A 56,119-nucleotide genomic window follows, 5' to 3' on the forward strand; every position below is an offset into this window, starting at 1 on the left:
ACGCCTGCGCGACGTGTGGATCGCGGTGCGGGTGAATCTGCGGGCCGTCCTCGAGGAGGTCACCCTCGCCGACGTCGTCGCGGACGATCTTCCCGGGTTCGTGTCCGACCTGACCGCCGATCCGGGCGCCTGGGAGCGACGCCGCACGTGAGCGCCGCCACACCGTGCGGAGCGGTGTGGGCAAACACATATTCTTGCAGGACTCTGCAAATTTGCAGGACTCTGCAAGGTGCGTACCGTGGAAGACGTGACCACTTCGCCCGGCCTGCGCGACCGCAAGAAGGCCGCCACGCGAGCAGCGCTCGTCGCGGCCGCGGCCGACCTCGCGCGGGAGAGGGGGCTCGACGGTGTCACGGCCGACGCCATCGCCGCCCGGGCCGGGGTGTCCACCCGCACCTTCCACAACTACTTCGCCGGTAAGGAAGAGGCCGTCCTCGCGCACCTCGAGGGGTTGGTGCACGCGTGGGTCGGGCGCCTGCACGCGCGGCCCGCCGGTGAGCCCGTGTGGGAATCGATGGAAGCCGTTGCACGGGAAATAGTTTCGGATCCCGGCGGTGACTTCGTCGAGCTGTGCACGACCACGGAGCTGCTCGAACAGAGCCCCGCCCTGCTGGCGCGCCGCGTCGAGATGGAAGTGCGCGCCTCGCAACTGCTCGTCGAGGCCATCGCCGAGCGCACCGGCACCGACCCCCGGGTCGACCTGTATCCGAGCCTGGTCCGCTACGCCGCGGTCTCGGCCATGAAGTCGGCAGTCGAACTGTGGCTCGCCGGCACCTCGGGGGCGACGTCCCCGGAGGAGCTCGTCCGAGCCGCCTTCGAGCAACTGCGACAAGGCCTTTCCTAAGACATCTGCACGACACATCCGGAAGACGAGGTTCCCCGTGGCGACCTATCTCTATCGGATCGGCAAGTTCGCCTATCGGCGAAAAGGCACGGTCCTCTCCCTCTGGCTGGCGATCCTCGTCCTCTTCGGAGTGGGTGCGGCCACCCTGTCCGGGCCGACGACCGACTCGTTCTCCATCCCGGGCACCCCCGCGCAGCAGACGCAGGACCTGCTCGCCGAACGGTTCCCGAACGCCGAGGACCCGATGAACGCGCTCAGTGCCCGCTACGTGTTCGCCGCCCCCGAAGGCGGGACCCTCGACGAACCGCAGAACCTCGCGGCGATGAACGAGGTGCTCGCGGCGATCCGCGGCATCGACAAGGTGGCCGCTGCCGCCAAGATCGACCCGGCAGTCGCCACCCCCGAGCAGCAGGCCGCCGTCCTCGTCGACCCCGTCGCCGCGAACGCCGGTCTCGTCGAACGGATGAAGGCCGCCGCGGAGCAGCAGGGCAAGCCGGAGGAGACCGCGCTCGCCGACGCGGCCGCGCTGTCGCCGCTGAGCCCGGACCGTACCGTCGGCTTCGTCACCGTCCCGTTCGAGGGCGGCTTCGGCGACGTCGACGACACGATGCGTGAGCAGATCGCCGCGGCTGCGGAGATCGGCCGGGACGCAGGGCTGAACGTCCAGGTCAGCGGAACCGCCGCCGCGGAGGCCGAGATGCCCGGTGGCGTCACCGAACTCATCGGCATCGGCATCGCCGCCGTCGTCCTCGCCATCACCTTCGGCTCGCTCGTCGCCGCGGGCCTGCCGTTGATCACCGCCATCATCGGCATCGCCATCGGCAGCCTCGGAATCACCGTCGCCACCGGTTTCGCGGACCTGAGCTCGATGACCCCGACGCTGGCGATCATGATCGGTCTCGCCGTCGCGATCGACTACTCGCTGTTCATCGTCTCCCGGTTCCGCCACGAGATCACCGTCACCGCCGACCGGGCCGAGGCGGCCGGACGTGCCGTGGGCACCGCAGGCTCGGCCGTCGTGTTCGCCGGCCTGACCGTGATCATCGCCCTGATGGCGCTCAGCGTGGTGGGGATCCCGTTCCTGTCCGCGATGGGGTACGCGGCCGCATTCACGGTGTTCATCGCCGTGCTCATCGCGATCAGCCTGCTGCCCGCGATCCTCGGCCTGTTCGGGCGCAAGGCGTTCGCCGGCCGCATCCCGGGCCTGAAGGACCACGATCCGGAGGCCGACACCGACACCCCGAGCGCCGCCCAGCGCTACATCCGCTGGGCCACCGGCAAGCCGCTGATCCCGCTCGTCGCCGGCGTGCTGCTGCTCGGCATCCTCGCGCTGCCCGGCGCGAACCTGCAGCTCGCCCTGCCCACCGAGGCGACCGGCGACCCGAAGACCAGCGCCCGGCAGGCCTACGACCTCGTGAACGAGGCGTTCGGTCCCGGCCGCAACGGTCCGCTGCTCGTCGTCGCCGACGCCCGCGAGACCACCGTCGCGCCGCAGGAGGCGTTCGGGGAGGTCGTGCAGCGCCTGTACGAGCAGGACGAGGTGGTCAACGCCCAGGTCGTGGCGGTCAACGAGGCCGGTGACACCGCGCAGATCATGGTCACCCCCCGGTCGGGCCCCAGCGAGCCGGCGACGATGGATCTCGTCTCGAGCATCCGCGACCAGGAGGCCCAGCTGAACGACGAGATCGGCGTCTCCTACGGCATCACCGGACAGACCGCCCTCGAGGGCGACGTGTCCGAAACCCTGCAGAGCGCGCTCGTCCCGTATCTCGCGGTGGTCGTCGGGCTCGCGTTCATCCTGCTGATGCTCGTGTTCCGGTCGATCCTGGTGCCGCTGACCGCGACCCTCGGATTCCTGCTCAGCGTCCTGGCGACGTTCGGCGCCACCGTGGCGGTCTTCCAGGAGGGCTGGGGCGGGCTCGTCTCCAACCCGCAGCCGATCGTCAGCTTCATGCCGATCTTCCTCATCGGTGTGGTCTTCGGGTTGGCGATGGACTACCAGGTCTTCCTGGTGACCCGCATGCGGGAGGAATTCGTCCACGGCGCCTCCGCGAAGGAGGCCGTGCGGATCGGGTTCGCCCACGGCGCCCGGGTGGTCACCGCCGCCGCGGTCATCATGATCTCGGTGTTCGCGGCCTTCATCGCGGAACCGAACTCGTTCATCAAGTCGATCGGCTTCGCGCTCGCCGCCGCCGTGTTCTTCGACGCGTTCGTCGTGCGCATGGTGATCATCCCGGCGGTGATGGCGCTCCTCGGCGACAAGGCCTGGTGGCTGCCGAAGTGGCTGGACCGCATCCTGCCGAACGTGGACGTCGAGGGCGAGAAGCTCCGCCGTGAGCTGACCGCCCCCGAGCCCACCCGCGAGCCGGCGCACACATGACCGGGCCCGGGCACCTCTTCCGTTCCCGCGGGGGCGGAAAAGGTGCCGGGAACCGGGCCCCTGCACCGGTAGCGTGGTGATCATGCTGGTCCGGTTGCTCCTGCGGTTCCTGCGCCCGCACCGCGGGGCGCTGCTCGCGGTGGTGCTGCTGCAGACGGTGGCCACCGGCACCATGCTGATCCTGCCGGCCCTCAACGCCGACCTGATCGACTACGGCGTCGCCCGCGGCGACATCGGCTACATCCTGACCACCGGCGCGGTGATGCTGGCGATCAGTTCGGTGCAGATCGGCTGCTCGATCGGTTCGGTGTACTTCGCGGCGCGCACGGCCATGGCGGTCGGCCGCGACGTGCGGCTCGCCGTGCTCCGTCGCGTCGGCGAGTTCTCCGCCCGCGAGTTCGGCCGGTTCGGCGCGCCGTCGCTCATCACCCGCAACACCAACGACGTGCAGCAGGTGCAGATGCTCGTGCTGATGAGCTGCACCATCGTGGTGATGGCCCCGATCATGGGCATCGGGGGCATCGTCATGGCGCTGCGCGAGGACGTCGGCACGTCGCTGGTACTCGTCGCCGCCGTGCCCGTCCTCGCAATCACCATGTTCGTCCTGATCGCGCGGATGGTGCCGGCCTTCCGCGTGATGCAGGTGCGCATCGACGCCGTCAACCGGATTCTCCGCGAACAGATCACCGGGATCCGCGTGGTGCGCGCGTTCGTCCGCGAGCCCACCGAACGGGAGCGGTTCGAGGTCGCCAACGGGGAACTGACCGACACCGCGTTGCACGTCGGCCGCATCAACGCCCTGCTGTTCCCGCTCGTGATGCTCATCGCGAACGCCACGAGCGTGGCCGTGCTGTGGTTCGGTGGCCACCGGATCGACACCGGCGACATGCAGGTCGGGTCTCTCACCGCGCTGCTGAGCTACATCATGCAGATCCTCATGGCGGTGATGATGACGTCGTTCGTGGCGATGATGGCGCCGCGCGCGGCCGTGTGCGCCGAGCGGATCCTCGACGTGCTCGACACCGAATCGTCGCTGCCGACGCCGGCCCGGCCCGTCCGCACCCTCGCCACCCCCGTGACCCTCGAGTTGCGGAGTGCGGCGTTCGCGTACCCCGGTGCCGACGCGCCCGTCCTGCGCGACGTGACGTTCCGGGCCGAACCAGGCAGCACGACCGCCGTGATCGGTGGTACCGGCTCCGGCAAGACGACCCTGCTCCGGCTGATCCCGCGGCTGATCGACGTCACCGCCGGCGCGGTCCTGGTGGGCGGCACCGACGTGCGCGAGCTGGACCCGCAGGTGCTGCGCTCCGCGATCGGTCTCGTACCGCAGCGGGCCTACCTGTTCTCCGGCACCGTCGCCGAGAACCTGCGGTACGGCCGCGCCGACGCCACCGACGACGAACTCTGGCACGCCCTCGAGGTCGCGCAGGCGGCGGACTTCGTCCGGGCGATGCCGGAGGGACTCGACACCCTCGTCGCCCAGGGCGGCACGACGGTCTCGGGCGGACAGCGTCAGCGCCTGGCCATCGCCCGGGCGCTGGTCCGCCGGCCGTCGATCTACCTGTTCGACGACGCGTTCTCGGCTCTGGACCAGGCCACCGACGCGCGGCTGCGGGAGGCGCTGTTCCCGGAGACCCGCGATGCGTGCGTCGTGGTCGTCGCGCAACGGGTGTCCACGGTGCTCGACGCCGACCGCATCGTCGTCCTCGACGGCGGGGCCGTCGTCGGCTCGGGCACGCATCTGGAGTTGCTCGCGAGCTGCCCGACCTACGCCGAGATCGTCGAGTCGCAGCGCATGGTGAACGCATGACCGAGCGCAAGGAGGCGGGACCGCGGCTCGGGGGTGTGGACCCGGGCGCCCCGGAGAACCGGGCTCGGCAGAAGTGGCCGGCCACCAAACGGCTCGTCGGCCTGTTGCGGCCGCATCGGTGGGCCGCATCCGTGGTGCTCGTGCTGGCCGTGCTCGGGGTGGTGGCGTCGTCGGTGGCGCCCCGGGTTCTCGGTCACGCGACCGACCTGATCTTCAGCGGGGTGATCGGCCGGCAGCTGCCGGCCGGGTTGTCGAAGGAGCAGGCCGTCGAGGCGCTGCGTGCGCAGGGACGTGACCAGTTCGCGGAGATGGTGTCGGCGATGTCGCTCGTGCCGGGCGCGGGCATCGACTTCGCCGCCCTCGGCCGCACCCTCGTGTTCGTGCTCGCGCTGTATCTGCTGTCGTCGGGCCTGATCTGGCTGGCGGCGTACGGGCTCAACGAGATCGTCCAGCGCGTCATCCGCGACCTGCGAACCCGGGTGGAACGCAAGGTGCATGCGCTGCCGCTGCGCTATTTCGACTCCCACTCCCGAGGTGACCTGCTCAGCCGCGTCACCAACGACATCGACAACATCTCGCAGGGTCTGCAGCAGTCGATCAGCCAGCTGGTGCTGTCGGTGCTCACCCTGCTCGGCCTCGTCGTGATGATGGTGTGGATCTCGCCGCTGCTCGCACTCGTCGCGATCCTCATGGTGCCGGCGTCGGTGGTGGTGACCGCGGTGGTGGCGAAGCGGTCGAAGCGGCACTTCGTGACCCAGTGGAAGACCACCGGCAACCTCAACGGTCAGATCGAGGAGGCCTTCACCGGCCACGAACTCGTCACCGCGTTCGGCCGCACCGCCGAGGTCGAGCGCCGCTTCACCGAAACCAACGACGAACTGTTCCGGGCCGGGTTCCGGGCCCAGTTCGTCTCCGGGCTGGTGATGCCGCTGGTGATGTTCATGAGCAACCTCAGCTACGTCGCGATCGCCGTGCTCGGCGGGTTGCGGGTCGCGTCGGGCACCGTCAGTCTCGGCGAGGTGCAGGCCCTGATCCAGTACTCGCGCCAGCTCGGCCAGCCGCTCGGTCAGATCGGCGCGATGGTCAATCTGCTGCAGTCCGCGGCGGCGTCCGCCGAGCGGGTGTTCGAGATCCTCGACGAACCCGAGCAGGAACCCGATCCGCCGGCCCCCGTCACCCCGTGGGGGCGGTACGGCCTGGTCGAGTTCGAGGACGTCTCGTTCTCGTACCTGCCGGAGCGGCCGCTCATCGAGCATCTCGACCTGCGGGTCGAGCCGGGGCAGATGGTCGCGATCGTCGGACCGACCGGCGCCGGCAAGACCACGCTGGTGAACCTGATCCTGCGCTTCTACGAACTGGATTCGGGACGCATCCTCGTCGACGGCGTGGACATCACGACCATGAGCCGCGACGAGCTGCGCTCGCGCATCGGGATGGTGCTGCAGGACACCTGGCTGTTCGGCGGCACCATCCGCGACAACATCGCCTACGGCCGGCCGGACGCCACCGAGGACCAGATCCTCGAGGCCGCACGCATCAGCTACGTCGACCGGTTCGTGCGGTCCCTGCCCGACGGCTACGACACCGTGATCGACGAGGACGCCGGCAACATCAGCGCGGGGGAGCGGCAGCTGATCACCACCGCCCGCGCCTTCCTCGCCCAACCGTCCATCCTGATCCTCGACGAGGCCACCAGCTCGGTCGACACCCGCACCGAGTTGCTCGTGCAGCATGCGACGGCGGTGCTGCGCCGCGATCGCACCAGTTTTGTGATCGCGCATCGGCTCTCGACCATCCGCGACGCGGACCGGATCGTGGTGATGGAACACGGACGCATCGTCGAACAGGGCACACACGACGAGCTCCTCGAGGCGGGCGGCGCCTACTTCCGCTTGTACGACGCGCAGTTCCGCGCCCTCGTGGAGTGAGGGTCGGCAGGATCGTCGCGCCGGTTGTGGATCCGCGCGCGGCATTGCCGGAGCGGATTCCGGAGGGGCGAGCGAATTTCCGGCGGGAGGGCCGGGCCGTTCTTCACCCGTGCGGCACGTCGGCGGTGCGGGGGTGCTCGGCGACGACCAGCCGCCGGGCCCGCACCACGGCGACCACGAACGCCGGGACGGCGAGCGCGAACAGCGGCAGGCTCGCGCCGGTGGCGGGCTCGAGCACCACGAGCAGCACCGGCAGGGCGAAGCCCAGGTAGGTGCCGACGTAGAAGACACCGGTCAGCGTCCCGCGCGCAGTCTTGGGCGCGAGCGACTCGAGGTCGAGCAGTCCCTCGCGCAGGCACAGCCCGTAGGCCACCCCGAGCACGGGTGCCGCGACGGGCAGCAACCACAGCGGCGGGTGCGCTCCGCCGGCGCCGACGAGGAGGAACCCGAGCCCGGCGAGGACGGCGCCGACCGTCCCGGCCCGCGGCCCCCACTCCCGGCGCCGCGCCGCCGCCTGCACGACGATCCCGGAGCCCAGGGCGAGCAGCGCCGCGGCGCCGGTCAGTGCCGGTCCCGCGTACTCGCTCGACACGCGGGCCGGGAAGGTCACGAACGCGACAGTGACGCAGGCGAACACCCAGGGCGCCAGCGGTAACGACCAGGACAGTGCGGCGGCCACCGACCGTCCGTGCCCCGGCACGACCGGCTGCAGGTCCGCCGCCGCGTAGTGCGCGGACCGGCTCCACACCGCCGCGGCGGCCACGGCCGCCGCCGACAACGCGGCCGAGAGTACGAAGGGGAGGGACAGCGGCCGCGGGCCGAACTCGGCGAGCAGACCGGACACGAAGGGCCCCAGGGCGAATCCGGAGCTGAGGGCCACGCCGGCGAGCACCGTGCCGACCTTCCCGCGCAGGTCCGTGGCCCACGCGGTCCCCGCCCCGATGGCCAGGCCTGCGCCGATCCCGACGACGAGACGGCCCGCGACGAGCCCGGCGGCGTCGTGCCGGACGAGGAGCAGCACGGTACCGGCGAGGGCGATCGTCGCACCGGGGAGCACGACCGCGGCTCGGCCCACCCGGTCCGAGAGGGCACCGCCGCCGACCAGGCCGGGCAGCAGTCCGAGCGCGTAGATGCCGAACACCCCGTCGAGCAGTGCGTGCGAGAGACCTTCGTGCTCGCGCAGGACGGGGATCATCGCGGCGAAGTGGTTCGCCGCCCACCCGGTGGTGACGAGGACGGCCAGCACGCCGGCCAGGGCCCGGCTCAGCTGTCGTGCCGGTGCGGGCGGTGCTGCGGTCATCATCTGTCCTCTCGCCGGGGCCGGACCCGTCACGCTAACCGACCGGCCGCTCGGGCCGGACCGGTGGATGCTCCTGGGGACGTCGAGCGGCGGCGATCAGCTCAGTGCCGCCAAACCGGCGTCCAGACAGCCGAGCATCCGCTGAAGGTGAGGAACGTTGCGCCGGCAGGCGATCAGACCGAACTCGATGTTGTCGGCGTAGCTGAGCACTGTGATGTTCAGGGCTTGGCCTTCCACCGGCATCGACACCGGATACCAACTTTCCATCGTGGCGTCGCCCCAGAAGAGTCGCTTGCGTGGCCCGGGCACGTTGGAGATCACCACGTTGTACGGCGGCGCCGCGACCGACGTGAAGCCGGGCACGGCGGCCAGACCGGTGGGACCGATCGAGGTCAGCATGCCGATCGTCGAAAGCTGGAGTGCGCTGCGCCCGCGCATCACCTCCTTGGCGGCCAGCATGGAGGCCTGGATGCGGTGCAGGCGTTCCACCGGGTCGGCGACGTCGGTGGCCAACCGGCACAGCACCATCGTGACCGCGTTGCCGTCACCCTCGGTGCGCGGCAGAGCCACCGGCACCGCGGCGACCAGTGACTTCTCCGGTAGGTCGGCGGTGCTGGAGAGATACTCGCGCAGCGCGCCCGAACACATCGCCAGCACCACGTCGTTGATGGTCGCGCCGTGGCGCTCGGCCACCGCGGCGATCGCGGCCATCGGCCACGATTGGGCGGCAAAGCGTCGCGCCCCGGTCAGCGGGCGGTTCAAGACGGTCTTCGGGGCGGTGAACGGCAACGCCGCATCGGGTGTGCGCAGCCCCTTGGTGACCACTTGCGCCGCCGCGGGCAGGACACCGGCGAGGTCCTTGACGAAGCCGCGCGGGCGGGCCGGATCACGGGTCGCCCGCGGCCGCGGGCCCCACAGCGGGCGCGGTGTGCCGGTCGGCTGGTCCGACAGCATGGCCGCGGTGTTGCGGACCGCGTTCACACCGTCGGTCAGCGCGTGGTGCACCTTGCCGTACACCGCGAACCGGTTGTCGTCGAGTCCCTCGATGAGGTGGAACTCCCACAGCGGCCGGTGCCGGTCGAGCAGTGTGCCGTGCAACCGCGACACCAGGGCCAGCAGTTCGCGCACCCGGCCGGGCCGCGGCAGCGCCGAATGCCGCACGTGGTAATCGAGGTCGACGTCGTCGTCGTCTGCCCAGCGCAGCGCCCCCGACAGCGGGCCCGGCCAGGCCGGTTTGCGCCGGTACATCCCCGCCGGCTCGGTGCTTTCGAGCAACCGTCGATACAGATCGTGCACATAGTCGGGTGGGGCACCGTCGGGCAGCCGGAACACGTGCAGGCCGCCGACGTGCATGGGGTGTTCACGGGTTTCCGACGCCAGGAACATCGCGTCGGACGGGGTGATGAATGTCATGGCGGAACCTCGTTCGGAATGTCCTCGGGTTCGAGCGTCAGCGGCTCGGCGGAACGGCGACGGTCGGCAGGGTCCGCGCCGGCTCGAGGACGCGGGTGAGGAAGCCGATCTGGTCACGCAGCATCCGTTGCTGCCAAGGGCCGTCGTAGACGTCGAAGTGATCGACGGGGTACTCGCACAACAGTGCAGAAGCTCCGGCCTTCTTCGCGGTCCTGCGCGCGGCGACGGGCGGTGCGACACGGTCGTGTGTGCCCACCTGCACAAGGATCGGGCAGCCAAGACGGCCGGCAGCGGTGATGGGACGGTTCACGGGCACCTCCAGAGCTGTGCGCGCGCAGATCTCGTTCCGCCACGTCGGGCCGGCGATGGAGGTGTAGGCCTCCTCGGCGCCGGGGGTGCTGATGATCGCCACCTTTCCCCGCTGTGCCACCACCGGGATGTGGTGCGGTCGGCGCCCGGCGATCCGGCGAGCGAGGTCGCGCAGCCCGTGGCCGGTGGTGCGCACCAGTTGGCCGGCTCCGGCGTAGCGGGCGATCTGCACCGCCGCTGCCAGCCCGTCGGTCGCCGGGGTCATCGATACGATCGCCGCGACCCGCCTGTCCTGGGCGGCGACTGCGATGACATGACCACCGGAGTACGACGTTCCCCACAATGCGATTCGATCGGCGTCCACGCCGGGCAGGTGACGGGCGGCGGCGATCGCCGCGTGATAGTCCTGGCGCTGACGTCGGAAGGAAACGTCCTGGCGCGGTGTTCCTTCCGAATCGCCGAAGCCACGGTAGTCGAACACCAATACGTCGATTCCGTGGTCGGCGAACCCCTCGGCATAGCCGATCAGGCCGGTGTCCCGGGTGCCGCCGAAGCCGTGTGCCATCACCACGCACGGGCGTCCGGCTGCGCCGGCCAGCACGTCGGAGACGGCCGGAATATGCCAGGCCGCGCAGGCGACGCCGTGACTGGGGAAGGTCAGATTCTTCTTCATCTCGGTCGCTCCGTTCCTACGACGCGACGGCAGCCGTGCGGCTGGGTGCGAACTCGAGCGCCGGATCCTCGACCGGCCCGCGACGCAGCCGTTCGACGTCCTTCTCGTAGGCCATCTGTACCGTCCACGGGCCGCTGGTGCCGCCGCGCGGGAACCTCGCGATGGCCCGCTGGACATATCCCGAGCTCATGTCGACCACGGGGACACGGTCCATGTGCGGATCGTCGAGCACTGGTTCGACGGTGCCGTAGCCGTGGCTGTCCATGTAGTCGAGCAGTCGGCAGAAGTGCTCGCACACCAAGTCGACTTTGAGCGTCCAGGAGATGTTCGTGTATCCCAGTGCGAACACGAAATTCGGGACACCCGACAACATCATCGCCTTGTAGACCGTCGTGTCGGGCAGGTTCACAGGCCGCCCGTCCACGCCCAGTGCGATCTTTCCGAACGGTGTCATGTTGAGTCCGGTCGCCGTGACGACGATGTCGGCGGCCAACTCCTGACCCGATTCCAGCAGAATCCCTTCCTTGGTGAACCGTTCGATCCGGTCGGTCACCACCGAGGCCTGCCCCGCGGATATCGCCTTGAACAGATCCCCGTCGGGAACCATGCACAGGCGCTGGTCCCACGGGTTGTAGCGCGGGGTGAAATGGGTGTCCACGTCGAAGCTCGCGGGTAGCTGCCGGCGCACGTTGGCGATCAACAGCGTGCGCATGAGCTTGGGCGCGAGCCGGCAGGCCTTGTAGATCCCGCGGTTGAGCATGATGTTCTTGCGCCGGATGATCCGGTGGGCGCGGGCGGGACCGACCACTTTGTTCAGGGTGTTCGCGATCGCGTCCTCGGCCGGGATCGAGAACACGTAGCTCGGCGAACGCTGCAGCATCGTGACGTGACCGGCCTTGCCGGCCATCGACGGGATCAGCGTCACGGCGGTGGCGCCGGAGCCGACGACCACCACGCGCTTGCCGGCGTAGTCGAGATCCTCGGGCCAGTGCTGCGGGTGGATCAGTCGGCCCGCGAACTCCTCCGCGCCCTCGATTCGAGGTGTGAAGCCTTCCTCGTAGTCGTAGTAGCCGGTGCCCAGGAACAGGAATCGCGCGGTGAAATGCACGGGTTCGGCACTGCCTGCTTGCTGCGCGGTGACGGTCCAGCGTCCGTCCGCCGAGGAGAACTCTGCGGCGCTGACCCGGTAGCCGAAACGAATGTGCTCGTCGAGACGGTTTTCGGTGACGGTCTGCCGCAGGTAATCCATGATGATGTGGCCGTCCGCGATCGACTTCCGATGCGTCCACGGTTTGAATTCGTAGCCGAAGCTAGGCATATCCGAATCCGAGCGGATGCCCGGATAGCGGAACAGGCTCCACGTGCCGCCGATCGAATCCAGGCCTTCCAGGACTGCGAACGTCGTACCGGGACGGCGTGTCCGGAGGTGATACGCCGCGCCGATGCCGGAAATGCCGGCGCCGACGATCAAGACGTCGAAATGCGTGTCTTCCGTGTGGCGACCGCTCTGCTCGGTGGTCGTCGGGGTGTTCATGGTCGGTCTCCTCGAGCGGTGTACTGGTGTGTGACGGCATTCACAGTAGAACCGCAACAGCACGCGCTGACATGTCTACCGGCCTACTCTTTCCGCACTGATATGTGCTGTGGCACACTTGTACCGTGCTCCGTGCGGCAGTGGCGCCCGAAGTTGTTTCCCTCGTCGGTGACGTCGCCGAACTGATGCTGCGCGAGATCGATCAGCTCGTCGCCGAGATGGACGCCGCCGAGGTGGCGGTGGCCCCGATGCTGGGCGCAGACGCGGCGATCGCCGCGGAGATGTCGGCAAGCAATCGCGCCAACGCCGCGCGCCTGCTGACCACCCTCGCCCGGCGTGAGGTCGGGGGCGCGCCGATCGACGTGCCACCCGAAGCCCTCGACGTCGTCCGCACCGTCGTGCGTCGCGGCATCGACCTCGAGGTGATCTACCAGGCCTACCGCCGGGGCCAGAACGTCGCCTGGCAGCGGTTTCTGGCTCATGCCGGACGGATGGTCCCACCGGGGCCGCAGTTCGTGGAGTTGTTGGAGGTCACCTCGCAGCTGATGTTCGACTACGTCGACCACGTGGTGAGCCGTGTCATCGCCGACGCCCAGCGGGAACGCGAGGAGGTGCTCGGCGGCGCGCTGGCCCGCCGCGCCGAGACCGTGCATCTGATCCTCGACGGCGCCCCGATCGACCCCCGCCGAGCCAGTGAACGCCTCGGATATCAGCTCGCTCGCCACCACACCGCACTCGTCCTGTGGGCCGAACCGGCGGGCGGCACGCAGGGGGCACTGGAGTCCGCCGCGACGCTGCTGGCCCAGGCCGCCGGCGCCCGCACACCCCTCACCCTGCCCGCGGGCACCTCGACGCTGTGGGCGTGGCTGGGCACCGGATCCGAACCTGCACTCGACGCGCTGCGCGAAGCAATAACCAAGGCGCAGCCGAACATTCGGGTGGTCGTCGGTCCCGCCCGAGTGGGCATCGACGGCTTCCGTCGATCACATGACGCGGCACTGACCATGCACCGCCTGCTCAGCGGGCAACGCGGCGGCGACCGCGTCGCGCTCTACCGCGAGTTCGAAGTCACCACGTTGGCCGCTCGAGACCTGGATCGGGCGGCCGAATTCGTCGCCACGACGCTGGGTCCGCTCGCTGCGGACACGCCCGGTGCGGCGCGTCTCCGCCAGACATTGCGGGTGTTCCTCGAGGAAGCCGAAAACGCCCCTCGCACCGCCGCACGCCTGCACACCCACCGCAACACCGTCCTCCAGCGTGTCACCCGGGCAACCGAACTGCTCGGACACCGCCCCGGCGCGCGCCGGCTTCCCGTCGAGCTCGCGTTGGAGCTGGCTCACCATCTCGGGCCACGACTCCTGGCCCGTGATTGAGGGACGACGCCCGCACTCGGTGGTCCGGTGCCGGTCTCGACGCCCGGCGGGTCCAGCGTCCATGCCATTGTCAGCGCAGTATCTCCCCGGCGGTCCGCCGGACGACGTCGGTGAGTGCGTCGAGCACCGGCGACTCGAGCCGCCAGCGCTGCCAGTACAGCGGCACGTCGAACGGGTCGTCCGCGGCGAGGAACACGAGTCCGTCGGTGTCGGTGAGCATCGGTTCCGGCAGCATGCCCCAGCCCAGGCCGAGCCGCGCGGCCTCGACGAACTCGGCGGCGCCGGGCACGTAGTGCCGCGGCGGGTCGAGGCGGCGCCGGGTGCGGCGGCGCAGGAACCGGTCCTGCAGGTCGTCCTTGCGGTCGAAGCTCAGCATGGGGGCGTGCCCGAGCGCCTCGGCGTCCGGTCCGCCGGGAAACCAGCGGTCCGCGAAGTCGACGCTCGCCATCGCGTGATACCGCATGGCGCCGAGCCTTTCGGAGACGCACCCCTGCACCGGCTCGGGCACCGACGTCACGGCGGCCATCGCGGTGCCGTCCCGCAGCCGCGCGGGGGCGTGGTACTCGTCCTCCCGGTGCACTTCGAACAGGGCGCGATGACGCTCGGGCATGCGGGCCAGGGCGCGCAGCATCCACGTCGACATCGAGTCCGCGTTGACGACGAGGGGAACGGACACGTACTCGTCCCGGCCGGCCGTGAGTCCGAGCGCCTCGGCGGTGTCCTCTTCGAGCCGCGCCACCTGCCGGGCCAGTCGCATCACGGCCTCGCCCGCGGCCGTCGCGGACACCGGCCGGGTGCGCCGCACCAGGACCCGGCCGACGTGCTGCTCGAGGGCCTTGATCCGCTGGCTCACCGCGGACGGGGTGAGGCGCAGCGCCGCGGCCGCGCCGTCGAAGGTGCCCTCGTCCAGCACCGCGGCGAAGGTCCGTAGCTGCGCGAAGTCCAGATCCACGTGAAGAAACTCTAACGGTACTGAAGAAAACTCAACTGTCCTTCATCGAGCCGGATTCCTAGCGTGGGTGGCATGCACCTCGTCGTCGTCGGATTCCTCACCGGCCTGTCGCTCATCGTCGCGATCGGTGCGCAGAACGTGTTCGTGCTGCGCCTGGCGATCGCGCGGCGGCACGTGCTGCCGGTGATCGCGGTCTGCGCCCTGTCCGACGCGGTCCTCGTCGCCGCCGGCATCGCCGGCATCGCCACGGTGCTCGACCGGGTTCCCGGCGCGCTCGGGGTGATCCGCTGGGCCGGCGCGGCGTTCCTCGTGGGCTACGGACTGCTCGCCGCGCGGCGGGCGCTGCGCCCGGCGGCCCTGACCGCCGCGGCGGGCGGTCCCGTCACCGTCGGCGCAGCGCTGGCCACCTGCCTGGCGCTGACCTGGCTCAACCCGCACGTCTACCTCGACACCGTGCTGATGCTCGGCTCCGTCGCCAACCACCACGGGGATCCGGGACGCTGGTGGTTCGGCGCCGGCGCGGTGCTGGCCAGCGTCGTGTGGTTCCTCGGGCTCGGTTACGGGGCCCGGTTGCTGCGCGGAGTGTTCGCGAGACCCGCCTCGTGGCGCGTGCTCGACGGCGGCATCGCCGTGCTCATGGTCGGCCTCGGCGTCGGCATGGTGGCGGGCTGACGCCGGGCTCGCGTCAATCCTTGACCAGCGCGAACCGGCGGCCGCTGATCTCGCTCGCGGTGACCTCGACGAAGTTGTACTTCGGAGTGGGCACCCAGGCTTGCAGCCCCAGTTCCTCGGCCTCCTGGATCTCGTTGTAACGAACCAGGTTTCGAGCTCGACCGTGCAGCACCACGCTCCAGGCCCGGTCCTGCTCCACGTGGTCGGCTTCGAAGGCCACCTCGGCGTTCAACGTCAGCTCGACCAGCTTGCTGCCCTCGGCCGTCCGGAAGTACAGCTTCCTGTCACGCACCGCGAAGTTGATCGGGAAGACGTCGGGCCGTCCGTCCGAGACCACCACGAGCCGGCCGATCCGCTCGGTGCCGAGCAGCTCCCAGCTCTCCTCGTCGCTCAGGACGACGACAGGATCGTCGATGTTCGGCTCACTCATGGCTCCTCCGATCCGGCGGCGTGCGCCTCGATATCACCGCCTCCAGCACATCACGGATCCGGGCGCGGCACAGGCGGATCGTGTGTCGAATCGCGCGGCATCCGTCACATCGATAGCGTGGGAGCCGCCCGACCTCACCGAGGAGCGTGCGAGATGACCCTGGCCACCACGTGGCACACCCGCGACGCCGACGCCGTCGCGGCGGCCCTCGACGTCGACCCCGCGGTGGGACTGTCCACCGGTGAGGTCGAGGAGCGCCGGCTCGAGCACGGGCCCAACGCCCTCGTCGAGGCGGCAGCCGTGCCCGGCTGGCGCAAGGTGCTCGCCCTGCTCGCCGACCGGATGACCCTCGTCCTCGTCGCCGCCGCCGTGGTGAGCGCCGTGGTCTCGCGCGAATGGGAGACCCCCGTGGTCATCCTCGCCGTCATCACCCTCAACACGGTCCTGAACTACGTGCAGGAGCGACGGGCCGAGAACAGCCTGCAGGCGCTGCGGCAGATGGCCGTCGACACCGCGCGGGTCCGCCGCGACGGCCGCGAACAGCACCTGCCGCGCACCGAACTGGTGCCCGGCGACGTCGTGCTCCTCGAGGCCGGCGACTCCGTGCCCGCCGACGGCCGGGTCGTCACGGCGGCACGGTTGCAGGTCGCCGAGTCCGCGCTCACCGGTGAGTCCCATCCCGTCGACAAGACCGTCGAACCCGTCGACGACGAGCAGGCCCCGCTGGGCGACCGCGCCGACATGCTCTTCATGAACACCGAGATCACCCGCGGGCGGGGCGCGATGGTGGTCACGGCCACCGGGATGCAGACCGAGATCGGCGCGATCGCCACCCTGCTCGGTACCGCGGGGGTGGAGAAGACCCCGTTGCAGCGCCGCATCGACCAGCTCGCCAAGACTCTCACCATCGTCGCGCTCACCGTCGTCGCCGTCGTGTTCGTGCTCGGCCTGCTGCGCGGACAGTCGTGGTCCGACCTGCTGATCACCGCCGTCTCGCTCGCCGTCGCCACCATCCCCGAGGGGCTGACCGCGGTCGTCGCGTTCACCCTCGCGATGGGGGCGTCGCGGCTCGCCGCGCGCGGCGCCATCGTCAAACGGCTCGCCGCCGTCGAGACCCTGGGCAGCACCACCCACATCGCCACCGACAAGACCGGCACCCTCACCCTCAACGAGATGACGGTGCAGCGGCTGCTGGCCCGCGGCCGCAGCTTCCGCGTCACCGGAACCGGATACGAAACCGACGGCAAGATCCTCGTCGGCGACGGGCTGCCGCCCCCGGACCTGACCGCGCCGCTGCTCGGGATGGCCCTGTGCAACGACGCCGTCGTCCGCGACGGGGTGCTCGTCGGTGATCCCACCGAGGGCGCGCTGGTGGTGCTCGCCGAGAAGGGCGGCATCGACGTCGAGGGGGCGCGGCTCGCGGTGCCGCGGCTGGCGGAGGTGCCGTTCGACTCCGCCTACAAGTACATGGCGACCTTCCACGCCCTGCCCGACGGCGGGTACCGGTGCTTCGCCAAGGGCGCTCCCGGCGCACTGCTCGACCGGGCCACCGCGATGCTCGACGGGGACGGCCCCGTCCCGCTCGACGACCGTCGCCGCGAGCGCCTCCGCTCGGCGGTGCAGTCGCTCGCCGCCGAGGGGTTACGCACCCTGATGATCGCCGGCCGGGACCTGCACGCGGTGCCGCGGGGCGACGCGGAGGCACTGCAGCGTGCGGTGTCCGACCTGACCCTCTACGCCGTGGTCGGCATCGTCGATCCGCCGCGGACGGAGGCCGAGCGGGCCATCGAGGTGGCCCATGCCGCCGGCATCGAGGTGCACATGATCACCGGCGACCACCTCGTGACCGCGTCGGCGATCGCCGGCCGGCTGGGCATCGGTGGTGCCGCGGCCACCGGCGCCGATCTCGATGCCCTGAACGACGACGAGTTGCGCTCCCGGGCAGCAGATTTCGGGGTGCTGGCTCGCGTCGCGCCGGAGCACAAGATCCGGGTCGTCAAGGCGCTGCAGGCGAACGGCGAGGTCGTCGCCATGACCGGCGACGGCGTCAACGACGCGCCGGCCCTCGAGCAGGCCGACATCGGCGTCGCCATGGGAATCACCGGCACCGACGTGTCCAAGAGCGCGGCCGACATGATCCTCACCGACGACAACTTCGCGACCATCGTCGCCGCGGTCGAGGAAGGCCGCGGCATCTACGCCAACATCGTCAAGTTCGTGAAGTTCCAGCTGACCACGGCGTGGGGGTTCGTGCTGATCTTCCTCGTCTCCGGGGCGCTCGGACTGGCCGGGGGCGCACCGTTCACCGCCCTGCAGATCCTGTGGGTCAACATCATCATGGACGGTCCGCCGGCCCTCGCCCTCGGCGTCGACCCCACCGAGCCGGGCACCATGTCCCGGCCGCCGCGGCCGGCACACGAGCGTCTGCTCAGCCGCGACCGGCTCCGTCGCATCCTGGGGCTGGGCATCGTCATGACCGCCGGAACCGTCGCAGTGCTGCACTACGCGCCGCAGTGGTTCCCCGAGAGCGCCGGCGATCCGCTGTTCGCCACCACCCTCGCGTTCACCACGTTCGTCTTCTTCCAGGTGTTCAACCTGCTCAACGTCCGTTCGGAGCTCGGCTCGGTGTTCTCTCTGCAGACCCTCACCAACCACAGCATCTGGATCGCGCTCGTCGTGGTGGTCGTCCTGCAGGTCTGCGTGGTCCAGACGGCCTTCCTGCAGGGCTTCTTCGACACCACCGCGCTCACCTCGCAGCAATGGGCGCTCGCCGTCGGCGTCGGATCTTCGGTGCTGTGGGTGGACGAACTCGTCAAGGCCACCGGGCGGAGCCTGCGGCGCCGGCGTGGTGACGCGCACGCCCGGTCGGGCGCATAGTGGAAGTGGTGTCGCCCTCCGACGAGCACCGCAGAACGCGGAGGTGGGAACGATGGACATGGGCTTGATGCAGATGATGCACATGCTGATGATGCACATGCACCACATGCTGATGCCAGGAATGCCGATGCATCACATGATGCCGATGTGACGGCCTCACACATGCCGATGTGACGGCCTCACACATGTCGATGTGACGGCATCACATGTCGAGGTGAGGGCGTCACGGGAGGCCGTCGGGGCGGCGCCCGGATCAGCCGTGTGGGTGCCCGCCCTCGTGCGGATCCCTGTGCATGCTCTTGTAGAGGTGATGGCTGTACACCTGGAAGCCGAGCATCGCCTCGGTGTACTCCCGCCGCTCCGCGGTGGTCACGGCGTCGGCCAGGGCGACGATCCGTTCCAGGCGCGCTTGCAACTGCCGGTGCAGTTCGGCGGACAGGAAGGCGTAGAGCTTCTCGATCGAGCCGGTCTCGATCGCGCGCTCGGCCAACGGGATCACAGGGCCGACGTCGCCGCCCGCAGGCTTCACGCCGGTGAACGAGGCACCCTCGCCCGCGCGGTGCAGCCGGACCACGGTGTCGAAGAAGTAGAGATCGGCCACCTCGTGGGCGATCGGACCCTCCGCGCGCGCGGCTGTCGCCCGTTCGAACGCCGTGCGCACCTCGTCCTCGGCTTCGAGGGGAACGAACGGCAGGATCAGCTCGACGTTGTCGTCGCCCAGCGCCGCCTCGGCGGCCTTGACGACGGGGCCGTCCATGGAATCGCAATGCGGAGGCACGGAGTGCTCCTTCCGACGATCGGCGAACACGCTCGGTCCCAGGCTAGTGCCGTGGGGTGTCCGCGTCGAAGGGGCACACGTCCAGCAGGGGCCGCGAGCGCCTCGGCGGGGTCCGGGCGGAGGCGTGCGGGTCGATCGCGCCGGGCAAGGTCCGGGCCGACACCGTACATACAGTACGTACGGCGTGGCGGGTCCGGGCCGCGGGGGGTGGCCACCGGGCCTCGCGCCGTCCGGGTTCATCGCCGGGATGCGAACGACGGTTGACACGGGGGCGCGCGGCGGCGAACGTGGACGCATGAGGCGACGTCCCCGCGTCGACGTGCATCAACATGTGTGGCCGGCGTCCTTCGTCGACGCCCTCCGGGCGCGCAGTGCGCCGCCCCGGCTCGACGGCTGGGTGCTGCACCTGCCGGGCGAGCCGCCGTACCGGGTCGACCCCGCAGATCATTCGGTCGCCGCGCGGACGGCCCTCGCGGTCCGGGACGGGATCGATCTGGCGCTGGTGTCGCTGTCGAGCCCGCTCGGGATCGAGGAGCTGCCCGCCGAGGAGTCCCGGCCGCTGCTCGACGCGTACCACGAAGGGGCGTTGAGCCTGCCCGACCGGTTCGGTGTGTGGGCCGCAGCCGGTCTCGCCGAACCCGACCCGGAGACGCTGCGTGAGGTCCTCGCGGCCGGCTGCGTGGGTCTGCAGCTGCCGGCGACGGCCCTGGCCGACTCGGCGGGCTTCGACCGGTGCGCGCCGCTGCTGGCGGAACTCGAGCGGGCACACAAGCCGCTGTTCGTGCATCCCGGTCCGGCCGCCGCGCCCGGCGCTCCGCCGTGGTGGCCGGCGATGGTGTCGTACGTGACCCAGATGCACGCCGCCTGGTTCGCCTGGCACGAGTTCGGGTCGCGCCGGTTCCCGGCGCTGCGGGTCCTGTTCGCGATGCTCGCCGGCCTGGCCCCGCTGCATGCCGATCGGATGGCGATGCGCGGCGGTCCCGGCGGCATCCCCGGGGCCGGGGTCTATGTGGAGACGTCGTCGTACGGGCGGGAGGTCGTCGCGGCGGTGACCGCGCGTCTGGGCGAGGACCGGGTGCTGCTCGGCTCCGAGCGGCCCTACGCGCGGCCCCTGGTGCTCGGCGGTGCCGCCGGCATGCGGCTGCGGACGGACAACCCGGCGCGCTTCTTCGCGATGGTGCCTGCGCAGATCCGTTGACACGGACGATCTGTCGCCGCGCCCGGTCGTGGACGACCACCACGAAGTGTGGCTGCGTTCGTGGCTGCCGGGCGGAGCACGATCACGGCGACGACGCGGGCGCCGTCGCGGTGGCGCCGGGTCTGCTGACGGAGACCGGCGGCTGCACTCCGGGAGTCTCGGTGGGGTCGAAGTAGCGTTGTCGCGCAGGAAGATTCGTGCGGTACGGCGTGCGGCTCCGGTGCCGATCGCGTCCACGAGGTGACGAGCGACACGAATTCTCCGGACGTCGGCATTCGCACGTGCGCGCCCGGCGAACCGGTACCGGATCGCCGGCGGGGCGCTCCGGCCGCGTGCATCCGAACGGCCGGCGCGGACCGGTGAACCCCGTCGCCTGTGCCGGTCGTGGTGGTCTCCGAAAGCAACTGCCGCAGAATGGGACTGGTTATCGCCGCTGCGGGTGCGGCGGCCGGATCGCGGCGCGAGCTGTGGACGTCGTCTCGGGCGCGGCAGGTCGTGGACCGCTCCCTCGCCGGCGCGGCTCGTGCCGGGGTGGCCGAACTCACGTCCTCCCGATTCGAGGTCGGCTCGGCGTGTGCACGAGAATGGAGACTCGGCTGGTTTCGCACGCCGACACGATCCAGCGCATCCCGCACTATTCGAAGGTTCCCGCTCATGACGACGACGGCATCCGCATGCCCACCTGCCTCCGCAGCACCGGTGGCCGCCCCCGCGGCCGCCACGACACCGGACGCCCGGCCGCGGCGGGCCCGGGCGATGTGGGCGCTCGCCCTCGGCGGATTCGGCATCGGGACCACCGAGTTCGTCGCGATGGGCCTGCTGCCCGACATCGCGACCGGCCTCGGGGTATCCGAACCCACCGCCGGGCACGTCGTGTCGGCGTACGCCGCCGGTGTCGTCGTCGGTGCGCCGTTGATCGCAGCGCTCACTGCCCGGTTGCCGCGCAAGGCGCTGCTGATCGCGCTCATGATCGCCTTCACCGTCGGCAACGCGGCGACGGTGCTCGCGCCGAGTTACGGACTGCTCGTCGCCTCCCGGTTCGTCGCCGGGCTGCCGCACGGCGCGTACTTCGGGGTCGCCGCCCTCGTCGCCGCGCATCTGGCCGGCCGCGGGCAGCGCGCCCGGGCGGTGGCGCTGGTGATGATGGGCCTGTCGGTGGCGAACGTCGTGGGCGTGCCGGTCGCGTCGTGGCTCGGCATGGCGCTGGGCTGGCGCTCCGCGTTCGCACTGGTGGCGGTGATCGGCACGGTCACCGTCGCCGCGATCGCCGCGTGGGTGCCCGCCCTGGCGATCCGCACCACCAGCGTGAGGACCGAACTCGGCGCGCTGCGGCGCGGGCAGGTGTGGATGACGCTCGCGGTCGCGATGATCGGCTTCGGCGGCGTGTTCGCCGTCTACACCTACATCAGCACCACCCTGACCGACGTCGCCGGAGTGTCGAAGGCGCTGGTCCCGGTCGCCCTGATGCTCTTCGGGCTCGGCATGGTGCTCGGCAACGTGGTCGGCGGCCGCGTCGCCGACCGGGCCCTGGTGCCGGGCATCTTCACGACCATGACGACGCTGGCGGTGCTGCTGGCCGTGTTCGTCGCGGCCGCGCACAACCCGTACACGGCCCTGGCGATGGTGTTCCTCCTCGGCGCGGGTTGCGCCGCGGTCGGGCCGGGTCTGCAGATCCGGCTCATGGACGTCGCGGAGGACGCCCAGACCCTGGCCGCGTCGCTCAACCACGCGGCGTTCAACCTCGCGAACGCGTTCGGCGCCTGGATCGGGGGCGCGGTGATCGCCGCGGGTTTCGGCTACACCGCGCCGGCCGCCGTGGGTGCGGTGCTCGCGCTCGGCGGGGTCGCCGTCCTCGCCCTCGCCGTGCGACTGCCGTCGGCGCCGTGACCGGACCTCGTGATTGGATACCGACGTGACCGACCCCAGCACCACCGCTTCCGCCGTGCCCACCCCGCCCGACCCGTTCTTCACCGTCGGTACCCGGCTCGACAACGGACTCGGACGCACCGGCACGATCCACACCCCGCACGGTGACATCCACACCCCGGCGTTCGTCGGTGTGGGTACCAAGGCGACGGTCAAGGCGGTCCTGCCCGAGGCGATGAAGGAACTCGGGGCGCAGGCGCTGCTCGCCAACGCCTACCACCTGTATCTGCAGCCCGGATCGGACATCGTCGACGAGGCCGGTGGGCTCGGGAAGTTCATGAACTGGGACGGGCCCACCTTCACCGACAGCGGCGGATTCCAGGTGATGTCCCTCGGGGTCGGCTTCAAGAAGGTCCTGGCGATGGACGCCGTGGGCGTGCAGTCCGACGACGTCATCGCCGAAGGCAAGGAGCGGCTCGCGCACGTCGACGACGACGGCGTCACCTTCAAGTCCCACCTCGACGGCTCCCGGCACCGGTTCACGCCCGAGGCGTCGATGCGCATCCAGCATCAACTCGGCGCCGACATCATCTTCGCGTTCGACGAGCTGACCACCCTGATGAACACCCGCGGCTACCAGGAGCGGTCCGTCGAGCGGACCCAGGCGTGGGCGGTGCGGTGCATCGCCGAGCACGAGAAGCTCACGGCGCAACGCGCCCACCGTCCGTACCAGGCGCTGTTCGGGGTGGTGCAGGGTGCGCAGTACGAGGACCTGCGCCGGCAGGCGTGCCGCGGTCTCGAATCGGTCGTCGGCGAGTCGGGCCGCGGCTTCGACGGCTACGGCATCGGCGGCGCCCTCGAGAAGCAGAACCTCGGCACCATCGTCCGGTGGTGCACCGAGGAACTGCCCGAGCACAAGCCGCGGCACCTGCTCGGCATCAGCGAACCCGACGACATGTTCGTCGCGATCGAGCACGGCGTCGACACGTTCGACTGCGTGAACCCGTCCCGGGTGGCGCGCAACGCGGCCATCTACCACCCGGACGGCCGGTTCAACATCAACACCAGCCGGTTCCGCCGCGACTTCACCCCCATCGACGAGGACTGCGACTGCTACACCTGCCGCCACTACACGCGCGCGTACATCCATCACCTGTTCAAGGCCAAGGAGATGCTGGCGTCCACGTTGTGCACCATCCACAACGAGCGGTTCACGGTGCGGCTCGTCGACGACATCCGCGCCGCCGTCGACGGCGGATACTTCGAGGAGCACAAGGCCGAGACCCTGAGCCGGTTCTACGCGCGGCGGTGAGCGAGGACCCGGCGGTCCGCGTCGGCTGCCGTCACTCGGCGTAGGTCGGCTCCCGCCGCTTCACGTACGCGATGACCGCGTAGGTGACCGGCATGACGACGATCTCGACGAGCGTCTTCCACAGGAACCCGACCACCACGTAGTTGACGAAGTCCGCCCACGTGGTGATGCCGATGACGCCGGCGGCGATCGCGCAGAAGATGAGCGTGTCGGCGAACTCGCCGACGACGGTGGAGCCGATCAGCCGAGCCCACAGGTGCTTCTCCTTGGTGATCTCCTTGATACGCACCAGCACGTAGGAGTTGAGCAGCTGCCCGACGAGGTAACCGGCGAGACCGGCCAGCAGCAGTCGCGGCACCACCCCGAGGACCGCCTCGAACGCCGGCTGGTTCTCGTAGAAGTCGGCGGGCGGCAGCTGTTGGGCGATCCAGAAGCACAGCGCGGCCAGCGCCACCGCGCCGAAACCGTAGTACACGGCGCGCCGGGTTGCGGCGAAGCCGTAGACCTCGCTCAGGACGTCGCCGACGATGTAGGCGAGCGGAAACAGGAAGAACGCACCGTCGGTGATGATCGGCAGGACCTGTAGCGGGCCGAGCGCCCATTCGGCGTCGCCGAAGAACGCCACGCCCTTGCCGGCGGCGACGTTGGAGATGATGAGCACCGCCGTGAACAGGGCCACCAGTCCGGGGTAGTGGCTGCGGACCACGCGGGCGAAGTGCGTGTGGTCGGATTGCTGGGTCTGCACGTGCTCTGTCACCCGGCCATCCAAGCACTCGGGCGGGCGGAAGGCGAAGAACGGACGAACAGGACGCGGACCCCGGGCCGGCGGATCGGGGCCCGCGACCCGCGGTCAGGGGGCTACGCGCCCACCCGTGGCGACGCGGTAGGCGTACGCGTAGGCGATGGTGGTGACGGGCACGGTGACCAGCAGGCCGACGTAGCACAGCAGCGCGCCGACGAAGTTGATCGCGGACAGCACCAGCCACAGCAGGATCAGCTGCCCGACGTTGGCCGCGGCCGCGGACGCGCTCGACTTGATCGCCGTGACCGCGTCCTGCCGCTGGTCGATGACGAAGTGCAGCGCCCACACGGTCAGGAAGGCGACGACGATGCCACCGACGATGACGAGCGAACCGAGCAGTGTTCCCAGCGCGATGAGCAGGGACACGAGCAGGATGGGACCGAGGCTGCCGACGCGGAAGAAGTCCTTGAGCGCCGGCTTGTGACCGTCCAGCTCGTACAGGGCCCCGCGCACCCCGGCCGCCTGGACGACGAGCATGCCGATGACGAACGCGACGATCAGCACGATCATCACGGCGATCCCGACGCCCGACATGCCGGTGCTGTAGCCGTAGCGGTCCGTCGTGGTCGAGGCCATCACGACCCCGAACATCAGGGCGCCGAACACCAGGGCGGCCACGACGATCACCCCGGCGAGGCTCAGCCAGCCGCCGACATTCTCACTGAACTTGCGCCACCCGTAGCTCAGGGCGGCGCCGATGTCGATCTGCGGGCGCGAGGAACCGAAGCCGGGCGGGTAGCCCGGAGCTCCGTAGCCGGGGGGCGGTCCGTACCCGGCGGGGCCTCCCGCCGGCGGTGACCCGTACGGTGCCCCGCCGTACGGGTCACCGGGCTGCTGCGGTGCCCCGCCGTACTGGGGGCCGCCGTACTGGGGAGCGCCGTACTGGGGAGCGCCGTACTGGGGAGCGCCGTACTGGGGTGGCGGGCCCTGCGGCGGACCGTAGCCGGGCGGTGGCGTGCCGTAGCCCGGTGGGTAACCCTGGGGCGGGCCGTACCCGGGCGGTGGGCCGTACGGCTGTGCGCCCGGGTGCTTGTTCGGATCCTGCGGATCGGAAGTGGGTTCGTAGCCCCCGCTGGTCATCGTGGTCCTCGTGATTCGTGACGTGCCGCTTCGTGGAACGCCGTACCCGTCAGGGTGCGACGCCGCGTCCGGTGGTCACCCGGTAGGCGTAGGTGGAAGCGATGATCGTGAGCGGGATGGTGACGAGCAGACCCAGCCCGCACGGGATCGCACCGAGGATGTTGATGCCCACCAGAGCGAGCGCCAGCAGCAGCAGCGGCCCCACATTGGACGAGATGGCCCGGAAGCTGGACTTGATCGCGTCCACCGGCTGCTCGTTCCGGTCGATGACGAACTGCAGCGTCCACCAGGTCAGGAAGATGACGATGAAGCCGGGGATGATCAGCAGGATGAAGCCCACCACGGTCATGAGCGAGACGAGCAGGCTCGCGACCACCACGGCGCCGATGTTCTCGAACTGGAAGAAGGACCCGAACGACGGGCGGTTGCCGTCGGTTTCGTGCAGCGCGCCGCGCACGTAGGCGGCCTGGATCAGGATGCTGACGAACACGCTGACGATCGCGCCGATGATGCTGAGCGCCGACAGTTCGTTCGTGTCGAAGCCGCCGAAGATCACGTTGATCACGAACTGGATCAGCGCCGCCGCGACGACGAAGGCGATCCAGACGCCCGCGTTCTGGCTGAACTTCTTCCAGCCGTAGCCGATGGCCTCACCGACGTTGAGCTGCGTGGGGGCGCCGAATCCGCCGTACTGGCTACTGCCCGGCGGGTAGTTGCCCGGCGGGGGCGGGTAGCCGCCCTGCGGCGGGTAGTTCCCCGGCGGGGGCGGGTAGCCCCCGGGGGGTGGGTAGTTGCCCTGCGGAGGTGGGTAGTTGCCCTGCGGAGGTGGGTAACCGCCGGCAGGCGGGTAGTTGCCCTGCGGGGGCGGGTAGTTCCCGGGCGGGGGATAGCTGCCGGGAGGGGGCGGGTAGCCGCCCTGCTGTGGGTCGGGTTCGCCGCCCTGGTTGTAGGGCTCTTTGCTGGGGTCGTAACCGCCGGTCGTCATCGGATCCTTCTCGAGGGGAGGGTGGAGCCAATCGCGTTGTCGACTGCGCACACTACGTCCGACGCGTCCGAATTGCACGATCACCGGAACTTCCGCGAGCCGGACGAGCGGCACGAAACGGACCGGTGCCGGGCGCGCGGAGGGTGTCACCAGCCGCCGTCGTACACCCACGGCTCCCGCGGGAGCCGGGCCGGATCCCATCGCTCGAGCAGCAGTCCCAATGTGACGGGTTCGTCCTTGTCCGCCAGGTCGAGCGAGACCGCGATCCGGCCCAGCACGTCGGCTGCGGTATGGCCCAGCGCCGCCTGGTCGGTGAGCGTCACCGCGCCGTCGCGTTTGGCGAGGCGCTTGCCGTGCACGTTGAGCGCCAGCGGCACGTGCGCGTACGTGGGCACGGGAAGCCCGAGCAGCGCCGCGAGGTAGGCCTGCCGGGGAGCGGAGGTCAGCAGGTCGTCGCCGCGGACCACCTGGTCGATGCCCTGGGCCGCGTCGTCGACGACGACGGCCAGGTTGTAGGCGGGAATGCCGTCGCCGCGGCGCAGCACCAGGTCGTCGACCACACCCGTGAAGTCGCCGTGCACCACGTCGTGCACGGTGAAGGTCGAGGCGCCGGACCGCAGGCGGATCGCGCCCGGCCGGCCGGATGCCCGTTTCGCTGCCCGCTCGGGTTCGGTGAGCGTGCGGCACGTGCCCGGGTAGGCGCCCTGCGGGGCGTGCGGCGCGGACGCCGCGTGCTGGATCTCGCGTCTGGTGCAGAAGCACTCGTAGGTCAGACCCGCGCGGGTGAGGCGGGCGATCGCGGCGTCGTAGAGCGGCAGCCGCCGCGACTGGTGGACGACCTCGTCGTCCCAGTCGAGGCCCAGTGCGGCGAGGTCGGCGAGTTGACGTTCCTGCGCGCCCGGCCGGACCCGGTCGAGATCCTCGACGCGGAGCAGAAACCGGCGCCCGGTGCTCCGGGCGAACAGCCACGCGAGGACCGCCGTGCGCAGGTTCCCGAGATGCAGGTCGCCCGACGGGCTCGGGGCGAACCGGCCGGCCCCTGCCCGCGCGTCCCCGGCCGAATGTGACATCTGGTCAGACTATGGGGTTGTTGCAGAATCGTGGGTCGGCCCCGTCATGTCACGGCGGGGCTGACCTGCGGTTTCGTGTAGAATCCGTTGGTGGCCAAAGGATATCGACCCGTCGATCGTGACCAGCAGTTCCTGATCCCCCCGGACATGCGCGACTGGCTCGGCACCGACCATCCCGTGTGGACGGTCATCGACATCATCGACCGGATCGACACCACCGCATTCCATCGGACCGCCAAGACCGGTGGCGCCGGCCGTGCCGGCTACCACCCGGACATGCTGCTCACCTTGCTGGTGTGGGCCTGGTCCCGCGGGGAACGCTCCTCCCGCCGCATCGAACGGCTGTGCACCGAGGACGTGGCCTACCGGGTGATCTGCGCCCAGGACATCCCCGATCACGTGACGATCGCCCGGTTCCGCAAAACCCACGCCACCGCCTGCGAAGACCTGTTCACCCAGGTCCTGCTGCTGGCTGCAGCCCTGGGACTGGGCCGGCTGGAGACCATCGCGTTGGACTCGGTCAAGATCGCCTCCAACGCCTCGGCCGGCGCCAACCGCACCGAATCGTCGGTGCGGGCCGAAGCCGCCGCCCACGCCCGAGCAGTGGCGGCGGCAGCGGTGGCCGCGCATGCGGCCACCGATGCCGCCGAAGACGAACCCCACGATCACGGCGACCGCGGTCCCGGTTCGGTCCCACCGGCGTTGACCGACCCCCGGTCACGGGCAGCGCGGATCAGCGAGGCGATCGCCGCACTCGACGCTGCCCGCGCCGCCGACGAGCAGGCCCGGGCCGACAAGGACACCTCGGCCCGTCTGTATCTCGAGCAGGCCCGCGGCGGGCAGATGCCGATGGGTGCCCCGCCCGCCTCGGCGGCGGTCGCGGCAGCGGAACTGGCGTTGGAGAAGACCCTGGCTGCCCATGCCGCGAAAGTTCGGCGGTACGAGCAGCGGCGGGCCGAAGCGGCAGCGAAAGGCCACCGATACGGTGGCTGGGTGATCCGGCCGGCCGGGCAGGACCCGAAGGTGATCAAGGCCCGGGCACGTCTGGCTCGTGCCACCGCCGCAGCGGCGGCGGCGACTGCGGTCGCGGCGGCACGAGCCGATGCCGACACCGAGGGCCGGCCCGAGCGGGTGGTCAACACCACCGACCCGGAGTCCGGGTTGCAACCGTTGCGTGGTGGCGGCTGGGTGCAGGGGTTCAACTGTCAGGCCGTGACCAGCGGTGACGGGCTGATCATGGCGGTGTCGGTGGCGGCCAATCCCACCGATGCGCCGACGTTCGTGCCGATGATGCAGGCGGCGGTGGCCGCTGCCGGGTCGATCATCGCTGCCCGCCCCACCGGCACCGCCGATACGGACGGCACCGACGGCACCGACGGCGAGGGGATCGGGATGCTGCTCGCCGATGCCGGGTACTTCTCCGAAGCCAACATCACCGCGCCGGGACCGGACCGGTTGATCGCCCGCGGCAAGGCCCGCCACCTCGAACACGCGGCCCGGCACACACCGGTGTCTGGGCCGGCGCCGGTCGAGGCTTCACCGGTCGAGGTGATGGCCCACCGGTTGCGCACCGAGGAGGGAATCGCCACCTACCGCAAGCGTTCTCACATTGCCGAGACTCCGTTCGGGCATGCCAAACACAATCTGAATTTTCGGCGGTTCACCGGCCGGGGACTGGTCCGTGCCCGTGGTGAGTGGAGTTTTCATGCCGCGGTGCACAACATCGGCAAGATCCTCGCTGCGGTGGGTGGGGGCGGGTTGCCGGCCGCTGTGTGAGGCGGTGGTCCCGGGGCGGGAGACCCCGCCCCGGGACCGGCGCTTTGGTTCGCGGTCGCGGACCCTCGGCGATTTCGCAACAGCCCGCTATCGACTGCGATGTCACATTCGGTCACGTGTGCGGCGGCCGGGTGGCGGGTCACGCGGCGGGGCGGCCGAGCAGGACGGAACGCTGGGCGTGCACGGTCTCGCGGATCGCGGCGACGACGGCGGCGACCTCCGGCCGGCGCAGCGTCTCCGACCGCGCCACCATCCAGTAGTTCAGCCGCGCCTCCACCTCCGCGGGCAGGATCCGCACCAGGTCGGCGTGCCGGTCGGCCATGAAGCACGGCAGCAACCCGACCCCGGCCGCGGCGCGGGTGGCCTCGACGTGGACGAACACGTTGGTCGAACTCACCGACTCGTGCATGTCCGGGGCGATGCGACGGGCCAGGTCCAGGTCGTCGACCTGCAGCATCGAGTCGATGAAGTACACCAGCGGGTGACGGCCCAGTTCGCGCACCGTCGTGGGAGCGCCGTGCTCGTCGACGTAGGCCCGCGCCGCGTACAGGCCGAGGGTGTAGTCGGCCAGCCGGTGCGCCTCGGCCCGATGCACCTGGGGGCGTCCCACCACCACCTCGAGGTCGAGCCCGGACCGCTGCTGCGACGCGCGACGGCTGGCCGCGACGATCTCCACCGCGACGCCCGGGTGCCGTCGCCGCACCAGCGCGCCGGCCGGCGCCGCGATGTACGCGCTGAAACCGTCGGTGGCCGAGACCCGCACGACACCCTCGAGGCCGCGGTCCCCGCCGGGACCGGCCAGTCCGGACACGGCGGCCTCGATCCGCTCGGCCGCGGCGAGTGCCGAGCGGCCGAGCTCGGTGAGTTCCCAGCCGCCCGACGCGCGGGCCAGCACGCGCCCGCCGAGGCTCTTCTCGAGCGCCGCGATGCGACGGGCGATGGTGGTGTGGTTGACGCCGAGGTCTTCGGCGGCAGTCGTGAAGCGACCGGTGCGGCCGACGGCCAGCAGAACCAGCAGGTCATCGGCCGACGGCGCGCTCATATGTGCATTCTTGCAGATCTGCTCTGCGGATCGCGTCATTGTGCATGCAGATCTGCGCATCGATACTCGGCACATGCCTTCAGAAGTGTTGCCCGTCACAGTCGGATCGAGGAGGACGAACCCATGAGTGTCGAACAGTCGCGGCCCGGCGGCCGCGCACCGGACGAGACCCCCACCTCGGGTCTGCGCAAGGTCGTCGGCGCCTCGATGGCCGGCACCGTCGTCGAGTGGTACGAATTCTTCCTCTACGGCACCGCCGCCACCCTGGTGTTCTCCAAGGTCTTCTTCCCCGACAACGGCAACGAACTCGACGCGATCATCGCGGCGTTCGTCACATACGCCGTCGGTTTCGTCGCACGGCCCCTCGGCGGCGTCGTGTTCGGGCACTTCGGTGACAAGTTCGGCCGCAAGAAGCTGCTGCAGACCAGTCTCGTGCTCGTCGGCGTCGCCACCTTCCTCATGGGCTGCCTGCCCACCTTCGGCGCCATCGGCTACTGGGCGCCCGCGCTGCTCGTCACGCTGCGCTTCGTGCAGGGCTTCGCCGTGGGTGGCGAGTGGGGCGGCGCGGTGCTGCTCGTCGCCGAGCACAGCCCGGACCGTTCCCGCGGCTTCTGGGCCTCGTGGCCGCAGGCCGGCGTCCCGATGGGCAACCTCGTCGCCACCGTCGTGCTGCTGGTCCTGACCACGACGCTGTCCGACGCGGCGTTCCTCTCGTGGGGCTGGCGCATCGCGTTCTGGCTGTCGGCGGTCATCGTCCTGGTCGGCTACTACATCCGCACCAAGGTCACCGACGCACCGATCTTCCTCGAGGCTCAGCGTGAGGCCGAGCAGCTGAAGTCCAGCTCGTACAGCGTCGTCGAGGTCGTCAAGCGCTACCCGCGCGGTGTGTTCACCGCCATGGGCCTGCGTTTCGCCGAGAACGTCATGTACTACCTCGTCGTCACCTTCTCGATCACGTACCTCAAGGTGGTCGTCGGCGCGGACACCGCCACCATCCTGTGGTGGATGCTCGCCGCGCACGCCGTGCACTTCGCGATCATCCCCGTCGTCGGGCGCCTGTCCGACACCTTCGGCCGCCGCCCGGTGTACATGGTCGGGGCCGTCACCGCCGGCACCTGGGGCTTCTTCGCCTTCCCCATGATGGACAGCGGCCACAACGCCCTGGTGATGTCCGCCATCGTCATCGGCCTGGTGTTCCACGCGTTCATGTACGCCGGTCAGCCCGCGATCATGGCCGAGATGTTCCCGACCCGGATGCGCTACGCGGGTGTCTCGCTCGGCTACCAGGTGACCTCCATCGTCGCCGGCTCGCTCGCACCGATCATCGCGACCGCCCTGCTCAGCCGCTACGGCAGCGCCGTCCCCATCGCGGTCTACCTGGCCGTGGCGTCGGTGGTGACGATCATCGCCGTCGTCGCCGCCCGGGAGACCAAGGGGATCAGCCTGCGCGACGTCGACGCCGCGGACGTGCGGGCCGTCGACGCCGAGAAGACGGCGGTGCCCGCATGAGTGCCCGCACCGCACTGGTCACCGGCGGAGCGAGCGGCATCGGCGCCGCCTGTGCCCGGGAACTCGCCGCCCGCGGCGTGCACGTCACCGTCGCCGACGTCGACGAGGTGGCCGCCAAGACCCTCGCCCACGACATCGGGGGACGGGCGTGGGGGGTGGACCTGCTCGACACCGACCAGCTCGACGGGCTCCGGCTCGAGGTGGACATCCTCGTCAACAACGCCGGCATCCAGGTCGTCCGGCCGATCGAGGAATTCGCGCTCACCGATTTCCGCCGAATCCAGACGCTCATGGTGGAAGCGCCGTTCCTGCTCGTGAAGGCGGCCCTGCCGCACATGTACGAGCGCGGCTTCGGGCGCATCGTCAACGTGTCGTCGGTGCACGGCCTGCGGGCGTCGGCCTTCAAGTCCGCGTACGTCACCGCCAAGCACGGCCTCGAGGGACTGTCGAAGGTCACGGCCGTCGAGGGCGGCCCGCACGGCGTCACCAGCAACTGCGTCAACCCCGGCTATGTGCGAACCCCGCTGGTGGAGAAGCAGATCGGCGATCAGGCCCGGTTGCACGGCATCGGGGAGGAGCGGGTGCTCGCCGACGTGCTGCTCACCGAACCCGCGATCAAGCGGCTCGTCGAACCCGAGGAGGTGGCCTCCCTCGTCGCGTGGCTGGCGTCGGACGACGCCGGCATGGTCACCGGCGCGTCCTACACGATGGACGGCGGCTGGACCGCGCGCTGACCCACCCCCGGGGTGCGTGGTGCGTGGGTGTGTGGCCGAATGTCACATCGCGTCGATCAGATCGACCGCGTGTGACATTCGGCCACAAGCATTCTGGAAGCAGTCAGCGGGCGTCGGCGCCGTCGAGCGACAGCTGGATCTGGGTGTGCAGCGCGTGGGTCAGGTACTCCGGCGGATACAGTTCCGGACTGGCGATCGCGTCGAGCGCCAGGCCGTTGACCGCGGCCAGCAGCAGTGCGGCCCGGGTCTCGGCCTCCGCGGTGCCCATCCGGATCAGGACGGCGGACACCGCGGTGCGCATCGTGAACAACGTGGTGTGCCGGATCGTGCTCAACGAGGGCGACGTCGCGGCGCGCACGGTGAACGCCGCCATCACGTGTGCCTCGGCGGTGCGCTGCTCGTCGAGCGGCAGCAACTGGCTCAGCGCCGCGAACAGGGTGCGCGCCGGATCGATGTCCGGGTCGACGGTGCTCAACCGCGTCAGCACCCGCTCGGCGAGCGATCGGAACGAGTAGGCGAGCATCTCGTCCTTGGTGGGGAAGTGGTGCTGTACGGCGCCGATCGATACACCCGCATGGCTGGCCACCTCACGCACGCTGGCGCCGTCGAGCCCGATCCGTGCCGCGACCTCGAGCAGGGCAGCGGCGAGACGCGTGGGGCTGGTGGTGGCATAGGGACGCGCGCGCATGGATGCACCGTACCTGCAGGTATCTCCATACGCCGGTATGGGGCACCGCACGACACCTGCCCGATGTGTCCGGTCCACCTTCCGCGGTCGGACCCCGGTCAGAAGTCCTCGTCGACGCAGGCCAGACGAGGACCGGCCATGCCGGCCTCCCCGGGGCCGGTCTTGGTGCGCTCGGCGTGGAGCACCACCGAATTCGCCTCGTCGTCGCGGAACTCCCAGTCGACCGTCGTCGACGCCTGAGCGTTGCCGTTGCCGTCGGTGGTGATGTCGAGCCAGACCTCGTTCCCGGGATTGGCGAAGGCGGGATCCGTCGACGGGGATTGCGGGGTGGCCGCCGGGTCCACGTCGTTCTGATAGTGCGGACCGGCGTCCGACGGCTGCGGCCCGCACGGCTGCGTGTGGACGTGCACGCCGAAGTCACGGGTGGGTGCCAGCCCGCTCGCCTCGAGCGTGACCGTCGTGCGTCCACCCTCCTCCTCGGATTCGACGGTCACCGTCGAACCGACTGGGACGGCGGCCTCGTCGTAGGTGAATGCGTTGTCGTCGCCACCGCCTGCGCCGGGCAGCTCGAAGGCCACTCCGTCCGTGCCGGGCAGTGCCGTGGGCATGCCGGTGGTCGTCGTCTCCGAGGTGGGGGGCGCCTCGACGGTGGCCTGGTTCTCCGTCGAGGAATCATCGCCGCCGCACCCCGCGACGACGAGTGCGGTCAGGGACACGCCTGCGATAAGGGTTGTGCGTCGTGTGTTCATGTGTCGGCGGTACCCACGGTGCGTCGTGCCGAACCCGCGACGGGACCCTTACCTGGACATCCCGCCGATGATCAGGGACAGGCCCGCCCCGAGGAGCCAGACGTCCTTGGCGATCGGCGTGCCCTGCTGGGTCGGGCGGAAGGATCCGCCCTCGTGCATGCCGGGCATCTTCCAGTACATCGCGAGCAGGCCCGAACTGAACGCTGTCAGTGCGGAACCGGCCACCACGGGGGAGACGAAGGGGGCCAGCAGCAGGGCGCCGACGCCGATCTCGGCGGTCGACAGGGTCTGGCCGAACGTCTCCGGCCGCATCTTCCCGAGCCGGGGGAGCGCCTTGCTCGCCATGTCCTGCAGCCCGGCCGCGGCCTCGGGCGGGAGATCGCGCTTGCCCAGCCCGGAATTGAGGATGAAGGCGCCGGTGGCCAGCCGGAGCGGAACGTTGCTCAGTCGCACGGGAACCTCCGGAGGATCGGATGCTGCTGATTATCCCGCATTCCCCCGACGGCGGGAACTCCCCGCGCCGTCCGGGTGCAGCACACCGGTCGGCTCGGCCGGCGGGAGCACCCCGCGGCCGGGTACGGCCGGCGGCTCCTCTTCGGCAGCGTCCGCGCGCCGGCCGCCCACGGTGACGCGACCGCTGCGAACCGCGGAGCGCACCGCGGGCGACGCCGCCGACGCGCTCGGGGAGGCCCGCCCCGGAAGCCGCGCGGCGACCGCCGAACGTGCCTCGGCGGCAGGGTGATCCGTGCTCATCCGGGTATCACCGCGCGGGGCACACCGGCACGCAACTGCACGTCCACCACGAAATCGCCGTCCTCGGGGGTGTAGCGGCGGCGCGGGTCGTGGTCCTCCACCCGGAAACTGTCGAGGGCGGGCGAGTGGGTGGTGACGGCGACCGTGCCGCCGTCGAGATCGAACTGCAGCAACCGCTGGAATCCCGTCGCGCGCCGGCCGTCGACGAGGAAGTACTGATAGTCGGCGAGCATCTCGACCACACACCGGTCACTGCCGGGGATCGGGCGGTCGGTCACCGTCGTCTGCCCGTCGACGTGCCCGGACAGCACCATGAACACCGACTCGTGCGGTACGACGAGCCGGTTCCAGATCTGCTGGCCGGAACTGCCGCCGATGTCGCCGAATCCACTCATCCGGAGACGGCCGTCCTCGTCGAGGTAGTAGTGCGCGGCGACGATCGTGTTGCGGTCGGGATGGGCGGCCAGCACCCCCTCGGCCCAGTGCATCACGTGCTCCGGCGGGTTGTAGCCGAGGTAGAGGACGAGGAAGGGGGTGCCGGCGATCTCGAACAGGTCGTAGTGCGCCGAATTGTCGGCGTCGGTCACCGAGTCACCCCACTGCGGCCGGTCCCGGTACCGCTGCGGCCCGAAGTACTCGTTGTACAGCGCATGGTTGCGTTCGTGCTCGCCCGGCACGAGCCGGCCGGCGACGTTCCACAGGTTGTCGTGGTTGCCGGGCAGGACCCCGTAGGGCACGCCGGCCGCCTCGAGAATTCCCATCGCCTCCGACGCGACCTCGAACTCCGTGCGGGCGCGGGCGTCCGGGGCGCCCGGCCGGATCCACGACTGGATCAGGTCCCCGGTGTGCACGGCGTAGGCGATCTTCCGGGCACGGGCCTGCTGCGCCGTCCACGTGGTCATGTCCCGGAAGACGGCGGTGTCGTCGCGGGCGAGGTACTGGGTGTCGGTGAGGTGCTGGATCGCGAAGTCGTAATCCGCCGGGTCGGCGAACGCCTGGTCCGGTGCGGCGTCGCGGAAGCTCCGGTCGCGACGGGGCGCGTCGATCACCAGGATCTCCAGGGGGCCGGCGACGTCGGTGACCCGCGCCTCGAGCACGATCGGTCCGCCGGGCACCTCGGGCCGCGCGACGGCCCGCGGCTCGCCCCACGAACCGTCGGTGCGCACGTGCAGGGCGAGGTCGTCGAGGTTGACGCTGCGGCCCTGCCACCGGAGCGTCACCGACTCGGTTCCGGGGGGAAATTCGAGTTCGTAGCGGACATAGGGATACTCGTCGAACTCGTCGCCGACGGACGCCGGTGCGCCGCGCTCGCCGACGGCGCGCGGGAGCGGCGGGTCGGCGGAATCGGTCACCCCCGCGTACATCGTCGCGGACGTCGCCGGGACGTCGGCGGTCAGTCCCGTCGCCGGGATGCCGACGGACGTGACGGGCGCGGGCGGGGTGACCTCGGCGGGACCGGACAGGAGGGCGGCCACGGCCAGCAGCGACACCGGAAGCCACCAGCCCGGAGCGCGCATGCCCCGAGGCTACCGCCGGTCAGGCGCGAGGTTACCGCCGATCAGGCGCGACGCCCCAGGTGCGCGAGCACCCGGGTCTGCCGGTCGGCGTCCGCGGGCACCTCGACGGCCGGTCCGCAGACTCCCTCCATCCGGATCGAGTCACCCAGGGCCTGCGCCGTCGCCTCCACGAAGTCGAGGTCCTCGTCGTCGACGGTGTCGTCCAGGCCGGCGGCGCGGGCGAGGTCCCAGGCGTGCACCACGAGGTCGAAGTTGTAGAACCGCGCGACGGTCGCGGCGAGGGTGGTGCGGCCGAAGTGGCCGTCGTACTCGAGGCCGGCGCGCCACGGATCGTCGAGGATCGTCTGCATGCCGTCGCGGGTGGCGGCCCAGGCTCCGGCCGGGTCGGTGTCCGGCGACGGGCCGGCGGGCAGTTCCAGGCCGACGACGGGGACGATCTGCCGTTGCGTGTCGACGACGTGCCGCAGCACGTCGCGGGCGGACCAGCCCGCGCAGGGCGACGGCGCGTCCCATCGGTCGGCGGGCACGGCCTCGACGCGTGCGGTGAACTTCGCCGCGAGTTCGCGGTAGTGACGGGCGGGGGAGAGGGTCTCGGTCATCTGGTGTTCGGCGCGGATACTGCCTCGTTGACGAGGGAGCGCAAGCGCCGTCCTCCTTTCTCGGTGTCGGGGTGGTGTCGGGCACACGTGTCGGTGGGTGCGGCTACCGTGCCGGGCATGGGGGGCGAGGTGGTGCGCTACAACTACCGGTTGCGGCCGGGTCGCCTCGCCGAACGTGCCCTGCTCGACGAGTGGCATCGGTGCCGGTTCCTGTGGAACGAAGCGGTTCACCAACAGAAATCCGGTGCGAAACCCACCTTCGGGAAGCTGAGTGCACTGCTCACCGCGGCCCGCAGAGATTCGCCGTGGCTGCGGGCCGGATCCCAGGTGGCCCAGCAGCAGACGCTGCGGACCTACGCCCGCGCCCTGGACGACTCGTTCCGGATCACCGGGCGGGGCCGGCCGCGGTGCAAGGCCCGCAAGAAGGCGTTGCCGACGCTCGAGTACACCCGCCGCGGCTTCACCCTCCGCGAGGGCCGGTTGGTGCTCGCCAAGGGGGTCAGTGTCCCGGTGGTGTGGTCGCGGGAGCTGCCGTCCGAGCCGTCGAGTGTGCGCATCACCCGGGATCCGCTGGGGCACTGGTACGCCTCGTTCGTCGTCACCCGCGATGCCGAACCGGTGCCCGCGGCCCCCGAGGGTTCGGCGATCGGTGTCGACTGGGGCGTGAGCAGGACCGCGACCACCACCGACGAACGGTTCGATCTGCCGCACCGGCAGCACCGCAGCCGCTGCGCGGCGGAGCTGGCGAAGGCGCAACGCACGATGACGCGCCGGCGACCGGGCAGGGGACGCCCGGCGTCGAACGGCTACCGGCGGGCCCGTAAGCGGGCGGCGAAGATCCAGCAGAAGGCCGCGGCGCGGACCCGGCACGAGGCGCGGGTGTGGGCGCGGCGGGTGGTCGCCCAGCATGCGGTGATCGCGGTGGAGGATTTCCGGCCGCGGTTCCTGGCCAAGTCCACGATGGCGCGCAAGGCCGCGGACGCGGCGATCACCGCGACCAAACGCGAACTCGTCGAGCGGGGCAGGCGGGCCGGCCGGAAGGTGGTGCTGGTGCGGCCCGCGTACACGAGCATGACGTGTTCGAGGTGTTTCGCGAGAGCCAAGCAGCCCCTCGGACTCGAGCAACGCATCTTCCGGTGCCCAGCCTGCGGCTACAGCGGATGCCGGGATCGGAACGCTGCCGGAGTGGTTCTGGCTGTGGCGGAGCGTGGCCACACCGGTGTCGACGACGTCAGACAAGCGGATCACCTCCTCGGTGGTGCGGTTGCGGTCTGAGCCGGGAATCTCCAGCCTTCAGGCAGGAGAGGCGTTAAGCCACGGATTCTTCCGCCCCGCGGTCGCCGAGGGATTGGATACTTCGGACATCGAGGGCCGAGCCCGGGCCGTGCCACCGCGGCGCCTCCCCGGCGAGCAGGGCGGTGGGCGTCAGGGTGGAGATCCTGCGCGTCTCCCGGTTCAGGTGCGACTGGTCGCTGTAGCCGGCGGCCGCGGCGAGCTCGGCCAGGCCGCGCGCGGGTGCGGCGTCGGCCAGGGCCATGAACCGCTGCAGGCGCAGGATCGATCGCAACGTGGCCGGGCCGTACCCGAACGCCTCGTTGCAGCGGCGCTGCAGCTGACGTTCGGTGAGCGCGGCGGTCTCGGCGAGCGCGCCGACGCTCCACGAGTGTCCGGAGAGCGCCTGCCGGAGATGCCCGATCAGCGGGTCGGGAGCAAGGCCGTGCGCGAGCCAGCGCCGCACCGCGGATTGGAACACCTCGAGCCGTTCGGGGGCGGTCCGGGCGTTGTCGAGCCGGTCGGCGAGTGGTCGGGCCCCTGCCGAGCCGATCAGGTCGTCCAACCCGACGCGGGTATCGCGGAGTTGCGCGGCCGACGCGCGCAGGGCGAACGAGGCGAGACCGGGGCGGAACCGCACCCCGGCGGAGACGATGCCGGGCGGCAGGGTGAACGACCACGCGGACGTTTCCGGGCCGCACACGCGGATGCCGACGCCGGCGATCCACAGGACGTCGACGCATCCGTCCGGCACGAGGAGGTGACTCTGCCCGTCGGAGACCGCCGACCACACGCACACCACGTGCTCGGCGAGGTCCGCGCTGGGAGCGCTCGGCACATACCACCTCATGGCCCACGAGCGTAGGCGCCGGCACCGACAACCGCTGCCCGCCTGGGGAACCGGACTCCGCTACGGCCGGTACGGCAGGTGCCGCACCGCGAGGGTGAGCGCGACGGCGGCCGCGGTGGCGATCCACAGGGCGTGCAGTCCGAGCATCCGATGCGCCGCGGCGCCGCCGACGGCGCCGGTCACCAGTCCCAGCCACAGACCCAGGTACGGCAGCCAGGTCCAGCGGGGTCCGCCGAACATCGCGGCGGCGAGCCGCTGCCCGATCTTGACGAGCGCCCCGGTCATGTACGTCAGGGCCACGCTCACCTCACCGTCGCGCTGGAACACCGAGTTCTCCGCACCCATGGCGAGGGTCATCGCCACCACCGCGACGGGCGTCCAGCCCGCGGTGTGGGCGAGCGCCCCGAGCAGCAGGAGCGCGGAGACCGTGGCGAGCACGGCGGTCTTGCGGGCGCGACGGCTGCGGTCGGACAGTTGCGCGACCACCCCACCGAGGACGACGCCGACGAGGAACAGGCCGATGACCCCGGCGGTGAGCGCGGCGGGACCCCAGGTGCCCTCGGCCAGGCCGACGCTCAGCCGGGTGGAGTTCCCGCTCATGAACGACACGAACACGCCGCCGAGGGTGATGAACCCGAGGGCGTCGACGAACCCGGCGAGGCCCGACAGTGCGACGGCGAGGGCCGTGAGTTGTCTGCCGTATCCGACCACGGACGAATCGTAATCAATCCGTGCTGTTACCTCTGGTAACGAAAGGGATGTCCGGTGCGACCTCCCGGAGACACCCTTTCGTTCCCCCGCGGAGGGTGCTGCCGTGCCGCATCCCGCCCCCAGGAGTACCCAGCGTGTTCGCCTCACCGTCCCGCCAGTCCCCGCATCACCGCACACAGGGATGGAGCGCCGGACTCGCTGCGGCGGCCCTGCTGCTGACCGGATGCGCCACGGCGACCGACATCGGCACCCGGACCCACGCGCCCACCGTCGCCGCGACCCCGACGACCACCCCCGCACCGGCCCCTGCGACGCCGCCGACCCCCGTCCCTGCCGACGTGTCCGCCACGCCGGCGCTGGCCACGCTCGCGACCCTGCCGATCAAGGGCCGAGCACCCAAGACCGGCTACGACCGTGAGCTCTTCGGACCGGCGTGGAGCGACGACGTCGACGTCGACGGCGGCCACAACGGGTGCGACACCCGCAACGACATCCTGCGGCGCGACCTGGTCGACATCACCTACAAGACCGCCACCCGGGACTGCGTCGTCCTCTTCGGCACCCTCCACGACGCCTACACGGGCACGACCATCGACTTCCGTCGCGGCCAGGACACCTCCGCCGACGTGCAGATCGATCATGTCGTCGCACTGTCCGACGCGTGGCAGAAGGGCGCCCAGCAGCTCGACGAACAGACCCGCGCGAACTTCGCCAACGATCCCCGCAACCTGCAGGCCGTCGACGGTGCCGCCAACCAGCAGAAGGGCGACAGCGACGCCGCGACCTGGCTGCCCCCGAACCGGTCGTACCGGTGCACGTACGTCGCGCGCCAGATCGAGGTCAAGGCCCTCTACGGGTTGTGGGTGACCCAGGCCGAGCACGACGCGATGGTCCGTGTCCTCACCGGGTGCGGTGCCGCCGCCCCTGCCACGACCCCGGTCCCGGAACCCGCGCCTGCCACGAACCCGGTCCCCGCGCCTGCCACGACCCCGGTCCCGGAACCCGTCCCGTCGGTGGCTCCGGAGCCGGCTCCGGCCGTGGTGTACCGCAACTGCGCCGAGGCGCGGGCCGCCGGCGCGGCGCCGCTGTACGCCGGTCAGCCCGGGTACAGCGAGAACATGGACGGTGACGGCGACGGCGTCGCCTGCGAGTGAGCTGTGGTGGACAGCCGCGCCTCGTTCAGTCGTACGCACCCGCAATTGCGGCAGCGGATGACTGTCGACCGCGCGACTGCGTGCCCGACGAACGACAACGGCCCGTGACCAGTGTTTCCACTGGTCACGGGCCGTTGCCGTGGCGGAGGATAGGGGATTTGAACCCCTGAGGGCGTTAACCCAACCCGCGTTCCAGGCGAGCGCCATAGGCCACTAGGCGAATCCTCCGTGGGGAAGCATACCGAATACGACCTGGTAGATGCCAAACGGGGAGGTCGCCGCAGGTTTCGGAGGGGTGCGACGGGGTCGATTCACGGTCGCGGGCGATGTGTGTCTACACTGGCCGATGGATCCCGCGCGGCGCGCATCCTGTGAACTCCCCCAGGGCCGGAAGGCAGCAAGGGTCAACGGGCTCTGCCGGGTGCGCGGGGTCCCCTAGCTTCCGATGCCGATGCCCGTGCCGTTGGGCGCGGTGAAAGGTCCTTCCGCATGCCTACCCAAACCCAGATTGGGTTGATGAGCCATGAGGAACTCGTCGCAGAGCACGAGCGCCAGTCCCACAACTACGCGCGACTCGAAGCCGAGAAGCTGACGCTGGACCTGACTCGCGGCAAGCCCTCCCCCGAGCAGCTCGACCTCTCCGCGGAGTTGCTGTCGCTGCCCGGGGTCGACGACTACCGCGACGCGTCCGGCACCGACTGCCGCAACTACGGCGGCCTGCGCGGACTGCCCGAACTGCGCGCCATCTTCGGGGAGCTCCTGAACATCCCCTCCGAGAACCTGATCGCCGGCAACAACGCAAGCCTCGAGATCATGCACGACCTGATCGTGGCGTCGCTGCTGCACGGCACGGTGGATTCGCCGCGCCCGTGGTCCCAGGAGCCCGTCGTCCGGTTCCTGTGCCCCGCGCCCGGCTACGACCGGCACTTCGCGATCACCGAGTCGTACGGGATCGAGATGATTCCGGTGCCCATGCGCGACGACGGACCGGACATGGCGAAGGTCGCCGCGCTCGTCGGCTCGGACCCGCAGATCAAGGGCATGTGGGCGGTCCCCACCTACTCGAATCCGACCGGTGTCGTGTTCTCCGAGCGCGTCGCCCGCGAACTGGCGTCGATGCCGACGGCCGCCCCGGACTTCCGGATCTTCTGGGACAACGCGTACGCCGTGCATCCCCTGGTCGAGGAACCGGCTCCCGCCCTGGACATCCTGGGCATGGCGGCCGAGGCCGGTCATCCGAACCGCGTGTTCGTCCTCGCCTCGACATCCAAGATCACCTTCGCCGGCGCCGGCGTCAGCTTCTTCGGCAGCTCGGCCGAGAACCTGGCGTGGTACGAGAAGTTCCTCGGTATCAAGACCATCGGCCCGGACAAGGTGAACCAGCTGCGTCACCTCCGCTTCTTCGGTGACGCCGACGGGGTGCGGGCACACATGGCCAAGCACCGCGAACTGCTCGCGCCGAAGTTCGCGCTCGTGCTGAAGATTCTCGAGGACCGGCTCGGGTCGTCGAAGGTAGCGTCCTGGACCGAGCCGAAGGGCGGCTACTTCATCAGCCTCGACGTGGTGGAGGGCACCGCCAAGCGGGTCATCTCCCTCGCGAAGAACGCAGGGATCGCGCTGACCGCGGCGGGCTCGGCGTTCCCGTACAAGAACGACCCCGACGACAAGAACATCCGGCTCGCTCCGAGCTTCCCGTCGCTGGACGAGCTCGCCACCGCCATGGACGGCGTCGCGACGTGTGTGCTCCTCGCGGCGACCGAGAAGGCCCTCGGGAAGTAGTCGGCGAGCAGTTCCGTCCCTCGGCCCGGTCGTCACACGACGGCCGGGGCCGAGCGTATCCCCCACCTGTGGACAACTCTGTGGACAAGCCGTGGACAACCGGTGGAGAACCGGCCGCCCGTCGTCACCGGCCGGACGTCCTCGGGATCACGTCGTCTCGAAGCAGCTGCTCCACGGCGTCGGCCTGCTCGAATGCGACCGCATGGGCAGCGTCGTCGAACGTGATCAGTCTCTTCTCCGGCGCGTCGAGCAGGGTGAACCATTCCAGGAGCAGTTCCCGGCGCCCGTCGAGTTCGGCCGCCCCGTCGAGGATGTACACCGGCACCTCGAGCCGGGTCGCATCCCGCCGGAAGTCGATGTCCTGGATCTGCGGATACATCACGGTGAAGGTGTCGATCAGCCCCCGCAGCACGTTCGCCTTGTCCATCAGCGAGTACTCGGTGCCGAGAATCCCGAAGCCGTCCAGGCCGCTCGCCTCGCCCCGCGCGCGATACCCCGCCGCCGGCTCGTACGGATCGTAGAGGTGGTCGTAGGCAGCGAGTATCTGCGCGTTCGCCCACGGGATGTCCGCATACGGCGGCTCCCCGATCTCCTGCAGGGTCGCCGCGAGGTCCGTGTCACCGGTCCGGGTCGCGTACTCCTGCAGATCGCGGTAGATCCGGCGGTCCGTCTCCCGGACGTTCACCATCTGTCCGCTGCCGAGGTACGCGGCGAACAGGTCGGGGCGCTGCTGCACGGTGCGGACACCGAGGATCGTGCCCCACGACTCACCCATGAGATAGATCCGGTCCTCGTCGAAGCGGTCCCGGAGATACTCGGCGACCTCGACGGTATCGGCGACGACCCGCTCGAGGGTGGTCTCGTCGGTCGGGAACAGCGCGCCGTAGGATTTGCCGTTGCCGCGCTGGTCGTAGGTTGCGAACACGACGTCGTCCACCCACGGCTCCGCCAGGGCGCGTGCCAGCGCCATGTCGGACTGGCCGGGGCCGCCCGACAGGTACAGCAGCACAGGCCTCCCGGGATCCGCGGCGCGGATCATCAGCGCGTGGTCGTCGCCGCCCAGCGACACGGTCTCGAGAGCCGCCACTCCCACCGGCTGCCCGTCGGGCCCGAGCACGGCAGGTGTGGAGGCCGGCCGGACGATCAGGGCTGCCAGTACGAGCGTCAGCACGCCGAGGACCGAGGTGAGCACGAGTCCTCGACGGGGTCCGGGTGGGGTCCCGGCGCGCCGTCGGGTGAGCGCGACCCCGAGGCGGGCACCGACCAGCATCGGCAGCACCAGCAGGATCGCGTGCAGGCCTCGGCTCACCGTCAGCGCCAGCACGCCGTAGATCGAGTCGAGCCGCACGTCGTCGATCGTCGGTACCGACACGTCCAGCCGGACGATCTCCAGTGCAATGCCGTAGGCGAGGACGAGCGGAACCACCATCCAGGCCGAGCGCCCGGCCCAGCCGCCGACCGCACCGAGCAGCAGGCCGGACGTCATCACCGCAAGCGCGTGGACCGTCGTGACCGGCCCCACGGGGAGCGTCGCCGCGGTGACCGCGCCTGCCACGGCCGCCGTGACGAGCACGAGCGCGATCCTCACGCCCGAACCGGCCTGGACCATCCGCCCCCCTTCCGAGTGCGCGCCGGCCGCGCGGCCGAACACCGCACCACTACGGTCGAACCCGTGTCACATTCGGTCCGAGGCCGCCGCGTCCTCGACGTACCGGTCGATCTGTTCGCGCCAGAACTCCCGGACGCTCTCCGCGGAATTTCCCGCACCGATCGCGTGTGCGACGAGGTCCCGGACGTCTTCGAGAACGCGCGTGTACTCCGATTCTTCGCCGTGGAGTGGCATATCCGAACGATACTCCGGCACGCCGTCGCGGACGGCGCGCTTCTCGCCCGCATGCCCGCTCGTGCGATCCACCGCGGATCGCGTTGCGTGGGTCGGACCAGGATTCGGGAGTATCGTGCGGGTCAGCGGGTGTCCTGCGACGCTCGCGCCGGAACCGTCGACGAAGGGAGCCGTCGTGGGCACCGGTGAGCCGATCCGACGACGGCGGTCCTCGCCTCGCCCGGTGCCGGACCCGAGCTGACGGCCGGACGAGACGCGTCGACGATGCTGCGCGAGGAGATGTATCCCGATCCCGACGACATGCAGGTGATCACCGGTCTCGACCAGCTCGCTGCGCTCGTCGCCGGGAATCCGCTCCTTTACCTGCGTTTTTCCCGGGGGCCGGCGGCGGACGCTGCGGACGGTCCCACGCGCGATCGGGCGGCCAACCTCACCCTGCCGGGGTGGTCCGTCCTTCCCGTTGCCCCGGAACCGTGGTGGCGGCGTCCTGTCGAGGACTGGGTTGCGCGTCGGATCCACCGGTACGCCGCCGGCGACGAGACCGACGGGCGTTTCCTGTGGTTGCTCGAGGGCACGATGGTCGGCCGTGGCCTCGACCAGGAGCCGTTGGTGATCGACATCCGCCCGCACGCCCGGTTGAGCCCGAAGGTGCTGTGGGAGGCGGAAAGACGTTACCGCGAGCGTTTCGAGGTGGAGCCGGGTTCCGGCCCGTGGTGAGGCGGCGGCCGCTCGCTCTGCCGCCGCGACAGGACGCTACCGGGCGCCGGTGCGCAGGTCGCTACGCGCCGGTGTCGAGGACGTCGACCCCGGGACGGCTGCGGCGCCCTGGGTGACCGCCGTCGCGGACGGAAGTGTTCGGTATTGGCATGCAACATCTCTCGTTGCTGCAGTCGTAGAGTGATCCGGTGCTGACCGCCCTCTGGTACGGACTGGGAACTGCGGTGCCCCTGTTCGCCGGTGCCATCGTCGGGCTCCGGTACGACCTACCCCGACCTCTGCTCGCGGCGCTGATGGCCTTCGGTGCAGGCGCCATGGTCGCCGCGGTGTCCACCGAACTGTTCGCGCCCGCCTTCGCGGACCAGGGCCTGTGGTCCGCCGGCGGTGCGCTGTTGCTCGGGGCCTCGGTGTACGTCGTCGCCGATCGGCTGATCGAGCGCAGGCTCGGCACCGCTGCCCTGGGGTGGGCACTGATGCTGGGGGCGTTGCTCGACGGGATCCCGGAGAACGCCGCCCTGGGGGTGACGCTCGCCGGCGCCGGCGGCGGTGGACTGGTGCTGCTGGTGGCCGTCGCGGTCGGCAACGTACCGGAGGCCGTGGCCGGTGCCGCGTCGATGCGCTCGAACTTCGATCGGCGGAAAGCCGTGCTCATCTGGGGTATCACGGCGACACTGCTGGTGCTCGTGGTGGTGCTCGCGACGGCGTACGCCGACTCGCTGCCCCCCGCCGGCATCTCACTCGTCCAGGCCTTCGCCGGCGGCGCGACGATCGCGGTCATCTCCGACTCACTGATGCCGGAGGCATATCGGGAGGGTGGCTGGTGGGTCGGAATCTCCACGGCCCTCGGCTTCCTGGTGGCGTTCGCGTTGGGCGGCCAGGGCTGATCGTCGCGCCGTTCGCTCGCCGGACTCCCGTGGATGCGAGGATCGTGAGCATGGCACCGACCTTGAACCTCGTAGGTGATGCCGACGCCGATGCGTTGCTCGCCGCCGACCCGCTCGCCCTGCTCATCGGGATGCTCCTCGATCAGCAGGTGCCGATGGAGACCGCGTTCGCGGGACCGAAGAAGCTCGCCGACCGCCTCGGCGGTCTGGACGTACACCGGATCGCCGAGGCCGATCCGGACGAGTTCGCCGCGATCTGCTCCGGGCCGCCGGCCGTGCACCGGTTCCCCGGATCGATGGCCAAGCGGATCCAGGCGCTGTGCGCCGAGATCGCGGACCGCTACGACGGTGACGCGGCGGCCCTGTGGACGAGTGGCGACCCCGACGGCAGGGAGGTGCTGAAGCGCCTGAAGGCCCTGCCCGGCTACGGCGACCAGAAGGCCCGGATCTTCCTCGCCCTACTGGGAAAGCAGATCGGGGTGCGACCCGAGGGCTGGCGGGAGGCTGCGGGGGAGTACGGCGAGGACGGGTCACGGCGGTCCATCGCCGACGTCGTCGATGCACAGACCCTGCAGGAGGTCCGGGAGTTCAAGAAGGCGTTGAAGGCAGCCGCCGGGAAGAAGTGAGCCTGCACGGCGCGGATCGGCGAGCCCGTCGGCCGGCGGCTCAGGTCTTCTTCCGGGGCGACCGGCGTCGCTTCGGGGCCTGCGGGGGCTCCGGGACGTCGGCCGGACGCCCGGTCAGCGCCTCCACGACGGCGGCGAGGTCCTCCTGGGACAGCTCGTGGGTCTCCTGGGTGCGGCTCCCGGAAGCAGAGCGCGCCTTCGTTGCTGCGGTGTCGTCCATCGGTGTCCCTCTCGTCGCTCGCCGGTGGTTCCGGGATGACCCCCACGCTCACCGCACGCGCCATCCACCCGGTCAGCATGCCGGAAAGGTCCCCTTTTCGCAGCGGGCGACGCCCGACACGCCCGGCGAGGATCCGGCTCGCGCAGCGCGGCGGCCTCCCGTGCCCCGGAACGGGGTGACGGGAGGCCGCCGCGTGTGTGGTGACTGAACTGCGAGACTACCGGCGGGTGACCGGGCGGCGACCGGTGACGGCCTTGACCACGAACAGCAGGATCACCGCACCGAGGAGGCAGGTGAGGAAGCTGAAGATCAGTCCGCCGCCTTCGACGTCGACGCCGAAGAGCTTGAGCAGGAAGCCACCGAGCAGGCCGCCGATGACACCCACGACGATGTTCAGCAGGATCCCCTGCTGCTCGTCGGTCTTCATGATCTTGCTGCCGATCCAGCCGGCGAGGCCGCCGATGATGATCCACCCGATGATTCCGAGTCCGAGCACGCTCCACTTCCCTTCGTTCGGGGACCCTTCCGGTCCCCTCCGGTCTTCACCCGCCGCTGCCGGCGTGGTCACGACTACTGTTACCCCGGACGGTCGAGAACTACACCTCGGCGGAAAACCGTTCTCGTTCCGCCCTTTCGATCGAGATCCGTCAGCTGCAGTCCCGGCAGCGCGTCGCGCCGTCGTCGGACCGTGCGAGCCGGCTGTGGTGATGGACGAGGAAGCAGCTGTCGCAGACGAACTCGTCGCTGCGCCGCGGCACGACCGGGGCGGTGAGCTCCTCGCCGGACAGGTCGGCGCCGGGGAGTTCGAAGAACTCGGCGATGTCGCCGTCGTCCGGCTCCACCGTCTCGCTCACCGCCGGGAGCGTGGGGGTGGTCAGCTCGTCCGTGTCGAGCTCTTTACGGGTGTCGTAGTCGAGTGTCATGACCCCTCCTGTGCTGGCCGCGATACTTGTCGGTGTCACCTTCCGGCGGGTGCCGATGGGGGCGACGCCGGGCCGTGATCGCCCTCCTTTACCCGGGCCGGCGCGAGGCCAAACCACGTCCGCCGGAAACCGTGAGCCGGGAAGACCCGCCCGGCCGTGTGGGTGCCGTCGCGCGGTGGCCGGTCAGCCGGTGGCCGGGGTCGACTCGGCGGAGTCCCCGGTGGTTCCGAACTGTTCGATCACGCCCCACAATTCGTCGTCGGGGCCGACGTCGTACGTGCAGGCGTCCGGCCGGGGGTCGGGCACGAACGCCCAGATGAGCGCCCCGGCGGTCCCGGCCGCCTTCTGTCCCGCGATCTTCGTGGCGATGTGCTCGGCGCGGTCGGCCGTGGCGCCGCACCGGCCCGCCAGCTCGCCGATCTCCGCCACCAGGAGTGGTTTGCCGATCTGCCGGGCCTGGGTGATGCGGCGTGCCAGACCGTTCCACTGGTCGCCCGGAAGGGGGACCGCGTCGGCGCCGTAGTCGTGGTACTGGACGACGTCCACCCACGGCGACGAGCCGACCGTCGCGTACTCGTCGCCCTGGGTGCCGCACTGCCCGCCGCCGGTGAACCCCGCGGTGATCAGGGTGCGCGGATCGAGGGCGCGGACCTGGGCCCCCGCGACGTCGAAGAACCCGCGCAGGACGGCCGCTGCGTCCGGCGGGCACCGCCGCAGCCACCACGAGCACTCGGCATCGGTGCACACGCTGGTCTCGGGTTCGCCGACGAGTTCCCAGGCGGCCAGAACGGGGGAGTCCTTCCATCGCGTCACCGCCGTCGTCACCCAGTCCCGGAAGCTCAGGACTTCGCGCTCGTGATCGACCGGCTCCGTCCATCCGTCCAGATACCACTGCCGGTCCTTGAACACCTCGTCCTCGCACGCGCCGTCCTGGGCGGCGAGGACCGGGATCACGAGTTGGCCGTGGGCCTCGGCCGCGGCGAACACGGCATCGAGCGGGCCGAAATCGAGCTCGCCGGTGAACCGGTCGACGGCCAGAGCCTGGAACGCGTTGAAGCGGGTGAGCGAATGTGGCGGCAGGGCGCCGAAGTAGGCGTCCAGATCGACCATGGCGCCGCAGCCCCAGTTCACCGCCCAGTTCGTGCCCAGCTGGTAGGCGTTGAAGCCGGTCGGCCACCAGGGCTGCCCGTCGAGTCGCAGCCCCGTGCCGTCGGTGGTGACCCGCGCGCCCGGATCCGGATCGGCGGTGGCGGTACCGGTGGTGCCCATCGCCACGGCGAGGATCGCCAGGGCCGCCGCCCACACCTTCGCCGTCCTCCCCGCGCGCATGAAGGAACTGTACTGGCGCGGAGCCGGATCGGTGAGACGAGCGATCGGAGTCGGCAGCGTTAGCACTCGGCGTCGGCGAGTGCTAATCTGTGCTGCGTAGCAGCCGGGCCGAGGGGTGAGGTCGATACGAGATGTCGTGTGCCGTATCCGTCCCCTCGCGCCGAGCGCCGGTTACCGCGCCGTCGCGGATCTCGGAATTCTTGTCCTGCAGAAGATTCCGTACGGCTCCGCCCTCGCGTGCTGCATTCCGTTCCGCCATCTCCGACGAGGATTCGAAAGACCATGTCCGTCCTGCAGACTCCCTTCCGCTCCGGACCACACCGTTCCCGATTCGACTTCCCCGCCCTGTCGCGGCTGCGTGAGACAGTCGAGGACAACGGAGCCGATCTGGCCCTGATGCTCGGCGCCCTCTCGATCGTGACCTTCTGGACGTTCGGCTTCGGCATTCTGCTCGGTGCGACCGCCCTCGGGACCGGCATCGCCGCCACCCGGCGGCCCGCCGTGTTCACCGACGAAGCGAAGTCCCTCGATGCGCTCGTCGGCATGCTCACCGGCATCTTCGGAATCCTTGCGGGCGTGGTGTTCCTCAGCTGGGCGCTGCCCCATCTCTGACACCTGCCACGACGGGGGCGTGTCGATCCCGTGCTCGGCGCCCGCGGTGCGGGAGCCGGACGCCCGTGGGGCGGACGAGCGAGTCTCGTGCGCAGCGTGCCCGCATCGGCGAGGACGGGTCCGAGTCCCGGGAAGAAGGAGCCGACGCAATGACGAAGTACCTGATCTCGTTCCCGAGTGGCGCCATGGTCGTTCCCGAAGGGGAAATGCAGGCAGTGTCGGATGCGGCGCACGCGGTGGTGGAGGAGGCGAAGGACGCCGGCGTCTGGGTGTTCGGCGGTGGAATCGACGAGAGCGTTCCGCCGGTCCTCGTCGAAGGGGACGGCAAAGTGACCGCCGGCACGTACCCGCAGACCGAGCAGCTCGCAGGCGGCTTCACGGTACTGGAGTTGCCCTCCCGGGAGGCCGCGCTGGAATGGGCCGCGAAGTTCGCGATCGCCTGCCGGTGCGCGCAGGAGGTGCGCGCGTTCGGGTACGACCCCGCCGGCTCCCGGGGAGTGGCGCGGCATCGCGATGCTCTCCCGCACCTACCGTGCCGCGATCCGCCTCGCTGCGACCCCGATCGAGACCGGCTCGATCGGCACGGCCTACCGGGGCGCGGACGCCGGCTTGGCCATGAACCGGTGGAGGAAGGCCTTCACCGAATCCGGCATCACCGCCGCCGTGAGCGCCATGGTCTTGGACATGGGCGAGCTGGCCACCACCTTCCGCTTGCCCCCGCGCATCGCCTCGTAGCCCTTGCGGGCGACCTTGGCCGGGTCGTCCTTCGGGCCGCGAGCGATCGGCGCGTCCGCCATCTCGGCCTTGCGGAAGAACGGGGTGTCGGTCGCCCCCGGCATCAGCGCGGTGACGGTGACCCCCGTCCCGCGCAGTTCCTCGTGCAGTCCCTCGGAGAACGACTGCAGGAACGACTTGGAGGCGTTGTAGACCACCTGGTAGGGCCCGGGCATCTCCGAGACCACCGACGAGGTGATCAGTACGCGGCCGGCGCCCCGCGCGGTCATCCCGTCGAGAACGTACTTGGCCAGGTGCACGGTCGAACGCACGTTGACGTCCACCACCTCGAGTTGGTCGTCGAGGCCGGTGTCGACGAACAGGCCACCCTGCCCGGTGCCGGCGTCGAGCGCCGCGGCGGCCAGCGGCCGGCCCGTGGTGGTCACGGCGGCGCACACCTCCTCGACGCCCGCCGCCGTCCGTAGGTCGGCGCGCACCGGAATCGTGGCGGCGCCGGTGGCGGCGAGTGTGCGGGTGGCGTCGTCGAGGGCATCGGAGTGGGCCACCAGGATGAGGTCGTAGCCGTCCCGGGCGAACAGTCGGGCGAGTTCCAGGCCGATTCCGCTCGACGCTCCGGTCACCAGGGCCAACGGTCGTGTTTCGGTCATGGCCGTCGGATACCCGCATCGCTTCGTCGCAACCACGCGGCCGGTCTGTCGGTCGGCGCCGGTAGTCTCGGCGCGTGGCCCTCTACCGTAAGTACCGACCGGCGACCTTTGCCGAGGTGGTGGGTCAGGAGCACGTCACCGAGCCCCTGAGCATCGCCCTCGACGCCGGTCGCATCAATCACGCGTATCTGTTCTCGGGCCCCCGCGGCTGCGGCAAGACCTCCTCGGCCCGGATCCTGGCGCGCTCGCTGAACTGCGCGGAGGGTCCGACGTCGGCGCCGTGCGGGACGTGCCGGTCCTGCGTGGCGCTCGGTCCCGGCGGTGGCGGCAACCTCGATGTCATCGAACTCGACGCCGCGAGCCACGGCGGCGTCGACGACACCCGCGAACTGCGCGACCGCGCCTTCTACGCGCCGGCCGAGTCGCGGTACCGCATCTTCATCGTCGACGAGGCCCACATGGTCACCACGCAGGGCTTCAACGCCCTGCTCAAGATCGTCGAGGAGCCACCGGAGCACCTGATCTTCGTGTTCGCCACGACCGAACCGGAGAAGGTGCTGCCGACGATCCGCTCGCGCACCCACCACTATCCGTTCCGCTTGCTGCCGCCCCCGGTCATGCGCGGGCTGCTCGAGAAGATCTGCACGCAGGAGAACGTGCCGGTCGAGGATGCCGTCTACCCGCTGGTGATCCGTGCGGGCGGGGGCTCGCCGCGCGACTCGCTGTCCGTGATGGACCAGCTCCTCGCCGGCGCCGGCGAGGAGGGCGTGACCTACAGCCGGGCACTCGCGCTGCTCGGGGTCACCGACGTCGCCCTCATCGACGAGGCCGTGGACGCCCTCGCCGCCGGCGACGGGGCGGGACTGTTCGGAACCGTCGAGAAGGTGATGGACGCCGGCCACGACCCACGACGGTTCGCGGTCGACCTGCTCGAGCGGCTCCGTGACCTCATCCTGATGCGGTCGGTGCCCGACGCCGCCGAGCGCGGTCTCGTCGACGCGCCCGGTGACGTGCTCGAGCGGATGCGGGAGGAAGCCGACCGGATCGGTCCCGCCACCCTGACCCGGTACGCGGAGATCGTGCACTCCGGCCTCGGCGAGATGCGCGGGGCCACGGCGCCGCGCCTGCTTCTCGAGGTGATGTGCGCGCGGATGCTGCTGCCGGCCGCGTCCGATTCGGAATCGGCTGTCCTGCAACGTCTCGAGCGTCTCGAAAGCGGGATCGCGGCAGCGCCGCCGGGCGCCGCTGCGCCGGGCACTGCGCCGCCGAGCGTCGCGCCGCGGGCCGTCCCGCCGGTCCCGGCCGCGCCCGCGCCGATCGCGCCCGACGAGCCGGCCGCCAGGTTCCAGCGTCCCTCCCAGCGGCGGGCAGCACCGGCCGCACCCGTCGTCGAGCCCGCACCCGTCGTCGAGCCCGCACCCGTCGTCGAGCCCGCGGCCGAGCCGGTCCCGGCGCCACCGTCGGAAACACCGTCGGTTGCCGCCGCGCCGGCACGTGAACCGGAGCCGGCACCACGGCCCGTCGTACGGGAGCCCGTGCGGGAACCGGAGCCTGCGCCTCGCCCCGTCGTGCGGGAACCGGAACCGACCGAGCCGGAACCCGGACCGCAGCCCGCGCCGGCGCCCGCCGCGGCCGCCGGACCCGACGCCGCCGCCGTCCGCGCGGTGTGGTCCGAGGTCCGCAGCAAGGTCCGCGAGCGCAGCCGCACCGTCGAGGTCATGCTGTCCGGTGCCACGGTCCGCAGCGTGGACGCGGGCCGCATCGTCCTCGGCCACGATTCCGCTCCGCTGGTCAAACGGCTCGTCGAACCGCGCAACGCCGCGGTGATCGCGGACGCCCTGCGGGCGGTGTTCGGGGTGGACTTCGAGGTGACCTGCGTCCAGGGCGCTGCGACACCCCCCACCGCTGCGAAACCGGCCGCGGCCCAGTCGGCGTCGCGCCCCTCCGGTCAGCCGCGGTTCTCCCGGCCCAGCCAGGCGCGGCAGGCCCAGCCCGCCCCGCAGCCGGGCGGGGCGTCTCCGGCCGCCACCCCCGCTCCGCCGCGTCCCGAGGCCGACGACATCCCACCGCCCGAGGCGCCGGACTACCCGGACGACCCCGGCCCCGAGCCCGGCTACGAGCCTCCGCGGATCAGCCCCGCCGACGTCACCGCCGAGGACGAGGAGGAGATGTTCGCCGAGGCCGCCACCCCGGTCGACCCGTCGACGCGGCGCGAACCGGAGGACGTGGCGATCGAGTTGCTGCAGGACATCCTGGGAGCGAAGAAGATCAGCGAATGATCGTGTCCCGGTCCGTCGCCGCACCGACGCCGCGGCGTCCGGGACGGTAGGGCGCACCGGCCGGTCCGAAAGATCGGTAAGTTGACCGATTGTCGGCGGGATCGCCGGATTCCTATGGTCGAGCCACCTCGACCGGACCGAATCACGGAGACGACCATGACCGACAATCTTTCCTGGCTCACTGCAACCGAACTCGCGGACGATGTTCGCCGAGGACAGATCAGCGCGAGCGAAGTCGCGGAGCACTTCGTGGGGCGTGTGGAGAGCGTCAACCCGACGATCAACGCAATCGTCGACTTCGATCGCGAACAGGTCCTGTCCGATGCGCGCACCCTGGACGAGAAGCTCGTCGGCGGTGAATCCGTCGGCCCCCTGCACGGAGTGCCCTTCACGATCAAGGACCTGACGGCTGTGGCGGGGCGGCCCCTGACGTTCGGCATGGTGCCCATGAAGGACAGCATCGCCGACCACGACGCGGTGATCGTCCGGCGGCTGAAGGCCGCAGGCGGTCTCTACCTGGGCAAGACCAACACGCCGGAGAGCGGCTACTACGGCGGCACGGACAACCATCTGTTCGGCCCCACCCACAACCCGTGGAAGCGCGGTTACAGCGCGGGAGGTTCCAGCGGCGGCGCTGCCGCCGCCGTCGCGGCCGGCCTCGGCCCGCTGGCCGAAGGCAGCGACGGAGCGGGATCGGTCCGCATTCCCGCGTCGCTGTGCGGCGTGGTCGGCCTCAAGCCCTCGACCGGACGGGTGCCGCAGACCATCCTGGCCGGTCGCTTCTACCACTGGGCCTACCACGGTCCGATCACCCGCACGGTCGAGGACAACGCCCTCATGCTCGGTGTCGTCGCCGGCCCGGACGAATCCGATCCGCTCAGTCTGCCGGCCTCGGACACCGACTACGTCGCCGAAACGAGGAAGGACATCGCCGGGTGGCGCATCGCGTGGTCCCCCGACCTGGGCTTCGCGACGGTCGATCCGGAGGTGGCGGCGATCTGCGCGGAGGCCGTCCGGGTGTTCGAGGACCTCGGAGCCCGGGTCGAGGAGGCGACCCCCGCCTGGGGAGACCCGGAAGAAGCGATGTGGCACGGCATCTGGGTTCCCGGCTTCGCGGCCGAACACGACATGCTCGACTGGGACGAGTGGCAGGGCCAGGTGGACGACAATCTCGTCGAACTGATGCGTGAGGGAGAGCGTCTCACGGGTGTCGACGTCGGGCGGGCAGACCTGTTCCGTGGCCGGATGTGGGATACGTTCTCGGCGTTCATGCAGAACTACGACCTGCTGGTCTCGCCCACCTTGTGTGAAGCGGCCCATCCGCTGGGGCAGTTCGCTCCCGACCGGCTGGCGGGGGCGTCGCTGCGCTCGCAACTGCTCGGCTGGCTGATGACCTACCCGTACAACATGCTGAGCACCCCGGCCGTCACCGTCCCTGCCGGATTCACCTCGGACGGACGTCCGGTCGGCCTGCAGATCGCGGGACGGCTGCACGCCGACGCCGCGGTCCTGCGCGCAGCGGCGAACTTCGAACGCGCTCGCCCCTGGGCGGATCGGGTCCCGGAACTGTGACGGGGCGGGCGAGCGCCCGCGGGAACCGGAACGTATCTGTCCGATAACAGGATTCGGCTCCGCTGGACACGGGATTCGACTATCGTCGAGCGATGGTCGTACCCGTGTTCAGTGGACTGGTCTCGGTGTTGCTGGGAGAGAACGCCGTCGATCGCATGACCGGGCTCACCCGGTACATGACGGATCAGCTCGGGTGCGCGGCGGCTGCCGTGACCCGCGTCGCCGGCGGCCGGCATGCGGTGGTCGCCAGCTGTGGATACGACGACCGCACCCTGGACTACCTGGTCACCGACTTCGTCGACAGGGATCCGGGCATGCAGGCGGTTCGGGCCGAGCCCTCCGCGGTGCTGACCTGGCGCGACATCCCGTCGTATCGCGAGACCTACTCGGTGCGCGAAGTGTTCGCTCCCGCCGGATTCTCCGAAGGCACCTCCGTCGTCCTGACGTCGCCCACCGGGGTCGCAGTGGGTGCGCTGCACGTCAGTGTGACACGTGATTCGGTGCCCACCGGGGTCAAGACGACGCTGAGCGACGCCCGGGAGTACGCCGCCTGGTCGGTGGACACGCTGACGCGGCAGGAAGCGGTCGCCCTCACGCCACGGGAACACGAGGTTCTCGAACTCGTGATCGCCGGCCTGTCCAACCGTGAGATCGCGCAGCAGATGCAGCTCTCGCGCAGCACGGTCAACACTCATGTGGAGCACCTGCTGCGAAAACTGAATGCCCCCAACCGGGTCGGCGCGGTGGTCCGGGCGGTTCGGCTCGGCCTGGTGTCGAACCGGGATGCGTGGGCCCAGTCCACGTAGCAGTCCGTTCCGAGCCGGGGCGGGCTCGTCGCGCCCCCTCAGGTGAGCAGGGGCGCGAGTTGCCGCGCGTGCTCGCGGAGCGACTCGAGATGACGCGTCAGCAGATGCTGGTGGTCGATGCTGCCGGACAGGACCAGACCCGCGACCAGGGTGCCGGCGGCGGACCGGACGGGGACGGCGAGGCACGCGCAGTCGTCGCGCAGTTCG

At 70.6% G+C, this 56,119-nt stretch carries 51 protein-coding genes, 1 tRNA gene, 1 other RNA gene and 1 pseudogene (2 of these 54 cut by a window edge); 26 read left to right on the top strand and 28 right to left on the bottom strand.

Going from position 1 to position 56,119, the window contains the following annotated elements; all coding sequences use genetic code 11:
• The 5 genes from QNA09_RS25945 to QNA09_RS25965 all read left to right on the top strand — a co-directional run.
• Positions 1 to 151, top strand: partial view of an Rrf2 family transcriptional regulator gene (locus QNA09_RS25945; RefSeq protein WP_010594854.1) — the end only. It extends 311 nt beyond the left edge of the window; the window shows 151 of its 462 coding nt (coding positions 312-462); its start codon lies beyond the left edge, outside the window; it ends in the stop codon at positions 149 to 151.
• Between the two features lie 96 nt (positions 152 to 247).
• Positions 248 to 844 carry a TetR/AcrR family transcriptional regulator gene (locus QNA09_RS25950; RefSeq protein WP_228287146.1) on the top strand — a complete coding sequence of 199 codons (597 nt, stop codon included), beginning with the start codon at positions 248 to 250 and terminating at the stop codon, positions 842 to 844.
• A gap of 37 nt (positions 845 to 881) precedes the next feature.
• Positions 882 to 3,224, top strand: coding sequence for an MMPL family transporter (locus tag QNA09_RS25955; protein ID WP_017681609.1), 2,343 nt, complete (start codon positions 882 to 884; stop codon positions 3,222 to 3,224).
• Positions 3,225 to 3,306: 82 nt separating this feature from the next.
• Entirely contained in the window at positions 3,307 to 5,034 is a 1,728-nt protein-coding gene (locus QNA09_RS25960) for an ABC transporter ATP-binding protein (protein WP_026137972.1), read from the top strand.
• Positions 5,031 to 6,962, top strand: a complete 1,932-nt coding sequence (locus QNA09_RS25965; RefSeq protein WP_010594858.1) for an ABC transporter ATP-binding protein — start codon at positions 5,031 to 5,033, stop codon at positions 6,960 to 6,962. The genes QNA09_RS25960 and QNA09_RS25965 overlap by 4 nt, the downstream gene beginning before the upstream one ends.
• Positions 6,963 to 7,065: 103 nt before the next feature.
• Here QNA09_RS25965 and QNA09_RS25970 read toward each other — a convergent pair whose 3' ends face one another.
• The 4 genes from QNA09_RS25970 to QNA09_RS25985 all read right to left on the bottom strand — a co-directional run bounded on the left by QNA09_RS25970 (position 7,066) and on the right by QNA09_RS25985 (position 12,191).
• The gene (locus QNA09_RS25970) at positions 7,066 to 8,265 is read right to left on the bottom strand and encodes an MFS transporter (protein ID WP_374121867.1); all 1,200 of its coding nucleotides are present in this window, start codon (positions 8,263 to 8,265) and stop codon (positions 7,066 to 7,068) included.
• Between the two features lie 93 nt (positions 8,266 to 8,358).
• A complete protein-coding gene (locus QNA09_RS25975; RefSeq protein WP_102031876.1) occupies positions 8,359 to 9,675 on the bottom strand; it encodes a wax ester/triacylglycerol synthase family O-acyltransferase in 1,317 nt (438 codons plus the stop codon).
• A gap of 37 nt (positions 9,676 to 9,712) precedes the next feature.
• Positions 9,713 to 10,657 carry an alpha/beta hydrolase gene (locus QNA09_RS25980; protein ID WP_010594861.1) on the bottom strand — a complete coding sequence of 315 codons (945 nt, stop codon included), beginning with the start codon at positions 10,655 to 10,657 and terminating at the stop codon, positions 9,713 to 9,715.
• 16 nt (positions 10,658 to 10,673) lie between these two features.
• Positions 10,674 to 12,191: an NAD(P)/FAD-dependent oxidoreductase gene (locus QNA09_RS25985; protein WP_059174794.1), complete on the bottom strand. Its 1,518-nt coding sequence runs from the start codon at positions 12,189 to 12,191 to the stop codon at positions 10,674 to 10,676.
• Between the two features lie 185 nt (positions 12,192 to 12,376).
• Between QNA09_RS25985 and QNA09_RS25990 the strand changes: the two genes are divergently transcribed.
• Positions 12,377 to 13,564, top strand: a complete 1,188-nt coding sequence (locus QNA09_RS25990; protein WP_048773670.1) for a CdaR family transcriptional regulator — start codon at positions 12,377 to 12,379, stop codon at positions 13,562 to 13,564.
• A 70-nt stretch (positions 13,565 to 13,634) separates the two neighbouring features.
• On the opposite strand, the gene QNA09_RS25995 is transcribed toward QNA09_RS25990, so the two are convergent.
• Positions 13,635 to 14,516 carry a LysR family transcriptional regulator ArgP gene (locus tag QNA09_RS25995; protein WP_040273548.1) on the bottom strand — a complete coding sequence of 294 codons (882 nt, stop codon included), beginning with the start codon at positions 14,514 to 14,516 and terminating at the stop codon, positions 13,635 to 13,637.
• Positions 14,517 to 14,588: 72 nt separating this feature from the next.
• Between QNA09_RS25995 and QNA09_RS26000 the strand changes: the two genes are divergently transcribed.
• Positions 14,589 to 15,188 carry a LysE/ArgO family amino acid transporter gene (locus QNA09_RS26000; protein WP_040273550.1) on the top strand — a complete coding sequence of 200 codons (600 nt, stop codon included), beginning with the start codon at positions 14,589 to 14,591 and terminating at the stop codon, positions 15,186 to 15,188.
• Between the two features lie 13 nt (positions 15,189 to 15,201).
• Here QNA09_RS26000 and QNA09_RS26005 read toward each other — a convergent pair whose 3' ends face one another.
• Entirely contained in the window at positions 15,202 to 15,618 is a 417-nt protein-coding gene (locus QNA09_RS26005) for a pyridoxamine 5'-phosphate oxidase family protein (RefSeq protein WP_017681602.1), read from the bottom strand.
• Positions 15,619 to 15,771: 153 nt separating this feature from the next.
• On the opposite strand from QNA09_RS26005, the gene QNA09_RS26010 reads away from it, so the two are divergent.
• On the top strand, positions 15,772 to 18,495 hold the full coding sequence (locus tag QNA09_RS26010; protein WP_017681601.1) for a cation-translocating P-type ATPase: 2,724 nt from the start codon (positions 15,772 to 15,774) through the stop codon (positions 18,493 to 18,495).
• Positions 18,496 to 18,748: 253 nt separating this feature from the next.
• Here the strand turns inward: QNA09_RS26010 and QNA09_RS26015 are convergent, their stop codons facing one another.
• Positions 18,749 to 19,273, bottom strand: coding sequence for a DUF6448 family protein (locus QNA09_RS26015; RefSeq protein ID WP_230831719.1), 525 nt, complete (start codon positions 19,271 to 19,273; stop codon positions 18,749 to 18,751).
• A gap of 295 nt (positions 19,274 to 19,568) precedes the next feature.
• Here QNA09_RS26015 and QNA09_RS26020 point away from each other — a divergent pair, with 295 nt between their 5' ends.
• The 3 genes from QNA09_RS26020 (at position 19,569) to tgt (ending at position 23,649) form a co-directional block, all read left to right on the top strand.
• Positions 19,569 to 20,471: an amidohydrolase family protein gene (locus QNA09_RS26020; RefSeq protein WP_072786591.1), complete on the top strand. Its 903-nt coding sequence runs from the start codon at positions 19,569 to 19,571 to the stop codon at positions 20,469 to 20,471.
• Positions 20,472 to 21,125: 654 nt separating this feature from the next.
• Positions 21,126 to 22,358, top strand: coding sequence for an MFS transporter (locus QNA09_RS26025; RefSeq protein ID WP_051009387.1), 1,233 nt, complete (start codon positions 21,126 to 21,128; stop codon positions 22,356 to 22,358).
• Between the two features lie 25 nt (positions 22,359 to 22,383).
• Positions 22,384 to 23,649, top strand: a complete 1,266-nt coding sequence (gene tgt / locus QNA09_RS26030; protein ID WP_102031877.1) for a tRNA guanosine(34) transglycosylase Tgt — start codon at positions 22,384 to 22,386, stop codon at positions 23,647 to 23,649.
• Positions 23,650 to 23,680: 31 nt separating this feature from the next.
• Here tgt and QNA09_RS26035 read toward each other — a convergent pair whose 3' ends face one another.
• From QNA09_RS26035 to gluQRS, 4 genes are all read right to left on the bottom strand, one after another.
• Positions 23,681 to 24,406, bottom strand: a complete 726-nt coding sequence (locus QNA09_RS26035; RefSeq protein ID WP_017681596.1) for a queuosine precursor transporter — start codon at positions 24,404 to 24,406, stop codon at positions 23,681 to 23,683.
• A 93-nt stretch (positions 24,407 to 24,499) separates the two neighbouring features.
• Positions 24,500 to 25,531: a hypothetical protein gene (locus QNA09_RS26040; RefSeq protein WP_102031878.1), complete on the bottom strand. Its 1,032-nt coding sequence runs from the start codon at positions 25,529 to 25,531 to the stop codon at positions 24,500 to 24,502.
• A gap of 49 nt (positions 25,532 to 25,580) precedes the next feature.
• Entirely contained in the window at positions 25,581 to 26,516 is a 936-nt protein-coding gene (locus tag QNA09_RS26045) for a hypothetical protein (protein ID WP_099528215.1), read from the bottom strand.
• A 146-nt stretch (positions 26,517 to 26,662) separates the two neighbouring features.
• Positions 26,663 to 27,586, bottom strand: a complete 924-nt coding sequence (gluQRS, locus tag QNA09_RS26050; protein WP_040273559.1) for a tRNA glutamyl-Q(34) synthetase GluQRS — start codon at positions 27,584 to 27,586, stop codon at positions 26,663 to 26,665.
• Positions 27,587 to 27,733: 147 nt separating this feature from the next.
• On the opposite strand from gluQRS, the gene QNA09_RS26055 reads away from it, so the two are divergent.
• The gene (locus tag QNA09_RS26055; protein WP_228287210.1) at positions 27,734 to 29,362 is read left to right on the top strand and encodes a transposase; all 1,629 of its coding nucleotides are present in this window, start codon (positions 27,734 to 27,736) and stop codon (positions 29,360 to 29,362) included.
• Between the two features lie 139 nt (positions 29,363 to 29,501).
• On the opposite strand, the gene QNA09_RS26060 is transcribed toward QNA09_RS26055, so the two are convergent.
• Positions 29,502 to 30,404, bottom strand: a complete 903-nt coding sequence (locus QNA09_RS26060; RefSeq protein WP_102031879.1) for a LysR family transcriptional regulator — start codon at positions 30,402 to 30,404, stop codon at positions 29,502 to 29,504.
• A 123-nt stretch (positions 30,405 to 30,527) separates the two neighbouring features.
• Here QNA09_RS26060 and QNA09_RS26065 point away from each other — a divergent pair, with 123 nt between their 5' ends.
• Together QNA09_RS26065 and QNA09_RS26070 are read left to right on the top strand one after the other, a co-directional pair.
• Positions 30,528 to 31,913 carry an MFS transporter gene (locus QNA09_RS26065; protein WP_010594878.1) on the top strand — a complete coding sequence of 462 codons (1,386 nt, stop codon included), beginning with the start codon at positions 30,528 to 30,530 and terminating at the stop codon, positions 31,911 to 31,913.
• On the top strand, positions 31,910 to 32,647 hold the full coding sequence (locus QNA09_RS26070; RefSeq protein ID WP_102031880.1) for a 3-hydroxybutyrate dehydrogenase: 738 nt from the start codon (positions 31,910 to 31,912) through the stop codon (positions 32,645 to 32,647). Before QNA09_RS26065 ends, QNA09_RS26070 begins: the two co-directional genes overlap by 4 nt.
• A 103-nt stretch (positions 32,648 to 32,750) precedes the next feature.
• On the opposite strand, the gene QNA09_RS26075 is transcribed toward QNA09_RS26070, so the two are convergent.
• From QNA09_RS26075 to QNA09_RS26095, 5 genes are all read right to left on the bottom strand, one after another.
• Positions 32,751 to 33,335: a TetR/AcrR family transcriptional regulator gene (locus QNA09_RS26075; RefSeq protein WP_017681591.1), complete on the bottom strand. Its 585-nt coding sequence runs from the start codon at positions 33,333 to 33,335 to the stop codon at positions 32,751 to 32,753.
• Positions 33,336 to 33,433: 98 nt separating this feature from the next.
• Complete coding sequence (locus QNA09_RS26080; protein ID WP_102031881.1) at positions 33,434 to 34,084, bottom strand: superoxide dismutase family protein; 651 nt, start codon at positions 34,082 to 34,084, stop codon at positions 33,434 to 33,436.
• A gap of 48 nt (positions 34,085 to 34,132) precedes the next feature.
• Positions 34,133 to 34,537, bottom strand: coding sequence for a membrane protein (locus QNA09_RS26085; RefSeq protein ID WP_010594882.1), 405 nt, complete (start codon positions 34,535 to 34,537; stop codon positions 34,133 to 34,135).
• A gap of 296 nt (positions 34,538 to 34,833) precedes the next feature.
• The gene (locus QNA09_RS26090) at positions 34,834 to 36,354 is read right to left on the bottom strand and encodes a metallophosphoesterase (RefSeq protein ID WP_102031882.1); all 1,521 of its coding nucleotides are present in this window, start codon (positions 36,352 to 36,354) and stop codon (positions 34,834 to 34,836) included.
• Positions 36,355 to 36,395: 41 nt separating this feature from the next.
• Positions 36,396 to 36,953 carry a TIGR03086 family metal-binding protein gene (locus tag QNA09_RS26095; RefSeq protein WP_010594884.1) on the bottom strand — a complete coding sequence of 186 codons (558 nt, stop codon included), beginning with the start codon at positions 36,951 to 36,953 and terminating at the stop codon, positions 36,396 to 36,398.
• A 117-nt stretch (positions 36,954 to 37,070) separates the two neighbouring features.
• Here QNA09_RS26095 and QNA09_RS26100 point away from each other — a divergent pair, with 117 nt between their 5' ends.
• On the top strand, positions 37,071 to 38,228 hold the full coding sequence (locus QNA09_RS26100) for a transposase (RefSeq protein ID WP_308072162.1): 1,158 nt from the start codon (positions 37,071 to 37,073) through the stop codon (positions 38,226 to 38,228).
• Between the two features lie 34 nt (positions 38,229 to 38,262).
• On the opposite strand, the gene QNA09_RS26105 is transcribed toward QNA09_RS26100, so the two are convergent.
• Both QNA09_RS26105 and QNA09_RS26110 read right to left on the bottom strand, forming a co-directional pair.
• On the bottom strand, positions 38,263 to 39,075 hold the full coding sequence (locus tag QNA09_RS26105) for a helix-turn-helix domain-containing protein (RefSeq protein WP_172603542.1): 813 nt from the start codon (positions 39,073 to 39,075) through the stop codon (positions 38,263 to 38,265).
• A 60-nt stretch (positions 39,076 to 39,135) separates the two neighbouring features.
• Entirely contained in the window at positions 39,136 to 39,786 is a 651-nt protein-coding gene (locus QNA09_RS26110) for a YoaK family protein (protein ID WP_010594887.1), read from the bottom strand.
• Positions 39,787 to 39,920: 134 nt separating this feature from the next.
• On the opposite strand from QNA09_RS26110, the gene QNA09_RS26115 reads away from it, so the two are divergent.
• A complete protein-coding gene (locus QNA09_RS26115; protein ID WP_140188219.1) occupies positions 39,921 to 40,940 on the top strand; it encodes a DUF1524 domain-containing protein in 1,020 nt (339 codons plus the stop codon).
• 140 nt (positions 40,941 to 41,080) lie between these two features.
• Here QNA09_RS26115 and QNA09_RS26120 read toward each other — a convergent pair.
• Positions 41,081 to 41,168 (bottom strand) — tRNA-Ser (locus QNA09_RS26120).
• A 117-nt stretch (positions 41,169 to 41,285) separates the two neighbouring features.
• Between QNA09_RS26120 and ffs the strand changes: the two genes are divergently transcribed.
• An RNA gene (ffs, locus tag QNA09_RS26125) (signal recognition particle sRNA small type) lies at positions 41,286 to 41,380 on the top strand.
• Between the two features lie 49 nt (positions 41,381 to 41,429).
• A complete protein-coding gene (locus QNA09_RS26130) occupies positions 41,430 to 42,719 on the top strand; it encodes an aminotransferase class I/II-fold pyridoxal phosphate-dependent enzyme (protein WP_308072163.1) in 1,290 nt (429 codons plus the stop codon).
• Between the two features lie 124 nt (positions 42,720 to 42,843).
• On the opposite strand, the gene QNA09_RS26135 is transcribed toward QNA09_RS26130, so the two are convergent.
• Positions 42,844 to 44,307, bottom strand: coding sequence for an alpha/beta fold hydrolase (locus QNA09_RS26135; RefSeq protein ID WP_228287149.1), 1,464 nt, complete (start codon positions 44,305 to 44,307; stop codon positions 42,844 to 42,846).
• Between the two features lie 87 nt (positions 44,308 to 44,394).
• A complete protein-coding gene (locus QNA09_RS26140) occupies positions 44,395 to 44,562 on the bottom strand; it encodes a hypothetical protein (RefSeq protein ID WP_157180003.1) in 168 nt (55 codons plus the stop codon).
• Positions 44,563 to 44,826: 264 nt separating this feature from the next.
• Between QNA09_RS26140 and QNA09_RS26145 the strand changes: the two genes are divergently transcribed.
• The 3 genes from QNA09_RS26145 to QNA09_RS26155 all read left to right on the top strand — a co-directional run bounded on the left by QNA09_RS26145 (position 44,827) and on the right by QNA09_RS26155 (position 46,789).
• Positions 44,827 to 45,279 (top strand): DUF6098 family protein, encoded by a 453-nt coding sequence (locus QNA09_RS26145; RefSeq protein ID WP_017682366.1) that lies wholly within the window; start codon positions 44,827 to 44,829, stop codon positions 45,277 to 45,279.
• Positions 45,280 to 45,467: 188 nt separating this feature from the next.
• Positions 45,468 to 46,163, top strand: a complete 696-nt coding sequence (locus QNA09_RS26150) for a ZIP family metal transporter (RefSeq protein ID WP_248957434.1) — start codon at positions 45,468 to 45,470, stop codon at positions 46,161 to 46,163.
• Between the two features lie 50 nt (positions 46,164 to 46,213).
• Positions 46,214 to 46,789 carry an HhH-GPD-type base excision DNA repair protein gene (locus tag QNA09_RS26155; RefSeq protein WP_010594894.1) on the top strand — a complete coding sequence of 192 codons (576 nt, stop codon included), beginning with the start codon at positions 46,214 to 46,216 and terminating at the stop codon, positions 46,787 to 46,789.
• Between the two features lie 40 nt (positions 46,790 to 46,829).
• On the opposite strand, the gene QNA09_RS26160 is transcribed toward QNA09_RS26155, so the two are convergent.
• The 4 genes from QNA09_RS26160 to QNA09_RS26175 form a co-directional block, all read right to left on the bottom strand.
• Entirely contained in the window at positions 46,830 to 47,009 is a 180-nt protein-coding gene (locus QNA09_RS26160) for a hypothetical protein (RefSeq protein ID WP_017682363.1), read from the bottom strand.
• Positions 47,010 to 47,226: 217 nt separating this feature from the next.
• The gene (locus QNA09_RS26165) at positions 47,227 to 47,505 is read right to left on the bottom strand and encodes a GlsB/YeaQ/YmgE family stress response membrane protein (RefSeq protein ID WP_026138144.1); all 279 of its coding nucleotides are present in this window, start codon (positions 47,503 to 47,505) and stop codon (positions 47,227 to 47,229) included.
• Between the two features lie 151 nt (positions 47,506 to 47,656).
• Positions 47,657 to 47,932 carry a DUF4193 family protein gene (locus QNA09_RS26170; protein WP_248957436.1) on the bottom strand — a complete coding sequence of 92 codons (276 nt, stop codon included), beginning with the start codon at positions 47,930 to 47,932 and terminating at the stop codon, positions 47,657 to 47,659.
• A gap of 183 nt (positions 47,933 to 48,115) precedes the next feature.
• On the bottom strand, positions 48,116 to 49,237 hold the full coding sequence (locus QNA09_RS26175) for a hypothetical protein (RefSeq protein ID WP_010594897.1): 1,122 nt from the start codon (positions 49,235 to 49,237) through the stop codon (positions 48,116 to 48,118).
• Between the two features lie 306 nt (positions 49,238 to 49,543).
• Between QNA09_RS26175 and QNA09_RS26180 the strand changes: the two genes are divergently transcribed.
• Positions 49,544 to 49,873: a hypothetical protein gene (locus QNA09_RS26180; protein WP_010594898.1), complete on the top strand. Its 330-nt coding sequence runs from the start codon at positions 49,544 to 49,546 to the stop codon at positions 49,871 to 49,873.
• Between the two features lie 149 nt (positions 49,874 to 50,022).
• A pseudogene (locus QNA09_RS26185) lies at positions 50,023 to 50,358 on the top strand (YciI family protein); the annotation flags it as partial.
• A 102-nt stretch (positions 50,359 to 50,460) separates the two neighbouring features.
• Here the strand turns inward: QNA09_RS26185 and QNA09_RS26190 are convergent.
• Positions 50,461 to 51,255 carry an SDR family oxidoreductase gene (locus QNA09_RS26190; protein ID WP_248957437.1) on the bottom strand — a complete coding sequence of 265 codons (795 nt, stop codon included), beginning with the start codon at positions 51,253 to 51,255 and terminating at the stop codon, positions 50,461 to 50,463.
• A 74-nt stretch (positions 51,256 to 51,329) separates the two neighbouring features.
• Between QNA09_RS26190 and QNA09_RS26195 the strand changes: the two genes are divergently transcribed.
• The 3 genes from QNA09_RS26195 to QNA09_RS26205 all read left to right on the top strand — a co-directional run bounded on the left by QNA09_RS26195 (position 51,330) and on the right by QNA09_RS26205 (position 55,912).
• Entirely contained in the window at positions 51,330 to 53,534 is a 2,205-nt protein-coding gene (locus tag QNA09_RS26195; protein WP_210063202.1) for a DNA polymerase III subunit gamma and tau, read from the top strand.
• A 156-nt stretch (positions 53,535 to 53,690) separates the two neighbouring features.
• Positions 53,691 to 55,106: an amidase gene (locus tag QNA09_RS26200; RefSeq protein ID WP_248957439.1), complete on the top strand. Its 1,416-nt coding sequence runs from the start codon at positions 53,691 to 53,693 to the stop codon at positions 55,104 to 55,106.
• A gap of 92 nt (positions 55,107 to 55,198) precedes the next feature.
• The gene (locus QNA09_RS26205) at positions 55,199 to 55,912 is read left to right on the top strand and encodes a response regulator transcription factor (RefSeq protein WP_248957441.1); all 714 of its coding nucleotides are present in this window, start codon (positions 55,199 to 55,201) and stop codon (positions 55,910 to 55,912) included.
• A 38-nt stretch (positions 55,913 to 55,950) separates the two neighbouring features.
• On the opposite strand, the gene QNA09_RS26210 is transcribed toward QNA09_RS26205, so the two are convergent.
• Positions 55,951 to 56,119, bottom strand: partial view of an IclR family transcriptional regulator gene (locus tag QNA09_RS26210; RefSeq protein ID WP_026137951.1) — the 3' end only. Its footprint extends 587 nt past the window's final position; only the last 169 of its 756 coding nucleotides appear in the window; its start codon lies beyond the right edge, outside the window — the gene reads right to left on this strand; the stop codon is at positions 55,951 to 55,953.

The sequence above is a fragment of the Rhodococcus sp. AH-ZY2 genome, from assembly GCF_030916465.1.
GTDB classification, from domain to species: Bacteria; Actinomycetota; Actinomycetes; order Mycobacteriales; family Mycobacteriaceae; genus Rhodococcus; species Rhodococcus ruber.

What these genes read in the sequence shown, in the direction of transcription:
- QNA09_RS25960 (WP_026137972.1), top strand. Translation starts at nt 3,307, where the DNA reads ATGCTGGTCCGGTTGCTCCTGCGGTTCCTGCGCCCGCACCGCGGGGCG.
- QNA09_RS25965 (WP_010594858.1), top strand. Translation starts at nt 5,031, where the DNA reads ATGACCGAGCGCAAGGAGGCGGGACCGCGGCTCGGGGGTGTGGACCCG.
- QNA09_RS25970 (WP_374121867.1), bottom strand. Translation starts at nt 8,265, where the DNA reads ATGATGACCGCAGCACCGCCCGCACCGGCACGACAGCTGAGCCGGGCC.
- QNA09_RS25975 (WP_102031876.1), bottom strand. Translation starts at nt 9,675, where the DNA reads ATGACATTCATCACCCCGTCCGACGCGATGTTCCTGGCGTCGGAAACC.
- QNA09_RS25980 (WP_010594861.1), bottom strand. Translation starts at nt 10,657, where the DNA reads ATGAAGAAGAATCTGACCTTCCCCAGTCACGGCGTCGCCTGCGCGGCC.
- QNA09_RS25985 (WP_059174794.1), bottom strand. Translation starts at nt 12,191, where the DNA reads ATGAACACCCCGACGACCACCGAGCAGAGCGGTCGCCACACGGAAGAC.
- QNA09_RS25990 (WP_048773670.1), top strand. Translation starts at nt 12,377, where the DNA reads ATGCTGCGCGAGATCGATCAGCTCGTCGCCGAGATGGACGCCGCCGAG.
- QNA09_RS26000 (WP_040273550.1), top strand. Translation starts at nt 14,589, where the DNA reads ATGCACCTCGTCGTCGTCGGATTCCTCACCGGCCTGTCGCTCATCGTC.
- QNA09_RS26005 (WP_017681602.1), bottom strand. Translation starts at nt 15,618, where the DNA reads ATGAGTGAGCCGAACATCGACGATCCTGTCGTCGTCCTGAGCGACGAG.
- QNA09_RS26010 (WP_017681601.1), top strand. Translation starts at nt 15,772, where the DNA reads ATGACCCTGGCCACCACGTGGCACACCCGCGACGCCGACGCCGTCGCG.
- QNA09_RS26020 (WP_072786591.1), top strand. Translation starts at nt 19,569, where the DNA reads ATGAGGCGACGTCCCCGCGTCGACGTGCATCAACATGTGTGGCCGGCG.
- QNA09_RS26025 (WP_051009387.1), top strand. Translation starts at nt 21,126, where the DNA reads ATGACGACGACGGCATCCGCATGCCCACCTGCCTCCGCAGCACCGGTG.
- QNA09_RS26040 (WP_102031878.1), bottom strand. Translation starts at nt 25,531, where the DNA reads ATGACCAGCGGGGGCTACGAACCCACTTCCGATCCGCAGGATCCGAAC.
- QNA09_RS26045 (WP_099528215.1), bottom strand. Translation starts at nt 26,516, where the DNA reads ATGACGACCGGCGGTTACGACCCCAGCAAAGAGCCCTACAACCAGGGC.
- gluQRS (WP_040273559.1), bottom strand. Translation starts at nt 27,586, where the DNA reads ATGTCACATTCGGCCGGGGACGCGCGGGCAGGGGCCGGCCGGTTCGCC.
- QNA09_RS26055 (WP_228287210.1), top strand. Translation starts at nt 27,734, where the DNA reads ATGCGCGACTGGCTCGGCACCGACCATCCCGTGTGGACGGTCATCGAC.
- QNA09_RS26060 (WP_102031879.1), bottom strand. Translation starts at nt 30,404, where the DNA reads ATGAGCGCGCCGTCGGCCGATGACCTGCTGGTTCTGCTGGCCGTCGGC.
- QNA09_RS26065 (WP_010594878.1), top strand. Translation starts at nt 30,528, where the DNA reads ATGAGTGTCGAACAGTCGCGGCCCGGCGGCCGCGCACCGGACGAGACC.
- QNA09_RS26070 (WP_102031880.1), top strand. Translation starts at nt 31,910, where the DNA reads ATGAGTGCCCGCACCGCACTGGTCACCGGCGGAGCGAGCGGCATCGGC.
- QNA09_RS26075 (WP_017681591.1), bottom strand. Translation starts at nt 33,335, where the DNA reads ATGCGCGCGCGTCCCTATGCCACCACCAGCCCCACGCGTCTCGCCGCT.
- QNA09_RS26080 (WP_102031881.1), bottom strand. Translation starts at nt 34,084, where the DNA reads ATGAACACACGACGCACAACCCTTATCGCAGGCGTGTCCCTGACCGCA.
- QNA09_RS26090 (WP_102031882.1), bottom strand. Translation starts at nt 36,354, where the DNA reads ATGCGCGCTCCGGGCTGGTGGCTTCCGGTGTCGCTGCTGGCCGTGGCC.
- QNA09_RS26095 (WP_010594884.1), bottom strand. Translation starts at nt 36,953, where the DNA reads ATGACCGAGACCCTCTCCCCCGCCCGTCACTACCGCGAACTCGCGGCG.
- QNA09_RS26100 (WP_308072162.1), top strand. Translation starts at nt 37,071, where the DNA reads ATGGGGGGCGAGGTGGTGCGCTACAACTACCGGTTGCGGCCGGGTCGC.
- QNA09_RS26105 (WP_172603542.1), bottom strand. Translation starts at nt 39,075, where the DNA reads ATGAGGTGGTATGTGCCGAGCGCTCCCAGCGCGGACCTCGCCGAGCAC.
- QNA09_RS26130 (WP_308072163.1), top strand. Translation starts at nt 41,430, where the DNA reads ATGCCTACCCAAACCCAGATTGGGTTGATGAGCCATGAGGAACTCGTC.
- QNA09_RS26140 (WP_157180003.1), bottom strand. Translation starts at nt 44,562, where the DNA reads ATGCCACTCCACGGCGAAGAATCGGAGTACACGCGCGTTCTCGAAGAC.
- QNA09_RS26145 (WP_017682366.1), top strand. Translation starts at nt 44,827, where the DNA reads ATGCTGCGCGAGGAGATGTATCCCGATCCCGACGACATGCAGGTGATC.
- QNA09_RS26155 (WP_010594894.1), top strand. Translation starts at nt 46,214, where the DNA reads ATGGCACCGACCTTGAACCTCGTAGGTGATGCCGACGCCGATGCGTTG.
- QNA09_RS26160 (WP_017682363.1), bottom strand. Translation starts at nt 47,009, where the DNA reads ATGGACGACACCGCAGCAACGAAGGCGCGCTCTGCTTCCGGGAGCCGC.
- QNA09_RS26170 (WP_248957436.1), bottom strand. Translation starts at nt 47,932, where the DNA reads ATGACACTCGACTACGACACCCGTAAAGAGCTCGACACGGACGAGCTG.
- QNA09_RS26180 (WP_010594898.1), top strand. Translation starts at nt 49,544, where the DNA reads ATGTCCGTCCTGCAGACTCCCTTCCGCTCCGGACCACACCGTTCCCGA.
- QNA09_RS26190 (WP_248957437.1), bottom strand. Translation starts at nt 51,255, where the DNA reads ATGACCGAAACACGACCGTTGGCCCTGGTGACCGGAGCGTCGAGCGGA.
- QNA09_RS26200 (WP_248957439.1), top strand. Translation starts at nt 53,691, where the DNA reads ATGACCGACAATCTTTCCTGGCTCACTGCAACCGAACTCGCGGACGAT.
- QNA09_RS26205 (WP_248957441.1), top strand. Translation starts at nt 55,199, where the DNA reads ATGGTCGTACCCGTGTTCAGTGGACTGGTCTCGGTGTTGCTGGGAGAG.